Source organism: Duganella sp. OV510, from assembly GCF_900100205.1.
Lineage (GTDB): Bacteria > Pseudomonadota > Gammaproteobacteria > Burkholderiales > Burkholderiaceae_D > Rugamonas.
The window spans coordinates 228,963-285,768 of record NZ_FNEQ01000003.1 but is presented as its reverse complement, the minus strand read 5'-3'; the positions used below and the strand labels follow the sequence as shown (position 1 = coordinate 285,768).

The following is a 56,806-nucleotide window of genomic DNA, read 5'->3' as shown; positions in this document are numbered from 1 at the left end:
GCAAGGACCGCAAGGACTGCTTCGTCTACCGCACCATCGAAGACCTGGAAGCGATGATGGAATGCGGCCAGCGCGCCAAGACCGGCGTAGTCATCGGCGGTGGTTTGCTGGGCCTCGAATGCGCCAAGGCCTTGCGTGACCTCAAGCTGGACACCCATGTGGTGGAATTCTCGCCGCGTCTGATGGCGGTGCAGGTCGACGACCACGGCGGCCGCGTGCTGCGTCGTAAGATCGAAGAGCTGGGCGTAACTGTCCATACCGGGAAAAACACCACTGCCATCGTTGATGGCGTCGAAGCCACGCACCGCATGGAGTTTGCCGATGGCGGCTATCTGGAAGCCGACATGATCGTGTTCTCCGCCGGTATCCGTCCGCGCGACATGCTGGCCAAGGAAGCCGGCCTGGCGATCGGCCCGCGTGGTGGCATCGAAATCAATAACAACTGCGTCACCTCCGATCCGCATGTGTATGCAATCGGCGAGTGCGCGCTATGGGGTGGCTTGATCTTCGGCCTGGTGGCGCCGGGCTATGAAATGGCGCGTGTCGCCGCCAGGCACATCCTGGGCGAAGCGGCGGAATTCGCCGGCGCCGACATGAGCACCAAGCTGAAACTGATGGGCGTAGACGTCGCCTCGATCGGCGACCCGCATGGCAAGGAAGAGGGCAGCCACTCGTATCAGTTCATCGACGAGCGCAAACAGATCTACAAAAAGATCGTCGTGTCCAGCTGCGGCAAATACCTGCTGGGTGGCGTGATGGTCGGTGACGCTGCCGAATACGGCACGCTGCTGCAAATGATGCTGAACAAGATCGAACTGCCGGAATCGCCGGAGTTCCTGATCCTGCCGCAATCCGACGGCGCCGCCAGGCCGGCGCTGGGCGTGGACGCGCTGCCGGATAGCGCGCAGATCTGCTCCTGCAATAACATCTCCAAAGGCCAGCTGTGCGCCGCCGTGCAGAACGGCGCCACCACCATCGGCGAACTGAAATCCTGCACCACCGCAGGCACTGCGTGCGGCGGCTGCGTGCCACTGGTAACGCAGGTGATGAAGGCCGAGATGAAGAAGCAGGGCATGGAGGTGAATAACCATGTGTGCGAACACTTCGCCTATTCGCGCCAGGAGCTGTTCCATCTGATCAAAGTCGGCAAGATCAGCACTTTCAGCGACTTGCTGCACAAGCACGGCAAAGGGCTCGGCTGCGACGTCTGCAAGCCGCTGGCCGCCAGCATTCTGGCGACCATCAACAACGAGTTCGTGCTGAAGAAGGAACACGCTAGCCTGCAGGATACCAACGACTACTTCCTCGGCAATATCCAGAAGGATGGCACCTATTCGGTGGTGCCGCGCATGCCGGCTGGCGAGGTGACCGCCGATGGCCTGATCGCGGTCGGCATGGTGGCCAAGAAGTATGGCCTGTACACCAAGATCACCGGCGGCGCGCGCGTCGACCTGTTTGGCGCACGCGTGGAGCAGTTGCCGCTGATCTGGGAAGAACTGATCGCCGCCGGCTTTGAATCCGGCCACGCCTACGGCAAGTCGCTGCGTACCGTGAAGTCCTGCGTCGGCTCGACCTGGTGCCGCTACGGTGTCGATGATTCCATCGGTCTGGCGATTGAACTGGAAAACCGCTACAAAGGCCTGCGCACGCCGCACAAGATCAAGTTCGGCGTGTCCGGCTGCACCCGCGAGTGCGCCGAAGCGCAGGGCAAGGACGTGGGCATCATCGCCACCGAAAAAGGCTGGAACCTGTACGTGGCCGGTAATGGCGGCATGAAGCCGCGTCACGCCGAGCTGCTGGCGACGGAGCTGGACAAGGAGACGCTGGTCAAGTACATCGACCGCTTCCTGATGTTCTACAGCCGCACCGGCGACCGTCTGCAACGTACCAGCACCTGGCGCGAGAACCTGGAAGGCGGACTGGATTACCTGAAACAGGTGGTGGTGCAGGATAAACTGGGCATCGGCGCCGAGCTGGAAGCCGATATGCAGCATGTGGTCGACACCTACGCTTGCGAGTGGAAGGAGGCGGTCGAGAATCCAGAGACGCGCAAGCGCTTCCGCCACTTCGTCAACAGCGACAAGGGCGATGAGAACGTGTTGTTCATGGAAGAACGCGGCCAGATCCGTCCGGCCACGATCGAAGAGCGCAAGCGCGTGATCCCTATTGCAGTCAAGGCAGCTTGAGGAGAAGATGATGCACCGTGATATTCAAACCGATAACTGGATCGCCGTCTGCAAACTGGATGACATCGTGCCCAACACCGGCGTGTGTGCGCTGCTGAACGACATGCAGGTGGCAGTGTTTCACGTCGATGCGGGCGAGCCGCGCGTATTCGCCATCGATAACTATGATCCGAATTCCGAAGCGTCTGTGCTGTCGCGTGGCCTGGTCGGGTCGCTGGGCGAGCGCATTGTGGTGGCTTCGCCCATCTACAAGCAGCACTTCGACTTGCAGACCGGTGAGTGCCTGGAAGCGCCGGAGCATTCGGTGGGCACCTATCCTGTGCGCATCGACGGCGGCAAAGTCTGGGTAGGCCTGTGAAACCCGCGCTTGTCGTCATCGGCAACGGCATGGCCGGCATGCGTACGGTCGAGGAACTGTACAAGCTGGCGCCGGACATGTACGACATCACCGTGTTCGGCGCCGAGCCGCACGGTAACTACAACCGCATCCTGCTGTCGCCGGTGCTGGCGGGCGAGAAGAGCATGGAAGACATCATGCTCAACACGCGCGAATGGTATGTGCAGCACAATATCACGCTGCACGCCGGCGATCCGGTGGTGCACATCGACCGCCGCAAACGTATAGTGCGCGCAAAGTCCGGCCTGGAAGTGAAGTACGATCGACTGCTGATCGCCACCGGCTCCAAACCTTTCATCATTCCGGTGCCGGGCCATCAGCTGAAAGGAGTACTGGCTTTCCGCGATATCCAGGATGTGGAACAGATGCTGGCAATGGCGCGCAATCATCGCAACGCCGTCATTATTGGCGGCGGCCTGCTGGGACTTGAGGCGGCCAACGGCCTGCAACGCCAGGGCATGAACGTGACCGTGGTGCATGTCAGCGACGTGTTAATGAATCAGCAGCTCGACAAGCCTGCCGCGCTGCTGCTGCAAAAGGCGCTGGAGGCCAAGGGACTCAAGTTCATAATGGGCGCGCAAACCGAGGAGATTCTCGGCCCGGACCGCGTCACCGGTGTACGCTTCAAGGATGGCAGTGAGATTCCGGCCGACCTGGTGGTGATGACTGCCGGCGTGCGTCCGAATATCGAGCTGGCCAAGGCCGCCGGCCTGCATTGCGAACGCGCCATCGTGGTGGACGACACCTTGCAGACCTATGATCCGCGCATCTACGCCGTTGGCGAATGCGTGCAGCACCGCAGCGCCACTTTTGGCCTGGTGGCGCCGATCTGGGACCAGGCGCGCGTTTGCGGCGCGCACCTGGCCGGCGCTGGCGTGCGACGCTATGTGCAGCAAACTTCGCCGACACGGCTGAAAGTCACCGGCGTCGACCTGTATTCGGTCGGTGACTTCATCGGTGGCGAAGGCAGTGAAGACCTGGTGCTGCGCGACGCGCGCCGTGGCGTCTACAAGCGGCTGGTGCTGAGAGACAACCGCGTTACCGGGGCCGTGCTGTACGGCGACGTCAAGGATGGGCCCTGGTACTTCAACCTGATCCAGAACCGCAGCGACATCACGCCTATCCGGCTAACCCTGTTATTTGGCGAAGCCCTGTCCAACCGGGCCGCCTGAAGGATTATTTTGAACTTGTCTACCGACCATCTGGCCATCCGTACCACTTGCGCCTATTGCGGCGTAGGCTGCGGCGTGCTGGCTACGCCAAAGGGCGATGGCACGTTTGCGATTGCCGGCGACAAGCGGCATCCGGCAAACAAGGGCCGCCTGTGCGTCAAAGGTTCCGCGCTTGGCGAAACCGTGGGGCTGGAGGGCCGCCTGCTGTATCCGCAGGTGCGCGAGGCCGATGGCCTGCGTCGCGCGTCATGGGACGAGGCGCTGGACAAGGTGGCCGGCGAGTGGAAGCGCATCATCGCAGAGCATGGCCCGGATGCTGTGGCGCTATATGTCTCAGGCCAGTTGCTGACCGAGGACTACTACGTTGCCAACAAGCTGATGAAGGGTTACGTCGGCAGCGCCAACATCGACACCAACTCGCGGCTGTGCATGTCGTCCGCCGTGGCGGGCTACAAGCGGGCGTTTGGCGAAGACCTGGTGCCGGTCTGTTATGACGATCTGGAGCTGGCGGACATGGTCGTGCTGGTGGGCTCCAATACCGCATGGTGCCATCCTATCCTGTTCCAGCGCATCCTGAAAGCCAAGGAAGCGCGCCCGCAAATGAAGCTGGTGGTAGTCGATCCACGCCGCACGGCGACCTGCGAATTGGCAGACCTGCACCTGCCGGTGAAGGCGGGCACCGATGTCTGGCTGTTCAACGGTTTGCTGAGCTACCTGTCGCGCATCGGCGCCGTCGATCCGCAATTCATCGCGCAGCATACCAACGGCTTCGAGGCGGCGCTGGATGTCGCCCATGCCGATTGCGCCGATCCGGCCGTGGTGGCGAAAATATGCCGCATCGAACTGCCGCTGCTGCTGGAGTTCTATGAACTGTTTGCCGCCAACCACAAGACCATCACCGCCTACTCGATGGGCGTGAACCAGTCGTCGGCAGGCACTGACAAGGCCAACGCCATCATCAACTGTCACCTGATCGGCGGACGGCTCGGCAAGCCGGGCATGGGACCGTTCTCGATCACCGGCCAGCCGAACGCCATGGGGGGCCGTGAAGTGGGCGGCCTGGCCAATATGCTCGCCGCGCACATGGACCTGGAGCGCGCAGAGCATCGTGACGTGGTGCAGACTTTCTGGGAATCGCCGGCCATGGCCGACAAGGGCGGCCTGAAGGCGGTGGATCTGTTCAAGGCCATCGAAGAAGGCAAGGTCAAATCAGTGTGGGTCATGGCCACCAATCCGGTCGTCAGCATGCCGGATGCCGATCAGGTGCGTCGCGCGCTGGAGAAGTGCGAGCTGGTGATTTCCTCCGACATCATGCAGGACACCGACACCACTGCCTATGCCGATGTGCTGCTGCCGGCACTGGGCTGGGGCGAGAAAGATGGTACGGTGACCAACTCCGAGCGTCGCATTTCGCGCCAGCGCGCCTTCCTGGCGGCGCCGGGCGAAGCGCTGCCTGACTGGAAGATCATGGCGTTGTTCGCCCAGCGCATGGGCTATGCAGGTTTCGACTACACTGGCCAGCATGATGTATTCAACGAGCACGCGAGCCTGAGCGGCTTCCGCAATGCGGTTGGCGAAGTACCGCGTGCGTTTGATATGTCCGGCCTCGCGGGCCTGGAACAGCGCGAGTACGATGAACTGGCACCGACGCAATGGCCGGTACGCCGCGCCATCTCCGGCGAATTGCAGGTCGAAACACGGTTGTTCGAGGATGGCGTATTCGCGCACGCCGACGGCAAGGCGCGCTTTATCGCTACCGCGCCACGCCTGCCGCGTCACGCCGTCAGCGAAGATTATCCGCTGTCGCTCAACACCGGCCGCGTGCGCGATCAGTGGCACACCATGACGCGCACCGGCAAGTCCGCCACGCTGGCCGACCACATCGCCGAATCGTTCGTGGACATGCATCCGCAGGACGCGCTGCTGAGTGGTGTCAAAGAAGGCGAACTGGCGCGCATCACTTCCGAGTGGGGCGCGATGGTGGCGCGTGTGCAGCACGGCGGCGGCATCCCGCGCGGCAGCGTGTTCATTCCAATTCACTGGAATGGCCAGACCGCATCCGATGCGCGCGTCGGCGCGGTGGTCAACCCGGTGGTCGATCCCGTGTCCGGCGAACCTGAGTTCAAGCATACGCCGGTGCGTGTCGAGCAGTTCCGCGTCAACTGGCATGGCTTCATCCTGAGCCGCGATGCGCTGAATCTCGACAGCATCGCGCACTGGACCCGCATCCAGGGCCGCGAATTCGCGCGCTACGAACTGGCCGGCCGCAACACAGTCAAGAACTATGCCGAATGGGCACGCACGCTGCTCGGTGTCAGCGACCCGGATGCCGACTGGCTGGAGTACGAAGACAAGACCGCCGGCGTGTACCGCGCCGTGCACGTGGTGGATGACCGCATCGAACAATGTATTTTCATGTCGCCGCGTCAGGACATGCCGTCGCGCGCCTGGCTGGCCAGCCTGTTCGTGAAAGAGGCGCTGAGCGAGATCGACCGCGTCGGCCTGCTGGTCGGCATGCCGGTGGAGAAGGGCGCCGATACCGGACCAACCGTGTGTTCGTGCTTCGGCGTGGGCCGCAACACCATTTGCAACGCCATCCGCGAAAAGGATTTGAAAACCGTGCCGGAAGTGACAGCCTGCCTGAAAGCTGGCGGCAACTGCGGCTCGTGCGTCCCGGAGATCAAGAAAATATTGGTGCAGATACGCGTGGAGGCAGAAGAAGCAAGGTTATGATTATGGTAAGCTAGACCTGTCGATAGCAACTTAGAGTTCGTCATGTCTATCCGTGAAAATTTCTCCGATGCTGATATGGACCAGTGGCTCAACGATAAGCGGGTCACTGAAATCGAATGCCTGGTGCCCGACCTGACCGGTGTGGCACGCGGGAAGATTCTGCCACGCGCCAAATTCACGCAGGACCGTGGCATGCGCATACCGGAAGCGGTGCTTGGCATGACCGTCACCGGCAACTACCCTACCGAAGACCCGGCCTACGACCGCGCCATCTCCAACACCGACCGCGACATGATCCTGCGCGCGGACCCCGGCAGCATCACCACCGTGCCGTGGGCCATCGATCCGACCGCGCAGGTGATCCACGATTGCTACTTTGCCGACGGCACGCTGGTCGATTTCGCGCCGCGCTCTGTTTTGCGCCGTGTGCTCAAGCTGTATGCGGACAAGGGATGGAAGCCCATCGTCGGGCCTGAACTGGAGTTCTACCTCACCGAGAAGAATATCGATCCCGACCTGCCTTTGAAGGCGCCGGTCGGCCGCAGCGGCCGCGCCGAAACCACGCGCCAGGTCTATAGCATCGACGCTGTCAACGAGTTCGATCCGCTGTTCGAGGATATCTACGACTATTGCGCGCTGATGAACCTCGACGTCGATACGCTGATCCACGAAACCGGCGCAGGCCAGATGGGCCTCAACTTCCAGCACGGCGATGCGCTGGCGCTAGCCGACAACGTGTTCTACTTCAAACGCACGCTGCGCGAGGCGGCGCTGAAGCACGATATGTACGCCACCTTCATGGCCAAGCCGATGGCCGGTGAGCCGGGATCGGCGATGCATGTGCACCAGAGCGTGAGCGACGCCGTCAGCGGCCGCAATATCTTCAGCCTGGCGGACGGCTCGCCGTCGCCGCAGTTCCGCCACTACATCGGCGGCCTGCAACGCTACACGCCGGCGGCGATGGCGATCCTGGCGCCGTATGTGAATTCCTACCGCCGCATCGTGCGCCACACAGCAGCGCCGATCAACGTCCAGTGGGGCATGGACAACCGCACTGTGGGCTTCCGCATTCCGATTTCCGGCGTCGAGCAGCGGCGGGTGGAGAACCGCATCATCGGCGCCGACGCCAATCCCTATCTCGGCATTGCGGTGACGCTGGCCTGCGGTTATCTTGGCCTGGTCGACCAGCTGGAGCCGACGCCAATCTACAACGGCAGCGCCTACGACCATTTCTACGAGCTGCCGCAAGGGCTGCCGCAGGCGCTGGCGCTGTTGCGGCAGGAAGACCGCCTGCGCGATGTACTGGGCGAGCGCTTCATCGATGTCTATACGGCCATCAAGGAACTGGAGCACCAGGAGTTCATGACCGTCATCAGCCCCTGGGAGCGGGAACACCTATTGCTGCATGTTTGAGTTGTCTTGGCCTCTGCTGGCTTTATAATCACCGGTTTGGCAAATATTATTTTACTCTTTTAATAACATGACCATAGAGCGAGCTGCTGAACCTTTCCTCCTGATCCGTAACCTGGTCAAGGAATTCGATGGCGTCCGCGCCGTCAATGACGTATCGGTTGCGATCAACAAGGGCGAAATCTTCGCGCTGCTGGGCAGCTCGGGCTGCGGCAAATCGACGCTGCTGCGCATGCTGGCGGGTTTTGAAACGCCGACGTCGGGCAGCATCACGCTGGCCGGCCAGGATATTGTCAGCGTGCCGCCGTACCAGCGTCCGATTAATATGATGTTCCAGTCGTATGCGCTGTTCCCGCACCTGTCGGTATGGGACAACATCGCCTTCGGCCTGCGCCGCGACGGCCTGCCGAAAGACGAAATCGCCGCGCGCGTGGAAAAGATGCTGGCGCTGGTGCAGCTGAGCGAGTACGCCAGGCGCAAGCCGCATCAGCTGTCCGGCGGCCAGCAGCAGCGCGTGGCGCTGGCGCGTTCGCTGGCCAAGCGTCCGCAGTTGCTGCTGCTGGACGAGCCGCTGGGCGCACTGGACAAGAAGCTGCGCGAGCGCACGCAGATGGAACTGGTCAGCATCATCGAGGAAGTGGGCGTGACCTGCGTGATGGTCACCCACGACCAGGATGAGGCCATGAGCATGGCCACGCGCATCGCCGTCATGAGTGCCGGCCGCATCCTGCAAGTGGGCGCGCCGGACGAAATCTACGAAACGCCGAACTGCCGCTTCGTCGCCGACTTCATCGGCAGCGTCAACCTGTTCAACGGTTCGGTGGCGGAGGATGAGGCGGACCACGTCATCATCGATACGCCGGAAGGCAAGCATTACGTCACCCACGGCATTACCGGCACCATGGGCATGCCGGTGTCGGTGGCCGTGCGTCCGGAGAAGATCGCCGTGCAGGCGGAAGCGCCGACGCAGGAGCAGCGCGGCAAGGCGGCTGAACATGGCTACAACTGCGTGCACGGTGTGATCACCGGCGTGTCCTACTTCGGCAACGAAACCAGTTACCACATCACGCTGGACAGCGGCATGGTGGTCAAGGCTTCGCGCACCAACGTCGCGCGTCACGACGACGCGGTGCTGAAGCGCGACCAGCGCGTGTACGCGTGGTGGGACGGCGCCGACGTTGTTGTGCTGACCAGCTAAGGCGCGGCGGTCATGAAATTTTTTAAAAACCTGATCAAGCATCCAGGCCGCGCCGTGGTGATCGGCGTGCCGTTCGTCTGGCTGACGTTTGCGTTCCTGATCCCCTTCCTGATCGTGCTGCGCCTGAGCTTTGCCGATCTGGATAGCGGCGAAGGCGGTCCGTTCGGCTCCCTGGTAACGGTGGCCGACGGCGTGATGACGCTGAAGGTCAAGATCTCCAACTACCTGTACATCCTTGAGGATGAGCTGTACGCGATCACCTATCTGAATTCGCTGAAGTTCGCGGCGATTACCGCGGCGCTGTGCCTGGCCATTGGTTATCCGTTCGCCTACTTCATGGCGCGCGCCAGGCCGGCCATACGTCCGGTGCTGCTGATGCTGGTGATGATGCCGTTCTGGACTTCCTTCCTGCTGCGTATCTACGCGTGGAAGGGCATCCTGGCCAACAACGGCATTCTCAACAGCTTCCTGCTGAATCTCGGCGTGATCTCCGAGCCGCTGCACCTGATGAACACGCAATTCTCGCTGATCATCGGCATGGTGTACGCCTACCTGCCGTTCATGATACTGCCGCTGTACGCCAACCTGGTGAAGATGGATGTGCGTTTCCTGGAAGCGGCGGCCGATCTTGGCGCGACGCCGTGGCAGACCTTCTGGCGTATCACGGTGCCGCTGTCGAAGTCCGGCATCATCGCCGGCACCATGCTGGTGTTTATCCCGGCGGTGGGCGAGTACGTGATTCCGGAACTGCTGGGCGGTCCGGAAACGCTGATGATCGGCCGCCAGCTGTGGGACGAATTCTTTACCAATAACGATTGGCCGCTGGCGTCCTCGGTGACGGTGGTGGTGATCCTGCTGATTCTTGTGCCGATGGCGATCTTCAATAAATACCAGGCAGACCAGGAGGCCCGCAAATGACCCAGTTCCTGCATCGTTGGTTCGGACGCGGCTGGCTCTCGATGGGCTATCTGTTCCTGTACCTCCCGATTGTCGTGTTGGTGGTGTTCTCGTTTAACAGCTCGCGCCAGGACATGGTGTGGAGCGGCTTCTCGCTGCAATGGTATGCAGCGCTGCTGAACGACCAGGAGATCATCAGCGGCCTCGGCCTGTCGCTGCGCATCGCGCTGCTGACGGCTTGCGGCTCGGTGATCCTCGGCACATTTGCGGCATTTGTGCTGGACCGCTATCAGCGCTTCAGCGGCCGCACGCTGTTCACCGGCATGGTCAGTGCGCCGCTGGTGATGCCCGAGGTGATTATCGGCCTGTCGCTGCTGCTGATGCTGGTGTCGGTGCAGAAGATGTTCGGCTTCCCGGAGCGCGGCATGATGACGATCTGGCTGGGCCACACGCTGCTGGGCATGGCCTATGCGACGGTGGTGGTGCAGTCGCGCCTGCGCGAGATGAACAAGTCGCTGGAAGAAGCGGCGATGGACCTGGGTTGCCGTCCGTTCCAGGTGTTCTTCCTGGTGACGCTGCCGAACATCAAGCAGGCGCTGGGTTCGGCCTGGCTGCTGACCTTCACGCTGTCGCTGGATGACGTGGTGCTGTCGGCCTTCCTGTCCGGCCCTGGCTCTTCGACCATGCCGATCGTGATCTTCTCGCGCGCGCGCCTGGGTCTTGATCCACGCGTGAATGCGGTGGCGGCGCTGACGATATTGGTGGTGTCGATCGGTGTGATCGCATCAAGCCTGTATATCGCCCGCGCCGAGCGCCAGCGCTCGAAGCAACTGGCTGCTGCGGCCAAGGGCTGATCCAAAGACGACGCTCGTGGGCTTGGCTACGGGCGCGGCTCTTGCCGCGCCTGGGCAGCCACATCGCTGAGCACCGCGATCGCCTCTTTCAACTGCGACTGCGCAATGTCGCCTTCCGGCCGCGCCACCTGCATGCGGCTGGTGTGCAGTGCGTTGAGTTTCGGTAGTAGTGCATCCAGCGCACCGCTCTTTGCGATGTCCTGCGTCTTGCAGTTGGCGCCGCCGTAAAGGTCGGCATTTGCCTTGCCCGTCATGTCCACATAGCCCGGTATGCTGATATCTGGCGTGACGCCAAAGCGCTGGATCGGTTTGCCGCCTGCGCGACAAAGGACCGCAACGGTTAACCTTACGTCGCCGTATGCCTTCGAAGAATCTGTGGAAAAGCGATCCAGACTGAGGACGGTCTGCACGCTGCCGCGCCCGTAACTGAGATCCCCCAGCACAAGCCCGCGACCGTAGTCCTGGATCGCTGCTGCGATGATTTCGGTGGCGGCGGCCGATCTGCGATCAATCAGGACAGCCAATGGCCCGTTCCAGGCAGGAGCGGCCAGCGGCGTTCTTTCCACAGTGAGCCTGCGGTCGGACGATATCTGTTGCACCACCGGCACGCCTGGCAGGAACAATCCGGTCAGTTCGATTGCCTCGCTCAAGGAGCCGCCGCCGTTGTTGCGCATGTCGAGCAGAATGGCGTCAGCCTTCTGTTGCTTCATTTGCGCCACTGCGGCCGCGACATCGCGGCTCACGCTCAGATAATCCTTGGCGCCGGCTCTGCGCGCCGTGTAGTCTTGATAGAACGTGGGGATGGTGATGACGCCGATGCGGTAGTTGTTGGCACCGCGCGCTATGCGCTCAATGCGGCCCTTGGTGCGTTGGTCGTCAAGTTGAACTTTGGTGCGCGTGACAATGATGCGGCGGGCCACCTGGCCGCGTGGTATGCCTTGCGGTAGTATATCTATTACCAATTGCGATCCGGGTGCACCACGCAGCAGTGCCGCCACTTCATCGACCTTCCAGCCAATTACTTCCTGCATGGGTTGTCCAATTCCCTGCGCCACGCCGATGATGCGGTCGCCGGGAGCGATGTCGCCACTGCGGTCGGCGTCAGTGCCGGGCACCACCTCCAGCACAGTGATCAAATCGTCTTTTTTCTGGAGCGTCAGACCTATACCGACCATGTCACCCAACAGATGTTCTGGACTGGTTTTTCCCGGCGCCAGATAAGCGCCGTGCGGATCATAAGATTCGACATAAGCTTGCAGGAACAGATCGGCGACATCGCCATATCGCATTGCCTGCACGCGTTGCAGGTTGCGCTCATAGCGGCGTTGCAGCGTCGGGATGACCTGATCTTCAGACACTCCTGCAAGGCGAAGATTGAGGTAGTCGTCCATGACCTGCCGGCGCCACAAATCACGCAGAGCTGTATCGTCTGGCTCCCAGCGCGCCTTGGAACGTTCGCGCTGGAATTGTTCATGGCCGTGGAAAGCGGGCGCCTGTCGGAGTGCCTCTTGCCTATAGGTGTGCAGAGCGACCGAACGCGCCAGATAGTCCGAGAAGATGCCATTCAAGGTATCCATCTGCTTTTCGCTGGTCAGCTTGTCCAGTTGAACGCGCTGGTTCGCCATGTTTGCCAGGCTGGCTTGGGTGAAAACCATGCGTTCGGAATCGAGCGCTTCGATAAAGCGGTCGAAGGGATGCCCGTTGGCGCCTTCAGGCTGTCCTTCGGTTTTGTAGCGCAGGCGATCCAGCACACGCGCCACCCATATGGATGCGTCCTTCTGCGCCGCCACCGGCGCTGCCGCCGTATTGGTCATGATGGCGAGAGCCATGAGCGTGCAGGGAAAAACTAATTTCATCAACTCTCTCCGGTCGTTAATTTTTATCCCACGCAGCGCTGGCGATGAAGATCGCTGCGCCTACCCACAGAACGGCCGGTAGTGCATTCACGCCGGCCGTTTGCATTAATACTCCCGTCACCAATGGTCCGCCGGCGCTGGTAAGGCCCCAGGCAGCGTTGACCACCGCGCTGGCTGCGACCAGCGATTGCCCTTCAAAGCGTTCGCCGCAGGCCACCAGCGACAGCATGTAGATGGCGCCGGCCACCGCGCCCAGCGCCAGCAGCAAGATCCACCACAACCACGGCGTGCCGGCAGCGAACGGCAGCGCTGGCAGCAGCACGCAGACGGCGATGCCGCAGCCGATATGCACCTTGCGACGGCCGACGCGGTCCGCCAGCCAGCCGAAGAAGAATTGCAGCGCTGTGTCGCCGACTAGCACCACGGTGGCCGACAGCACCGCCAGTTCGGTCGCTATGCCGTGGCGCATGGCGTATACCGGCAGCAGGCTGAGTGCTACCGTGTCGAACATGGCGAAGAAGGCGGCGCCGATGGCGATCATCCACATGCGCGGCAGGATGCGCTGCCAGGCGACTGGTGCTTCGTCCTCATGACCCTGCGCGCCACCGCCAATCAGCAGCATGCCAGGCATCGCAAGCAGGAACAGCGCACCGCATGAGGCGAAGGGCAGCGCTACCTTGCCCGCCAGCGCCGCCACCAGCGCGGGGCCGATCAACTGGAATAATGTGAAGGCGGTGGTGTAGATGGCTACCACACGGCCGCGCGAATTGGTCGGCGCCAGATTGTTAACCCACGCTTCGCCAATGGTGAACAGCACGCCCATGCAGGCGCCAAAGACAAAACGCAGCGCGCCCCAGAGCAGCAGGTTGTCGGTGGCCTCCATCAGCGCGGTGGAGATGGCGGCGGTGACGATGGCGATCATCATGCAGCCACGCTGGCCGTAGCTGGCCACCCAGCGTGAGACAAAGGGTGCGGCCGCGAGAATACCTGCCGCACTGATGGCTGTGATGATGCCGATGATGTCTGTGCCGACACCGCGCTGATCCAAGGTCAATGCGGTCAGTGGAATGGTGGCGCCGAGCCCCAGGCCGACAACGCCGATGCTGGCGACTAATGCGATGAAATCGCGCCATGGCATGTTCTTCATGCGCGAGCTCCTGATTTGAGTTCGCCATCATACCAAAATAGGATTATCATTTAGTCAAATCCAAATAGATGAAAGCTTCTATGCGTAGCCCAATCGTTCTGGTTCCCGCATGCGTCACCCAAACCGGTGCGCATCTTTCCCACACCGCACACCTCAAGTATGTGGCGGCCGTTGCGGAAGGTGCGCGCTGCACGCCGCTTATCGTGCCTGCCCTGGGCGCTGTCACTGACTTCGAAGCGCTATTGGCCGTGGCCGATGGTGTGATGCTCACCGGCTCGCCCTCCAATGTAAATGCCGGCCTGTATGGCGAGGTGGTGCTCGATCCATCGCTGCCGCAAGATGCAGCGCGCGACGCCACCACGCTGCCGCTGATCCGTGCCGTTATCAAGCGCGGCATTCCCTTGCTGGCGATCTGCCGCGGCTTTCAGGAGATGAATGTGGCGCTGGGCGGTTCGCTGCATCAGGCGGTGCAGCGTGTCGCCGGCATGGCCGATCATCGTGAACGCAAGGACCATACGCTGGACCAGCAGTACGCGCCATCGCACCGCGTGCTGCTGGACCCTGGAGGGCGATTGGCGAAGATGCTCGACGGAGTCGACCAGATCATGGTCAATTCGCTGCATGGCCAGGGCATTAACCGCCTGGCCGCCGGCCTGACGGTGGAAGCGCGCGCGGATGATGGCCTGGTTGAAGCCTACCACGTAGAGGACGCCAAAGGATTCACGCTCGCGGTACAGTGGCATCCAGAATGGCGCTTTTCCGAGAATCCGGACTCCGTCAAATTATTCAGCGCCTTTGGCGACGCTTGCCGCGCCTACAAGGCCAACCGATAACAACAACGAGAGAAGCAAATGGCAATTCGCGAAAACTTTAGTTATACCGATATGGACCTGTGGCTGAACGAGAAGCACGTCACAGAGATTGAATGCCTGGTCCCCGACCTGACCGGCGTGGCACGCGGGAAGATCCTCCCACGCGGAAAATTCACCCAAGAGCGCGGCATGCGCATTCCGGAAGCGGTGCTGGGCATGACCGTCACCGGTAACTATCCGACCGAAGACGCGGGCTACGACCGCGCCATCTCCAGCACCGACCGCGACATGATCCTGAAGGCAGATCCGACCACCATCACCATGGTGCCGTGGGCTACCGATCCTACTGCACAGGTGATTCACGACTGCTATTTTTCCGATGGCCGCCTGGTCGATTTTGCACCGCGCTCCGTGCTGCGCCGCGTGCTCAAACTGTATGCCGACAAAGGCTGGAAGCCGGTGGTAGCGCCGGAACTGGAGTTCTACCTGACCGCCAAGAACAGCGATCCGGACCTGCCATTGAAACCGCCGATTGGCCGCAGCGGCCGTGCCGAAACCAGCCGCCAGGTTTACAGCATCGATGCGGTGAACGAGTTCGACCCACTGTTTGAGGACATCTACGATTACTGCGATCTGATGGGCCTCGATGTCGACACACTGATTCACGAAATCGGCGCAGGCCAGATGGAAATCAACTTCCTGCACGGCGAACCGCTGGGCCTCGCCGACAAGGTGTTCTTCTTCAAACGCACCTTGCGCGAGGCGGCGCTGAAGCACGATATGTACGCGACCTTCATGGCCAAGCCGATGGCGGGCGAGCCGGGATCGGCGATGCATGTGCATCAGAGCGTAGTGGACGCCACGACCGGCAAGAACATCTTCAGTAACGAAGATGGTTCGGCGTCGCCGCTGTTCAAGCACTATATCGGCGGCTTGCAGCGCTATATGCCGTCGGCGATGGCGATTGTGGCGCCGTATGTGAATTCCTACCGCCGCATCGTGCGCCATACGGCGGCGCCGATCAACATCCAGTGGGGCATGGATAACCGTACCGTGGGTTTCCGCGTGCCGGAGTCCGGTGTGCAGGATCGTCGTGTGGAGAACCGCATCATCGGCGCCGATGCCAATCCTTACCTTGCGCTGGCGGTCACGCTGGCCTGTGGCTACCTGGGCATGGTGGACCAGGAAGAGCCAACGCCGATGACCACCGATAGCGCGTATGACCTCAAGGTCGAGCTGCCGCAAGGCTTGCCGGAAGCCCTGCAACTGCTGCGCGGCGAGGACCGTCTGCGCACCGTGCTGGGCGAGCGTTTCATCGACGTCTACGCCGCTATCAAGGACCTGGAACATCAGGAATTCATGACCGTCATCAGCCCGTGGGAGCGCGAGCACCTGCTGCTGCATGTCTGAACGGGAGGCCAAATGAGCACTTACGATACGACTTCGATCCAGCGGCTGGACACGGCACATTACATGCATCCATTCACCGACCACAAGGCGCTGGGTGAGAAAGGCGCGCGCGTGATGGTGCGCGGCGATGGCATCTATCTGTGGGACTCCGAGGGTAACAAGATCATCGACGGCATGTCCGGCCTGTGGTGTGTGAATGTCGGTTATGGCCGTACCAGCATCTCGGAGGCCGTTTACCAGCAGATGGAGACACTGCCCTTCTATAACAGCTTCTTCAACACCACCAACGTGCCTGCGGTGCAGCTGGCGGCCAAGCTGGTGGAGATATCGCCGCCGCAGTTCAACCATGTGTACTTCACCGGCTCCGGCTCGGAAGGCAACGACACCAATGTGCGCATGGTGCGGCGCTATTGGGATGTATTGGGCCAGCCGCAGCGCCAGGTCATCATCAGCCGCCACAACGCGTATCACGGCAGCACCATGGCCGGAGCATCGCTGGGCGGCATGGCGGGGATGCATGAGCAGGGCGGCTTGCCGATACCGGGTATCGTTCATATCGATCAGCCAAGCTATCTGGAACATGGGCGCGGCATGACGCCGGAGGCGTTTGGTCTTGAGGCGGCGTCCTGGCTGGAGAAGAAGATTCTTGAGGTGGGGCAGGACAAGGTGGCTGCCTTCATCGGCGAGCCGATACAGGGCGCAGGCGGTGTGATTATTCCGCCGTCGACGTATTGGCCAGAGATCCAGCGCATCTGCGACAAGTATGGCGTTCTGCTGATTGCCGATGAAGTGATTTGCGGCTTCGGCAGGCTGGGACGCTGGTTTGCCTCCGAGCTGTTTGGCATCAGGCCGGATCTGATTACTTTCGCCAAGGGTGTGACGTCTGGCTATGTGCCGCTGGGCGGTGTGCTGGTGGGCGACCGCGTGGCCAAGGTGCTGATCGAGCAGGGCGGCGAGTTCAATCACGGCTTCACCTATTCCGGCCATCCGGTAGCGTGTGCGGCGGCGCTGGAGAATATCCGCATCATCGAAGATGAAAAACTGATCGGGCGCGTGGCCGATGACACCGGGCCGTATCTGCAGCGGCGCTTTGCGGAACTGGAGGAACATCCGCTGGTGGGCTATGCGGACAGCTGTGGTTTCGTGGCCGGCCTGAATCTGGTGCGCAGCAAGGGCGCTACCGTGCACGATAACGTGGCGTTCGATGAGTCGCTGGCGGTCGGCATGGTGTGCCGTGGCTATATGTTCAATAACGGGATGATCATGCGCGCCGTCGGTGACCGCATGATTATCGCGCCGCCGCTGATCCTGACCACGGCGCAGATCGACGAGATGCTGGCGTTGATACGTCACTGTCTCGACCTGACGTATGCCGATGTGCAGCAGCGCGGCTGGCTCTAAAGGAGACAAGCATGGGTATCTGGCACGACAAGGCGGCCGCGTTGCAAACGGACGGCCGCGCGTTTATTGGCGGCGAGCGGGTGTGGGCGAAATCCGGGCAGCAGTTCGAGAACCTGTCGCCCATTGATGGGCGTTCGCTGGGCATGGTGGCGCGCTGCGATGGTGCGGACGTGGATAACGCGGTGGCGGCGGCACGTGAGGCGTTCGAGGACCGGCGCTGGGCGGGCAGGTCGCCCGCGCAGCGCAAGCGCGTGCTGATCCGGTTTGCGGACCTGATGCAGCAGCACGTTGCGGAGCTGGCGCTGCTGGAAACGCTGGACATGGGCAAGCCAATCAAATACAGCCAGACCGTCGATGTCGGCGGCGCCGCCAATTGCATCCGCTGGTACGGCGAAGCGATTGACAAGGTCTACGATGAAATCGCACCGACGCCAGCGGACAGCCTGGCGCTGATTACGCGTGAGCCGGTGGGCGTGGTGGCAGCCATCGTGCCGTGGAATTATCCGATGCTGATGGCGGCGTGGAAGATTGGCCCTGCGCTAGCGGCAGGTAACAGCGTGGTGCTCAAGCCATCGGAGAAATCGCCGCTGACTGCGCTGCGGCTGGCGGAATTGGCGTTGGAGGCCGGCGTACCGGCTGGCGTCTTCAATGTGCTGCCAGGTTATGGCGCGGAGGCTGGCGCAGCGCTGGCCTTGCACATGGACGTGGACTGCATAGGCTTCACCGGCTCCACGCGCGTGGGCAAGCAGATCATGCAGATGGCGGGCCAATCGAACCTGAAGCGGGCGTGGACCGAATTGGGCGGCAAGTCCGCCAACATCGTCTGCGCCGACTGTCCGGACCTGGACGCGGCGGTGGAGGCGGCCATCGGCTCGATCTTCTTCAACCAGGGCGAAAGCTGCAACGCGCCATCGCGCCTGTTCGTCGAAGCGTCGATCAAGGACCGCTTCATCGAAAAGGCGCTGGCCAAGGTGCCGGCCTATCAGCCGGGCGATCCGCTGGACGAGAACACCGTCATGGGCGCAATCGTCGACGCAACGCAGCTGAAGACAGTGATGGGATACATCGAAGCAGGCCGCGCGGCCGGCGCACGGCTGCTGGCTGGTGGCAAGCAGGTACGCACCGAAACCGGCGGCTACTATGTCGAGCCTACGCTATTCGATCAGGTGGACAGCGGCATGCGCATCGCCCGCGAAGAGATTTTCGGACCGGTGCTGTCGGTGTTGAGTTTCACCGATGTGGAGGAGGCGGTCCGGCAAGCCAACGCCACACCTTACGGCCTGCATGCCGCCGTGTGGACAGCGGACCTGAGCAAAGCCATCAAAACCTCACGCGCGCTGCGCGCCGGCACAGTGCACGTCAATCAATACGACAGCGACGACATCACCGTACCCTTCGGCGGCTACAAGCAGTCCGGCAATGGGCGCGACAAATCCCTGCACGCCCTCGACAAATACACCGAACTGAAAACCACCTGGATACAGATTTAGAAGCAGTGTTCCAGTGCGGGGAAGCTGCCGTCCTTGACGGCGGCGACGTAGGCGCTGATGGCGGCGTCGATGCTGGTCTGGCCGTCCATGAAGTTTTTGACGAAGCGCGCTTTTCGGCCTGGGAAGACGCCCAGCAGGTCGTGCATCACCAGCACCTGGCCGGAGCAGTCCGGGCCGGCGCCGATGCCGATCGTTGGGATCGACAGCAGTTCGGTGACTTCTTTGCCCAGCTGCGAGGGGATCGCTTCCAGCACCACCAGCGAGGCGCCAGCGGCTTGCATGCGCAGTGCGTCGGCGCGCAGCAGGTCCGCGCTTTCGGTGGTCTTGCCCTGCACCTTGTAGCCGCCCAGCTGGTGCACCGATTGCGGCGTCAGGCCGAGGTGGGCGCAGACCGGGATCGCGCGGTCGGTCAGGAATTTGACGGTATCGGCCAGCCAGGCGCCGCCTTCGATCTTGATCATGTGAGCGCCAGCCTGCATCACCTGCACGGCGTTGGCGTAGGCGGTTTCCGGCGTGCCGTAGGCGCCAAACGGCAGGTCGGCAACGATCATGGCATTCTTGGTGCCGCGCGCCACCGAGGCGGTGTGGTAGGCGATGTCGTTGACGGTGACCGGCAGCGTCGAGGTGTGGCCGGCGCAGACCATGCCCAGCGAGTCGCCGATCAGCAGGATCTCAACGCCGCAGCGGTCCATCAGCGAGGCGAAGCTGGCGTCATAGCAGGTCAGCATGGTGATCTTTTCGCCGGCGCCGCGCAGCGTGGTCAGGGTGTTCACGGTGACGGCTTTGTTGACCGCCTTGGTGGGGGCCGGTGCAGGTGCGGTGGCGTCAGCGGGCTTTTGGCTCGCGGCCAGTTCGTTGCCTTGCAGGTATCCAGACATGGTAAATCCTTTACTGATTTTTACTGATTAAATCGGGCTGATGCCCTGGTCGGCCACGCCGGCGGCATATTGCGACGCCGCGCCGTGGCCTGGAATATGTATCGCTGGCGCCAGTTCCAGCAGCGGCACCAGCACAAACGCGCGCTCGGTCATGCGCGGATGCGGCACGCTCAGCGTCGGGGTGTTGATGGTGGCGTCGCCGTACAGTAGCAGATCCAGGTCGAGCGTGCGCGGGGCGTTGCGGTAGGGCCGTTCGCGGCCGTGCGCCTGCTCGATGCCGTGCAGCGCTTGCAGCAGCGCTTCGGCGTCCAGCGTGGTGGCGATGCGGGCGACGGCGTTGATGTAATCGTCGCCGCTGGAATCGATCGGCGCGGTGCGATACAGGCTTGATGAAGCCAGCAGCGTGCAGCCGGGCTGGCGTTGCAGCCGCGTCAGCGCATCCAGCACGTTGGCGCGGGCGTCGCCGAGATTGGCGCCGATGCCGATGTAGGCGAGGGTGAAGGCGAATGGCGCCTTGTCGTCTTGCGAAGACAATGGCGCCAGACCTGCGGAAATGGCGGTGTTCATGGTGCTGCGGAGATTACTCGGCGCCGCCGTCGTGAACTGGCGCTGGTGCATCGGCGTTGCCGCCTTCACCACGGCCGCTGCGGTTGCGGCCACCACGGCGTGGACCGCGCTTGCGCTTGGCCGCACCGCCGGTGCCTGCGCCACCGCTGCCACCGCCGCCTTCACGCGGCGTGCTGGCGGAAGCGATCAGCTCTTCGCGGGTGACTTCGTCGCCTTCATAAAAGGCGGTCCACCAGTCGCCGATTTCGGCGTCGATTTCGCCGGAAGCGCAGCGCAGCAGCAGGAAGTCATAGCCGGCGCGGAAGCGCAGGTGTTCCAGCAGCTTATGCGGCGCCTTGCCGGTGCGGCGTTCGAAGCGCGGCTGCATCGACCAGATGTCGCGCATGTCGGTGCCGATCTTGCGCTGCAAGGCCAGCTTCTCGGTCTGCGAATCCAGCACGTCGTCGGCGGCCAGGTGCAGCGCCGGGATGGTTTGCTCGCCGGATGCGCGGTAGGCGGTCCACTTCTCCAGCACCTGATGCCACAGCAGCGAGGCAAACAGGAAGCCCGGCGACACGGTCTTGCCGGCGTGGATGCGCGAGTCGGTAGAATCCAGCGCCAGCGTGACGAACTTGACGCCCAGCGGCTGTTCCAGCACCACATCCAGCAGCGGCAGCAGGCCGTGATGCAGGCCCTCTTTGCGCAGTTGCTGCAAACAGGCCAGCGCGTGGCCACTCATCAGCAGCTTGAGCATTTCGTCGAACACGCGCGCGGCCGGCACGTTGTTGATCAGCGGCGCCATGACCTTGATCGGCGCGCCGGTTTCCGGCTCGATAGCGAATTTCAGCTTGGCGGCAAAGCGCACCACGCGCAGCATGCGCACCGGGTCTTCGCGGTAGCGTGCTTCCGGCACGCCGATGATGCGCAACGTTTTGGCGCGGATGTCTTCAATGCCGCCGTGGTAGTCCAGCACCTGCTGGTTGGCCGGGTTGTAATACATGGCGTTGATGGTGAAGTCGCGGCGTTCTGCATCTTCCGCCTGCGAGCCGAAGGTGTTGTCGCGCAAAACGCGGCCATGTTCATCTTTCGGCGCGTTGGCCGAGGTGGTGCCACGGAAGGTGGTTACTTCCAGCAGGTCCTGGCCGAACATCACGTGCACGATCTGGAAGCGCTTGCCGATGATGAAGGCGCGCCGGAACAGGCGCTTGACCTGCTCCGGCGTGGCGTTGGTGGCGATGTCGAAGTCTTTCGGCTTCACGCCCAGCAGCAGGTCGCGCACGGCGCCGCCGACCACAAAGGCTTCGTAGCCGGCTTCCTGCAGCGTGCTGGTGACGCGGACGGCGTTGTTGGACAGCAGGCGCGGGTCGATGCCGTGGGCGTCAGGCCCCAGCACCACCGGCGTATTCGGATCGCGGGCCGCTTTACTCTTGGTGCCGAGGATTTTGCGGATCAGTTTCTTAATCATTGAACAGCTCAATTAATAGCCAGCCGTTGGCGGCGGCGTGCGTTTTCAGTTTTTCATTCGGGTTGGTCGCCACCGGATGGCTGACGATCGACATCAGCGGCAGGTCGTTGTGCGAATCGCTGTAGAAGTGGACGGTGCCAAAGTCTTCCAGCGTTTTCCCCATTTTTTCCAGCCACGCCTTGGTGTGGACGATCTTGCCCGGCCCCTGGGTTGGCGTGCCAAGCAGCTTGCCGGTCAGGTTGCCGTCGGCATCCACTTCCGGCATGGCGGCGATCAGGTGCTCCACGCCCAGCGCCTTGGCGATCGGCGCGGTGACGAAGTGGTTGGTGGCGGTGACGATCGCCACCAGGTCGCCCTGGTCGATGTGCTTTTGCAGCAGCGCGCGCGCCGCCGGGTGCAACGCCGGGTTGACCACTTCCGCCATGTACTGCGCGTGCATCTCGTCCAGCCTGGCGCGCGGGAAACCGGCCAGGGTGCCCAGCGTGAACTCCAGGTATTCTACCGGATCGAGCGTGCCGGCCTGGTATTGGGCGAAGAATTCGCGGTTGCGGCGGTCGTATTCCACCGCGTCGACGGCGCCGGTGCGCACCAGGAACTGGCCCCACTCGAAGTCGGAGTCGATCGGCAGCAGGGTGTGGTCGAGGTCAAAGAGGGCGAGGTTCATTATTCTTTCGCTTCCGCCTGCAGCCACTCGCGCAGCAGCGGCAGAGTGATAGGGCGTTGGGTTTCAAGGGAATACTGGTCCAGCGAGTCGAGGATGGTCGACAGCGACCGCATGTCGCGCTGGAAGTGAGACAGCAAGTAGGGTATCACGCCAGCCGACAGCGTCAAGCCGCGCGCTGCCGCTGCCGAGGCCAGGGCTGCGCCTTTTTCATCGTCGGTGAGGGCATGGATCTGGTAGATCAGGCCCCAGCCCATGCGCGTGCGCAGGTCTTCGCGCACCGGCAGCACGGCCGGCGCGACGTTGCCGCTGCAGACCATGAAGGCGTTGTTGGCGCGGATTTCATTGAACAGGGCGAAGGCGTCGATCTGCGCCACCGGCGACAGCTTTTCGCAGTCGTCCAGTAGGTACAGGTCCACCTCCGGCGAGTAGACGAATTCCGACTCGATCGAAAACGGCGAAATATAGCGCGCGCGCGCCTGCTCGGCCTCGCTGCCGCTGGTGGCCAGCGCTTTCAGCAGGTGCGACTTGCCGACGCCGACCGCGCCCCACAGGTAGGCGAAGTGCTCGCGCGAGCTGCGATCGGCGAACTGCTGCATCAGCGCTGCCGCTTCGGCATTCTGTCCCACCTCGAACGATGCGAGGCTGTGCGCTGCTTCCGCGCCTAAATCGAGCACCAGTTGCTTCATGGCGTACACCTAGTGGTCTTTTGCATAACGTTTATCTGTTTCACATCATGCATTATAAAAGCTGCTGCGCAGATAGTGGCGTTGCAAGTGACGGAAAGCGACCATCAGCACGGCGGAAGCGGGTAAAGCCAGCAGCACGCCGACAAAACCAAACAGCTGGCCGAAGGCCAGCAGGGCGAAAATCACCGCCAGCGGATGCAGGCCGATGCGCTCGCCGACCAGCCGTGGCGTCAGCACAAACCCTTCGATCACCTGGCCGATGCCGTAGATGATGGCCACCGCGATCACGCCGCTCCAGTCGGAGAATTGCAGCACCGCCGAGATCAGCGCCAGCACCAGCCCGAGGCCGAAGCCGAGATAGGGGATGAACACCAGCAGGCCGGTGATGATGCCGACCGGCAGGGCGACGTCGAAGCCGGCGATGCCCAGCGCCGCCGAGTAGTACACGGCCAGCACCAGCATCACCAGCAGCTGGCCGCGCAGGTATTGCGCCAGCAGCGTATCGACCTCGCGCGCCATGCCCATGGTCGGTTCGATGTAGCGGCGCGGCACGCAGCGCGCCACCCGCGCCAGCATCGCCGGCCAGTCCAGCAGCAGGTAGAAGAGCACCACCGGGATCAGCGTCAGCGTCGCCAGCCAGCCCAGCACGGCGGTGCCGCCGACGCGGGCGGAATTCAGCACGGCAGCCCAGATGGCGTCGCCGCTGGCGGCAAGCTGTTCGGTCGCCAGTTGCTTGACGCCGGCGCTGTCGAGGCGCACGTTCAGGCCCAGCTCACGCAGTTTGGGCGCCAGCAGGTCGTTGGTCTTGGCCAGGAAGGCCGGGATCTGCGCCTGCAGCAGCGGGATCTCTTTTTGCAGCACCGGCACCACGATCAGCACCATGGCGGTCAGCGCAGCGAAGAACAGCGTGACGACGATGGTCACCGACAACGCGCGCGGCATGGTGATGCGGCCGCCGAGGCGCACGCGGTCCAGGCGGTCGACGCCGGGATGCAGCGCATAGGCGAAGATGGCGGCTGCCAGGAAGGGTGTCAGCACCGGGCCGAGGGTAATCAGCAGGAACAGGAATGCCGCCCATACCGCCAGCCAGAATGCTGTTTGCTTTTGCTCAGCAGAGAGGGGAAATGGCATGGAGCTGAATTCGATGGTTAAAAAGGCGGTTGGACGGGGCAATTTTGATAAAATAGCGGATTGACCGGGTTGTCGCGCCGTTTTTTGCGCGTTTTCGTGCGATTTTGGCATGAAAATAGGTCTCCGCCTTCTATTTTACCGCCTCCGCTGCGAAATACACCATGAGCCAAACTTCTAATGTTTCCCTGTCCTACCGTGACGCCGGCGTCGATATCGACGCGGGTGATGCCTTAGTCGAAGCAATCAAGCCATACGCCAAGCGCACCATGCGCGAGGGCGTGCTGGCCGGCTTGGGCGGTTTCGGCGCGATGTTCGAGATCAGCAAAAAGTACAAAGAGCCGGTACTGGTCTCCGGCACCGACGGCGTGGGCACCAAGCTGAAACTGGCGTTTGAACTGAACCGTCACGACACCGTCGGCATCGACCTGGTGGCGATGAGCGTCAACGACATCCTGGTGCAGGGTGCCGAGCCGCTGTTCTTCCTCGACTACTTCGCCTGCGGCAAGCTGGACGTTGCGACCGCCTCGAACGTCATCAAGGGCGTGGCGCTGGGTTGCGAACAGGCCGGCTGCGCGCTGATCGGCGGCGAAACCGCCGAGATGCCGTCGATGTATCCGGACGGCGAATACGACCTGGCCGGCTTCGCCGTCGGCGCGGTGGAAAAATCGAAAATCATCGACGGCACCAAGATCGCGCCGGGCGACGTAGTGCTGGGCCTGGCCTCGTCGGGCGTGCACTCGAACGGCTACTCGCTGGTGCGCAAGATCATTGAAGTGTCGAAGCCAGACCTGGCCGGCGACTTCCACGGCCGTCCACTGGCCGACGTGCTGATGGCGCCAACCCGCATCTACGTCAAACCGCTGCTGGCGCTGATGGAAACGCTGGAAGTCAAAGGCATGGTGCACATCACCGGCGGCGGCCTGGTTGAAAACATCCCGCGCGTGCTGCAGCCTGGCCTGGTGGCCGAGCTGGACTCGAAAGGCTGGACGCTGCCACCGCTGTTCCAGTGGCTGCAACAGCACGGCGGCGTGGCCGACGCGGAAATGCACCGCGTGTTCAACTGCGGCATCGGCATGACCGTGATCGTCTCGCAAGAGAACGCGGCAGCAGCGATCGCCCAGCTGGAAGCGGCTGGCGAAACCGTCTACACCATCGGCAAGATCCGCGCCCGTGTCGGCGACGAGCACCAGACCATCGTCATCTAAGCGATACTTTTCGATACAAAAAAGCGGGCTGCGTGCCCGCTTTTTTCATGTCAGCGTCACGCATGGCGGGCATACTGCGCGCCATGAAAACATTACTGACCCTGCTGCTGGCGCTGGTTGCCGGTACCGTGGCCGCGCAGCCGGCCCATCCTGTGATCCTGGTGTCGATGGACGGTTTCCGTCCCGACTATCTTGCGCGTGGCGTCACGCCCAATCTGAACCGGCTGGCGGCAGCCGGCGCGCGGGCGGTGGCGATGCGGCCATCGTTCCCGTCGATTACTTTCCCTAACCATTACACGCTGGTCACTGGCATGCGGCCGGATCATCACGGCATCGTCGATAACACGATGATCGACAAGGCGGTCTCCGACCGGCGCTTCACCTTGAGCAATGCCGAGGCGGTGGTTGACCGGCGCTGGTGGGATCAGGCGGAGCCGGTGTGGGTGACGGCCGAGCGCCACGGCATTCGTACCGGCACCATGTTCTGGCCTGGCTCGGAGGCCGCGATACACGGCGTGCGGCCAACCGTGGCGCCCAGGTTCGACGGCAAGCTGCCGGCCGATGCGCGGGTCGACATGCTGCTGTCGTGGCTGGACCGTCCGGCCGGCCAGCGTTTCGGTTTCATGACCTTGTACTTTGATGATGTGGACCATGCCGGCCACACGTTCGGCCCGGCGGCGGCGCAGACCACCGAGGCGGTCGCGCTGGTCGATCAGGCCATCGGCCGCTTGCTGGAGGGCCTGGCCAGCCGCCATGTCGACGCCAACCTGGTGATCGTTTCCGACCACGGCATGGCGGAGGTCAGCAGCGAGCGGGTACTGCCGCTGTACCGCGCGCTGCCGCCGGACAGCTATGAGGAAGTGACCAGCGGCCCGTATGCGGCCATCAATCCATCATCGCCCGATAAGGAAGAAGCACTGGCGGCAGCGCTGGCCATGTCGTTGGCGCATATGCAGTGCTGGCGCAAGCAAGAGATTCCGGCGCGGTTGGCGTATGGCCGCAACGCGCGCGTGCCGGCTTTCCTTTGCCTGGCTGAGCCAGGCTGGAGCATCGTGTTCAGCGAAAAGAGCGCGGCCAAGGTCAAGGGCGGCAAGCACGGCTACGACAATGCGGCGCCGGACATGGCCGCGACCTTCATCGCGGCCGGTCCCGCCTTCAAGCCGGGCGTGGTACTGCAAGCGTTTGATAATGTGGATGTGTACCCGCTGCTGATGCGTTTGCTGGACGTGGCGCCGCTGCCGTCTGACGGCGACATCACGCCACTGCTGCCGGCGCTGGTCGAATAGCGCTGGCAGCGTCCAGTGTCTCAGCGTCGCGGCGGTGGCCCGCCTTCCGGCATGGCGGCGATGACGTCGCCCTGCTTGCGGCAGATGCCGCTGACGGTATCGCCGTGATGCCCGGCGAACTCCACTTTCGTGCCTTCCGCCTTGCCTTTGCAGGCCGCCACCGCTTCCGGCGGCGGGCCCGGCGGCGGACCATCCGGCGGCGTATTATTCTGCGCGGACGCGCTCAACATGCAGCCGGCCAGCGCCGGCCACAGCATCCAATGCTTGATCAATTTCATGACAACTCCCGATAACAATGCGTGAGCCGTCATTGTGCTGCGGGTGCTTGTTAGCTGCGGTCAAGGCAGCGTAAAGGCCGGTAAATTGGCGTGCGCCGCCTGCGCTACCACCAAACACAAGCAGGAATTCTGCGCGCATTTTTCCGAGGTCAAGTGCTAGGCAGGCCGCTGGAGGATTTTTTCCACCGGCGCCGGGCGCAGGCGGAAGGCGTCGGGCATGCCTGAGCCTAGCAGCGGCCGCAGATACAGGCGGAAGGCGTCAGTGACGTCGGTGCCGCTGGCGCTGATGAACTCGTCCTCCATGACGCGCGTCTTGCCGGCGACGGTAGCCAGCGGCAGCAACTCGTAATCCACCGAATAGAAGCCGGTGCGCTTGATGGCCACCGAGCCGTCGCGCTCGCCCCACATGGCAAACTGCACTGCCTTCTCGCCGACTTCGCGCGCCTCGCGCTGGTCGACATCCGACACGCAGCCGATGAACGAGCGTTGCAGGTAGCCGAAGGTGTCGCCGCGCACACGCTTGATGCCCAGCCTGGCCTTGATTTCATCGCACAGCAGGTCGGCCAGCGCGCCGGTGCCGGATAGCTGCACATTGCCATGCGCGTCGCGTTCGACTTCCTTGGCCAGCAGCGAGGCGATCGGCTCGCCGCTGGCGTCGTGGATGCCTTCCGACACCGCGACCACGCAGCGGCCATAGCGTGCATAGGTGGCTTTGACGTCGGCCAGGAACTGCTCCAGCGAGAACACGCGTTCGGGCAGGTAGATCAGGTGCGGGCCGTCGTCCGGAAACTTCTTGCCGAGCGCCGAGGCGGCGGTCAGGAAGCCGGCATGGCGGCCCATCACTACGCCCACATACACGCCCGGCAGCGCGGCGTTGTCCAGATTGGCGCCGGCAAAGGCCTGGGCGACAAAGCGCGCGGCCGAGGGAAAGCCCGGCGTGTGGTCGCTGCCGACCAGGTCGTTGTCGATGGTCTTGGGGATGTGGATGCAGCGCAGCGCATAGTTGGCGGCTTGCGCCTGCTCGCTGACGATGCGCACCGTGTCGGACGAGTCGTTGCCGCCGATGTAGTAGAACTGTTCGATGTCGTGTGCACGCAGCACCTTGAAGATCTCGGCGCAGTAGGCCTGGTCCGGCTTGTCGCGGGTGGAGCCGAGCGCGGAGGAGGGCGTGGCCGCCACCAGTTCCAGGTTCTGGCTGGTTTCGCGCGTCAGGTCGACCAGGTCCTCGTTGATGATGCCGCGCACACCATGCAGCGCGCCGTAAACGCGCGTGCAGTTGCGGAAGCGGCGCGCCTCCAGCACCACGCCCGCCAGCGACTGGTTGATGACGGCGGTAGGACCGCCTCCCTGTGCGACCAGAATTTTTCCCGATGCCATGCGCGCTCCTCCGTTATTGTTGAAAGGCTTGCTGCACCGAGACTATAGCGCGAACTTCAGGGCGTGCCGAGATTCTTGTCGAGGAACTTCTCCACCCGTCCCCAGAAATCAACGCGGGTCTTCGTCAGTTTCCAGCCGTGGCCTTCGTCCGGGTATTCGATCCATTCGACGTTTGGATTGCTGTCCTTGATCGCCTTGTAGAATTTGGTGCCGTGCGGCAGCGGCACGCGTTCGTCGGAGCCGCCATAGGCCATCAGCAGCGGCTGCTTGATCTTGCTTGCTTGCAGCAGCGGCGACGTGGCTTTCAGCTGCTCGGCATCCTTGACCTGGTCGCCGATCAATTGCGGCATGCCGTACTGCTTCCATTCGTCGGTCATGTCGGAGCGGTAGAACCAGCTGCCGTCGTACATCAGGTTGATATCGGTGACGCCCACCCATTCGAAGCCGCACTTGTACAGGTCCGGATCTTTGATCAGCCCCATCAGCGTGGCGTAGCCACCATAGCTGGCGCCGGCGATGCAGATGCGTTTCGGATCGGCATAGCCCTTGCCGATGGCCCAGCGGGTGGCGTCGGCGATGTCGTCCTGCATCTTCAGGCCCCATTGCTTCCAGCCGGCGAAGAACAGCTTGCTGCCGTAGCCGGTGCTGCCACGGAATTCCGGCTCCAGCACCGTGTAGCCGCGCGAGGCCAGGAACTGTGCTTCCGGGTCCCAGTCCCAGCTGCCGCCACGCACCCATGGGCCGCCGTGCACCAGCACCACCATTGGCCGGTTCTTGTTATCGCCTTGTGGCAGCGTCAGCCAGGCGGGAATGGTCAGGCCGTCGCGCGTCTTGTACTCCGCCAGCACCTTGCGCGCCATGGTGTCCGGTTTGATGGCCGGATGCGCGGCACCGATCAGCGACAGCTTGCCGGTTTCCTTGTTGTACAACATCATGCGCTTGGGCCAGATGTCGGCGTAGGCGGTTACCAGCAGCCATGGCGTGACCGACTGTGCCGGCACGCTCAGCAGGTTGACGGTGTTGGGCAGCATATGGTCGATCTTTTCCTGGATTGCCTTCATTTCCGGATCGAGCCAGGTCGTGCCCTGGGCGTCGGTCAGGTAGCGTATGCCCAGCAGCTTGTCCTTGTTCATGATGAGCTTGCCGCGAAAGTCATAGCCCTCCAGGTGCACCAGTGGACGCGCGGCCAGCTTGCCGGCTTTCAGATCGTAGGCGTAGACGTCGGTGGTGTCGCTGCCATTGTGGCTGGTGACGTAGAAGGTGCCATCCGGGCCGAAGGCCAGCGGACGGAACTTGCCGCCGCGCGTGGTGTAAGCCTCGAAATCGGTCAGCTTGTTCCAGTCCTTGCTGTCCGGGTCGCGGTAATAGATGCTGCTGGTTGCCTTGTCGCGGGTGATGGTCAGGCGCGGCTCGCCCTTGTTGTCCAGCATCCAGTAATAGCTGTCGCCAGGGCGCTGCACCGAGCCGCTGACGCGGCCGGTCAAGGTATTCAGGCGCAGCAGGTCGACGTTGATGAGCTCGCGCGCGCTGCTGTAGTTACGGTTCAGCACGTAGATGTACTCCGAGTCCTGGGCGCCTTCCTGATTGGTCAGGTAGGTGTGCCATGGCAGCAGCTCGCGCGAACCGAGGGTGGAACCATCAGTGATGAAGGCCTTGCCGTTGCGCATGGCCAGCTGGCGGAAGCCTGTGCCGTCGCGGTTGATGGCGTACAGTCCCGGTGCGTAGCGCACGTCGCCGTCCGCCAGGTCGCGGTCGGTGGCGGTGAACACCAGGCGGTTGTCGTTGACCCAGGCGTAGCGGCCGATGTCGGCGTCGCTGAAATTGCCGACCACCTTGACCGCGTTGGTGGCCAGGTCGACCACGCCCAGCATGTCGCGCTTGTTGTCCTTGTTGCCGAGCCGGACCGCCAGGTACTTGCCGCTCGGCGAAAGCGTGGCGTCGCTGAATTGCGGGTTGCTGAAAAAGTCGGTCAGGGAGGTTGCCGGCTTGGCGGCTTCGGCGGCCAGCGCCTGGCCACAGAGGAAGGCACCCGCGAATGCCAGGGCGCGCAGGAAATGAGCGGTACGCATAGGTCTCAGTTATAAAATCAGTAACTGAAGCACGATAGCATCAAGTTATCAAATCCGCCACGGCAGAAATGTATTTTATTGTTTTTCCGGCGCGCGGATGTAGTCGACCAGCGCCTCGGTCTGCTTGCCTGGCGGCGGCGTCAGCAGACTGACCACGATGACGGTCAGCAGGCCGGTTGGCACGCCAAAGATACCGGCCGAAATCGGCGCGATGTGGAACCACTGGTTGGCCGCGCCACCGCCCAGCACCGGATGGGTGTGCAGCATGTAGAACACGCAGATGAGAAAGCCGGTGCTCATGCCGGCGATGGCGCCGTAATGGTTGGCGCGCTTCCAGAAAACCCCCAGCACCAGCACCGGGAACAGCGTCGAGCCGGCCATCGAGAAGGCGGCGCCGACCAGTGATAGGATGTCGCCCGGCTTGGTGGAGGCGGCATAAGCGGCGATGAAGGCCACACCCAGCAGCAGCAGCTTGGAAATCGTCACCCGCTTTTGCGTCGAGGCGCCGCGATCGACCAGCTTGTAATAGACGTCGTGCGACAGCGCGTTGGAGATGGCCAGCAGCAGGCCGTCGGCGGTGGACAGCGCCGCCGCCAGGCCGCCGGCCGCCACCAGCCCGGAGATCACATACGGCAGGCCGGCGATTTCCGGCGTGGCCAGCACCAGCACATCGGCGTCGATGGTGATTTCGGCCAGCTGCACCACGCCGTCGCGGTTGACGTCGGTGATGCCGAACAGCGGATTGAGCTTGTCGACATTGGCCCAGTACGAGACCCAGTTGGGCAGGTGGTTGTAGTCGGTGCCGACCAGCGCGCTGTAGATATCGTATTTGACCAGCACCGCCAGCGCCGGAATGGTGAGGTAGATCAGCAGGATGAAGAACAGCGTCCAGAACACCGACACCCGCGTCTCGTGCACCGATGGCGTGGTGTAGGCGCGCATCAGGATGTGCGGCAGCGCTGCCGTACCCAGCATCAGGCAGAACACCAGCGCCAGGAAGTTGTTGCGCTTGATGTCGGAGGTTTCCTTGTCGCCGGGATAGGGCGTGGCGTGCGGCGTGATGGGCCGGGCGCGCTGCGTGTACTGGTCGCGTGCCTCGGTCCAGACGCGTTCGGCCTCGTCGGCGTTTTTCGGATAGGCGACCAGTTCGCGTTCGGCGTTGCGGATTTCCAGCAGCGTGGCGTTGCGCGCCTTGACGCCGTCCAGCTTGCGCTGCGCCTGGTTGCGGCCGACTTCCCACGAGCCCGGCAGGGCCTTGAGTCGGGCGCTGTATTCGCTGGCGCGCTGCAGGTAGATGGCGCGGACTTCAGCTTCCTTCGGGTCTTCCTGCAAGACGTGTTCACGCGCGCTCAGCTGCGGCAGCAGCTTGCCGTAGGCTACTTGCGGAATCGGATTGCCGCTGTGCTTGGCGGACAGCCACATGGCCGGAATCAGGAAGGCTACCAGGATGATGATGTATTGCGCCACCTGGGTCCAGGTGATGCCGCGCATGCCGCCGAGGAAGGAGCACACCAGGATGCTGGCCAGGCCGAGGAAAATGCCGACCGAGAAGTCGACGCCGGTAAAGCGCGAGGCGATCAGGCCCACCGCGTAGATCTGCGCCACCACGTAGGTGAAGGAGACGATGATGGTGGCGATGACCGCCAGGATGCGCACAGTTTTCGCACCGAGGCCGCCACGCTCTGCATCATCGGCGCCGCCGTAGCGCTCGGCCAGGAAGTCGGGAATCGTGTACTGGGCGAACTTGCGCAGGTAGGGTGCGATCAGCAGCGCCACCAGGCAGTAGCCGCCGGTCCAGCCCATGATGTAGGCCAGGCCGTCGAAGCCATGCAGGTAGAGGCCGCCGGCCAGGCTGATGAAGCTGGCAGCGGAAATCCAGTCGGCGGCGGTGGCCATGCCGTTGAACATGGCCGGCACGCGCCGCCCCGCCACATAGTATTCCAGCACATTGGAGGTGCGGCTGATGACGCCGATCAGCGCGTACAGCACGATGGTGGCGAACATGAACAGGTAGCCGATCCACTGGCGCGGCATGCCTTCCTGTTCCAGCGCCGCCAGCGCGATCAGGAAGCAGCCGAAGCCGAGGGTGAACAGGCTGTAGTAGTAGCGCAGGCGCTGGAAAAAAGTGCGGGGTGGTTTCAAGCGTGGGGCTCCAGCGCAGTGGCTTGGGCGGCGGCACGGTCCAGCTTGCGCATGCGCCAGGCGTAGAAGACGATGATGCCAAGGTAGACCAGCGAAGCGCCCTGCGCCGCCAGGTAAAACGACAGCGGCCAGCCGAATACGCTCAACCCGGCCAGCTCGCGCGCGAAGAAGGCGGCGCAGAAGCCGGTCAGCAGCCACAGCAGCAACAGCAGAATGGTCATGCGGTGCACGCGGCGCCAATGCGCGTCGCGCGGCAACAGCGTCTGTCCGGCGGCCACCGGTGGCGTGACGGCGGGCGGCGACGCCGGCTTCGCCGCTATCGGCTGGCCGGCGTGGGCCTCGCCGGCTTCGGCGAGCGGCGTCAAGGGCGGCACTGGCTTATCCATAATATGGCGACTCCTCGTCCTCATCTGCCGGCGCTGGTGGCAGCGGGAACGTCAGGCGGAACAGCGCGCCCGGCAGCTTGGGCTGCGCGGCGCGCGGATTGTTGAAGACATCGACCTCGGCGCCATGTTGCTGCGCAATCTCACGCACGATGGCCAGGCCCAGGCCGCTGCCCTCGGCGGTATTGCCGAGTATCCGGTAAAAGCGTTCGAACACGCGCTCGCGCTCGCCCTGGGCGATGCCGGGACCTGTATCTTCGACTTCCAGGTAGCCGTGTTCCAGCTCATCGCTGCGCACGCGCACGGTGACGCTGCCGCCAGGCGGCGTGTAGCGCAGCGCGTTATCGATCAGGTTGGACAGCAGCTCGCGCAGCATGGTCGGATTGCCGGTGATGGTCAGCGGCTGCGGCGGCGCTTCGAAGCCCAGGTCGATCTGATGCGCGAACGACGCTTGCACCCAGTCCTGCACCACGGTGCGCGCCAGCTCGGCCAGGTCCAGCTGCTGCATGGTGCCGCCGGTCTGCGGCTGGTTCTCGGCGCGGGCCAGGGCCAACAGCTGGTTGACCAGGCGCGTGGCTGCTTCCGAACTCTTGGCAAGTTGCTCCAGCGAGCGGTGGATCTCACCATTGTCGGTCTGGCGCAAGGCCAGTTCGGACTGCATGCGCATGCCGGCCAGCGGCGTGCGCATCTGGTGTGCGGCGTCGGCGATGAAGCGCTTCTGCATATCAATCGTCAACGACAGGCGCGACAGCATCTCGTTGAGCGAGCGCACCAGCGGCGTGATTTCCTCCGGCACCTGGTTGGAGGCGATCGGGCTCAAATCCTCGGAACTGCGCGCGCGTATGCGCTCCTGCAACTGCGCCAGCGGCGACAAGCCGCGCGACAAGGCAAACCACACCAGCGCAAGCACAATCGGCAGCACGATGAACTGCGGCAGGATCACGCCCTTGATAATCGCGTTGGCCAGCTGGGCGCGCTTCTCCAGCGTCTCCGCCACCTGCACCAGCGCCAGCTGCGGCGTGCTGCCATCGCCGCGTTCCAGCTGCACATAGGCGAAGGCCACCCGCACCGGCGCACCATGCATGCCGTCGTTGCGGAAGCGCACGCCGCCGGCTGCGGTCTTGTCCTCATCATCCAGCACCGGTTGCGGCATGTCGCGGTCGCCGTCGATGTGCTCGCCGCGCGGGCCCTGGATCTGGAAGTAGACATTGTCGATATCGTCGGCGCGCAGGATGTCGCGCGCCGAGCCACTGAGGCTGCGGACATGCTTGCCGTCGACCGAACGCACTTGCTGTGCCAGCACGGTCACGCTGTCTTCCAGCGCATGATCGAAGGGCTGGTTGGCGATGGACTTGGCCACCAGGTAGGTAATTGCGATGCTCATCGGCCACAGCAGCAGCAGCGGGGCCAGCATCCAGTCGAGGATTTCGCCGAACAGGGAATGTTGTATGTCCTCGTCCGCATCGGGGGCGGGCGGTTGGTACTCCAGTTCGGCGGCGTCCTGGGGGTGGCTCACTTGTTGGCGTTCCCGGCTTCGGCCTCGGCGCTGGCGCGCGCGGCGGCCTCATTGAATTTCTCCAGGCAGTAGCCGAGGCCGCGCACGGTGGCGATGCGGATGCCGCCCACTTCGATCTTCTTGCGCAGCCGGTGCACATATACCTCGATGGCGTTGTTGCTGACTTCCTCGCCCCATTCGCACAAGTGGTCGACCAGCTGTTCCTTGGACACCAGCCGGCCGGTGCGTGCCAGCAGAATTTCCAGCAGGCCCAGTTCGCGCGCCGACAAATCCAGCATCTGCTCGTTGATGTAGGCGCTGCGGCCGACCTGGTCATAGTTCAGCGGGCCGTGCTTGATGACGGTGGCGCCGCCGCCGGCGCCGCGCCGGGTCAGCGCGCGCACGCGGGCTTCCAGCTCGGACAGCGCGAAGGGCTTGGCCATGTAATCGTCGGCGCCAAGGTCGAGGCCGTTGACGCGCTGCTCGATTGAATCGGCAGCGGTCAGGATCAGCACCGGCAGTAGCGACGCGCGCGCGCGCAGGCGGCGCAGCACTTCCAGCCCGGACAGCTTGGGCAGGCCCAGATCCAGGATCAGCAGATCGAATTCCTGGGTCGACAGGGCGGTATCGGCCTCCTGCCCGTTTCTTACGCAATCGATGGCGTAGCCGGATTGACGCAAGGATCGGGTCAGCCCGTCGGCCAGCACACTATCGTCTTCGGCAAGTAAAATACGCATGTAAACCACTCCAGCTGCACAAGGCCCTATTTTGGCGACTTTTTGTGCATTCTCAAAGAAATACAAAATCCCGCTTGCATTGAGCACTGTTTTTTTATACAGTGCTACCTGTATTGAACAACCCCACTGGCTGAAAGCACATTATGGACGATAAAAAAGGCGTAGTACCTGCATCTGAAAAAGCCAAGGCGCTGGCTGCTGCGCTGGCCCAGATCGAAAAGCAATTCGGCAAAGGCTCGGTTATGCGCATGGATGCCAGTGCGCCGATCGAAGAAGTCCAGGTCGTGTCGACCGGCTCGCTGGGGCTGGACGTGGCGCTGGGCGTTGGCGGCCTGCCGCGCGGCCGCGTGGTGGAAATCTACGGCCCGGAATCCTCGGGTAAAACCACGCTGACCTTGCAAACTATTGCAGAAATGCAAAAACTGGGCGGTACCTGCGCCTTTATCGATGCCGAGCACGCGCTGGACGTTGGCTATGCGCAGAAACTGGGCGTCAACCTGCACGAGTTGCTGATTTCGCAGCCGGACACCGGCGAACAAGCGCTGGAAATCTGCGATGCACTGGTACGTTCCGGCTCGGTGGACATGGTCGTGGTTGACTCGGTCGCCGCGCTGACGCCGCGTGCCGAGATCGAAGGCGACATGGGTGATTCGCTGCCAGGCCTGCAAGCGCGCCTGATGTCGCAAGCACTGCGCAAGCTGACCGGTTCGATCAATCGCACCAACACGCTGGTCATCTTCATCAACCAGATCCGTATGAAGATCGGTGTGATGTTCGGTTCGCCAGAGACCACCACCGGCGGTAACGCGCTGAAGTTCTACGCCTCGGTGCGCCTGGACATCCGCCGTACCGGCTCGATCAAGTCGGGCGACGAGGTGATCGGCAACGAAACCAAGGTCAAGGTGGTCAAGAACAAGATCGCGCCACCGTTCAAGGAAGCGCACTTCGACATCCTGTACGGCGCCGGTACCTCGCGCGAAGGCGAGATCCTGGACCTGGGCGTGGAAGCCAAGATCGTCGAGAAATCGGGTTCGTGGTACAGCTACAACGGCGAGCGCGTCGGCCAGGGCAAGGACAATGCCCGCGCCTTCCTGCAAGAGCGTCCGGAGCTGGCCTGGGAAATCGAAAACAAGGTACGCGAATCGCTGGGCGTGCGCGTGCTGCCACCACTGGCCACCGACAACACCGTGGTCAAGCTGAAGCCAGGCAAGCCTGAAGCCGACGCCGCGTAAACGTCGTACCCGCGAAAGTGGCCCCGGCTTGCGCCGGGGCGAGCACGCGGTAAAGAGAATTTATGCCAGCACCAAAACTCAGCCTGAAAGCACGGGCTCTGCGCTTTCTCTCCCTGCGCGAACACAGTCGCCTGGAGTTGGCCCGCAAGCTGTCCAAATACGCAGAAGAGGGCGACGACATCGACGCCCTGCTCGACCTGCTGGAGAAGAACAACTGGCTGTCGCAGGAACGCTTCTCCGAATCATTGATCCACCGCCGCGCCGCCCGCTACGGCAACAGCCGCATCGTCGCCGAGCTGCAAAGCCATGGCGTGCAAGGCGAAGCGCTGCACGAACTCAAATCCTCCCTCGCCGATACCGAAATCGAACGCGCCCGCGACATCTGGCAGCGCAAGTTCGGCACGGTCGCCACCGATCCCCAGCAACGCAACAAGCAAATCCGCTTTTTGCTGCAACGTGGCTTTTCCCAGCGCGCGGTCATGCAAGCCGTCAAAGGCGCCGACCTGGACGACCTGGAATAGCCACTTTCCGCAGATGGATTTGTTACTAGTTGAAAATACGCAGATGCTAATTCGGTTCCTTGTGTGCTAAACTTTGTGGGTTTTTGCAGCACCGCGGGTGCGGTGGTTGTCCGTAGAAGCTGCGGCAACGTGCGTTTTTAATAAGAGAAATGCGCCAGGCTGCTAACTAACTAATGCCGCGAGAGCGGTGTCGATCTTATGTCTCTGTTAACTCCAGTTACCCGTCGTGCGCTGTGTGCACGCGCGCCACAGCTGTCCCCAGTGAGGACGGCGTGCGGGTTATTGGCAGCCCCTCTGCATCAACTGTTTCAATCCGAAGAATTCCAAGTCCTGCCCCGTTACCTCGGCGCAGCGGCGAAGTTTTACCCGCGCTGGGTGGACAAAGCAGCACCGGGTAGCGCGTAGCAACAATATCTGCTTAATCATTCAACCGATTTTATACATAGCATCAGAAGGGAAGCCAGCATGAAGATCCATGAGTATCAAGGCAAAGAAATTCTCCGAAAATACGGAGTGACGGTACCGCGCGGTATTCCGTGCATGACCGTAGAAGAAGCAGTTAAAGCTGCTGAAACCTTGGGCGGCCCAGTCTGGGTTGTGAAAGCACAGATCCACGCCGGTGGCCGTGGTAAAGGCGGCGGCGTGAAAGTTGCCAAGTCGCTGGAACAAGTCAAAGAATACGCTGACCAAATCATGGGCATGCAGCTGATCACCCATCAGACCGGCCCAGAAGGTCAAAAAGTACGTCGCCTGCTGATCGAAGAAGGCGCCGACATCAAGCAAGAACTGTACGTATCGCTGGTGACCGACCGCGTGACCCAGCGCGTTGTGCTGATGGCCTCGTCGGAAGGCGGCATGGACATCGAAGAAGTTGCTGAGTCCCACCCGGAAAAAATCCACTCGATCGCTATCGATCCAGCAGTGGGCCTGACCGACGCTGAAGCCGCTGGCATCGCCGCGAAAATCGGCGTGCCGGAAGGCTCGATCGCTGATGCCGTCACCAACCTGCAAGGCCTGTACAAAGCCTACTGGGAAACCGACTCGTCGCTGGCCGAAATCAACCCGCTGATCGTTACCGGTTCGGGCAAGATCATCGCGCTGGACGCGAAATTCAACTTCGACGCCAACGCACTGTTCCGTCAACCAGAAATCGTTGCTTACCGCGACATCGACGAAGAAGATCCAGCTGAAGTTGAAGCATCGAAATTCGACCTGGCCTACATCTCGCTGGACGGCAACATCGGCTGCCTGGTCAACGGCGCCGGTCTGGCCATGGCGACCATGGACACCATCAAGCTGTTCGGCGGCGAGCCTGCCAACTTCCTGGACGTCGGCGGTGGCGCCACGGCTGAGAAAGTCACCGAAGCCTTCAAGATCATGTTGAAAAACCCAGGCCTGAAAGCCATCCTGGTCAACATCTTCGGCGGCATCATGCGTTGCGACGTGATCGCCGAAGGCGTCATCACCGCATCGAAAGCTGTTTCGCTGCAAGTACCGCTGGTAGTCCGCATGAAGGGCACCAACGAAGATCTGGGCAAGAAAATGCTGGCTGAATCCGGCCTGCCGATCATCGCCGCCGACACCATGGAAGATGCAGCGAAGAGCGTTGTTGCAGCCGCTGCTGGTAAATAATTAAGGAACCGATATGTCTATTCTGATCAACAAAGACACCAAAGTCATCACCCAGGGTATCACCGGTAAAACCGGCCAGTTCCACACCCGCATGTGCCGCGAATACGCGAACGGCAAAAACGCTTTCGTAGCAGGCGTGAACCCGAAGAAAGCCGGCGAAGATTTCGAAGGCATCCCAATTTTCGGTTCGGTCAAAGAAGCCGCATCGAACACCGGCGCCACCGTGTCGGTGATCTACGTGCCGCCAGCAGGCGCTGCTGCCGCGATCTGGGAAGCTGTTGAAGCCGAACTGGAACTGGCAATTTGCATCACCGAAGGCATTCCTGTCCGTGACATGATGGCCCTGAAAGATCGCATGGCCAAAGCCGGTTCGAAAACCCTGCTGCTGGGCCCTAACTGCCCAGGCCTGATCACCCCTGACGAAATCAAGATCGGCATCATGCCAGGTCACATTCACCGCAAGGGCCGTATCGGCGTGGTATCGCGTTCGGGCACCCTGACCTATGAAGCAGTGGGTCAGCTGACCGCACTGGGCCTGGGCCAATCGTCGGCAGTTGGTATCGGCGGCGACCCGATCAATGGTCTGAAGCACATCGACATCATGAAGATGTTCAACGAAGATCCTGATACCGACGCGGTCATCATGATCGGCGAAATCGGCGGTCCGGACGAAGCCAACGCTGCGCGTTGGGTCAAAGACAACATGAAGAAACCGGTCGTTGGCTTCATCGCTGGCGTTACCGCTCCTCCAGGCAAGCGCATGGGCCACGCCGGCGCGCTGATCTCGGGCGGCGCTGACACTGCGCAAGCCAAGCTGGACATCATGGAAGAGTGCGGCATCAAAGCCACCAAAAATCCATCGGAAATGGCACGCCTGCTGAAAGCAATGCTGTAATTTTCCGCCACCTAGCTGTGGAATAATGAAGGGGAGCCGCGTGCTCCCCTTTATTTTTTTGGAGGTGCAGGATTGGCCAAGCTCATCATCTCGCGCAACGGACAGGTCGAACAGCAGATCCAGCTCAGCAAGGAGCGCATGACGCTCGGGCGGCATCCGCGCAACGATATCGTGCTGGCGGACCCGGCGGTCAGTGGCGAGCATGCGGCCATCGTCACCATCCTTGACGATTCCTTTCTTGAAGACTTGCATAGCACTAACGGCACCTTCGTCAACGGCCACCGCATTGGCAAACATTTCCTGCAGCACCAGGACGTCATCAAGATGGCGCGCTATGAGGTTTCATTTTTAGCTGACGGCATCCGCCCGCTGGCGGCAGCGCAGCCGGTGCTGGCCGAACTGGCAATCTTGAACGGCAGCGATGCCGGCAAGCATGTCGCGCTGACCAGGCCGCAGACCGCGCTGGGCGGCGTGGTGATCCAGCGGCATCCGCAGTTTTACACGATTACTCACACCGAGGGCGCTGCGACGTCGCTGTTGAACGGCACGCCGCTGGATGCGCAGGTGGCCGAACGCCTCAGCGACGGCGACGTTATCGATCTGGACGGAACGCACATGACATTCCGCGTCGCCTGACAATTATTGTCAGGTCCGCCTGACAAAAAGCGGCAGTTTACGCAGCATTTTGCGGAAAAACTGGGCAAAAACCGGTTGGCACGGCAGTTGCAGTAAGGGAGATGTAGCACCCAACTACGTGTTTAATAATCCCGGAGGAGTCGCAACATGAAATCCATGAAAATGATGAAACAACAGGCGCAGGCTGGCTTTACGCTGATCGAGCTGATGATTGTGGTGGCCATTATCGGCATCCTGGCCGCAGTGGCGATTCCCGCCTACAGCAATTACACTGTCAAGGCCAAGGTCGCCAATGCACAAGGTGCCGTGGATTCGCTGAAGACTGCTGTGGCGCTGTGCGCCCAGGAAGCCGGCGGTACGCTGACGACTTGCAGCACCGGCGCTGCCGGCATCCCGACCTTTACGCCAACCAAGGAAGTCAGCGCCGCCACCGTGGCAGCCGGTGTGATCACCGCCACCTTCAACACCGGCGTCGGCACCGGCGTCGACAGCGCCAATGTTATCTACACGCCGAACATTGCCCCCGGCGCGACCAACCTGACCTGGACCGTCAACGCTACCGCCGTGACCAACACGGCCGCCAAGGAAGCATTGGAGAAAAACAGCGTGCCGGCGCCATCAACGTAATCGCTTGATGCTGGCATAACAAACCCGGCGCTTGCCGGGTTTTGTCGTTTACTCAGACGATTTTCTGGCGGTCGGCGATCAATGCCTCGTAGGTCAGGTTTTGCAGCATGGTGTAGTGGACCGGGTCCAGGTCGATAAACTGCACGCCGTAGGTGAACACTTCCGGCTTGTCGCTGGTAGCCGGCTTGACCACGTTGATGTTGCGAATAGTCGCATTCGGATTGACGCGCACCTGGCGGTTGCCAGGCTGGGCGATCAGATAGAACGACAGCGCCACCTGCGCCTCACCGTCTGACAACTGCTTGGGCGACTCGATCAGCGCGCCCGACACACTCAGGTTGACCAGGAACACCGAGGTGGCGGCGCCGGCAGCATTGGTCACCTGCGCCGGGATATCGACCTTGACCCGCATTGCCGCGCGCAAGCTGGTGCCCTGGATGGATACGGGGAAAGTCAGGTGGGCATAGAACAGCGGGCGCGGGAACACCCGCTGCACCACGCTGGAGAACGAACACACGTTCACGCCGGAGAACACGCGGATGGTCAGCTTGTCGCCATCGTTGAGCGCGATCGGCGCGCCGTTCTCGAACGGCACTTTGACGATCATGTACTCATCCTTGGCCCAGCCGATCAGCGTGGAGAAGTGCTGGATCGGCTTCATGGTGCGATGGGTGATGAATTGAATCCTGCCGCCCACCTGCAGGTTCATTTGCTCGAACTCGTACTCCTGAGTCTTGGCTTCGGCTGGCGGAGGGTTGCTGCTCATGCAAACTCTTTCTTATGTGCGCAAAACGGCTACGGTGACAATACCGTCAAAAATTGTTCCTGCGACATTAATTATATGCGTGCCAACGAAAGGTTACAATCAGACAATACAACACATTGCTCATAGGTCTGCTGAGGTTCCTGCCCAGATTTAAACCATGTGTGATAAATTTCACGCATGAATTGCATTTCCAGCAAGTGGCGAAGTAACTATGAAGGAAAAGCATGTACGCCGTAGCAGACATACACTTTAAAAAGCCTGTTAGCCCAGCGACATTATTTGCTCCGCTACCGCTCCAGCAAATACAAAACGCTCTGGCGCAAACTGTCTTTTCAGTTGATCCTGCAAGTGCAGGAAACGTCGTTTATGGACAAACAACCAGATCAATTGCATATATCGTTGTTCAATTAGGGCCTAAGCAACTTCAGCTCCATATGGAATGTACGCTGGTGTTGGGCAGCTTAGGAGAGACTAAACTTGAACTTGAGCGCGTATTGAAGACTCTGATAGATACTGCAAAATTGACCAATCAAAAGCATGAGAGTGTCGAAATAACAATCTACGCGGAGAACAATCGCATTGCCGCAGGGCGATATCGTCCTTTTGGCGAAATACTTGTGCACAGATTTAGAGAGACTATTATTGGTGACGCCCTCTTTGCGTTGGTGCCTGCCGTCGTCACAGGTATGTATAGCAAGGACTTTATCCAGGCGTGCTTAACGCTTGGTTCGGCAATGTTGGTTATGTTGATTTGGATGTTTGTTGAAGCGAAAACGCTTCAAAAGGAAGTGAGTTATGAAGACGTCTAACTTTGAAGTGGATTTCATCAAAAGGCTGCGCCAGCACGTGGAGGATAACTACCCGGAGTTGGAATTTATCGCCGCCTTAAGAGGTAACCTTGATCGGTCGGTCATTCTGGAAACGCCTGATGCGCTACTGTATAACAGTCGAACTAGCCAAGCTTTGGCGGTAGAGGTGAAGGGAGGATCAAGCGTTAGCTCTGTGCCTGCCGCCTCAATTTTGTCGTTAAAAGCGATGAAAAAACTAAAGCTGTTATTTGATAAGCCAGTGCATAAGGTAGCTGTTGTGTTGGTTACCAGTGCGTTTCTTCCGCCCGCTATCAGAGCGATGCTGGATGACGCGGGCATCTATTCCATCGCTATTGATGCACACGTCGATCCCATCAGATCATTCGATGAAGTCCTGGCTAGCTTTGTCGATAGCCGCCTATAAACCACTATCCCAAAAAATTGGCATAGCCGCACTTAGCTGGTCGCGCTCCAGTCGCCCGACTTGCCGCCGTGCTTTTCGGTGACGCGGATGTTGGACATGACCATGCCGCGATCCACGGCTTTACACATGTCGTAAATGGTCAGCAGGCCGACCTGGACGGCGGTGAGGGCTTCCATTTCGACGCCGGTCTTGCCGTAGGTTTCGACTTGCGCCTTGCAGTGGACGCTGGCGTTGGCTTCGTCGGTTTCGAAGTCGACGGCTACGCGGGTCAGGGCCAGCGGGTGGCATAGCGGGATCAGGTCGCTGGTGCGCTTGGAGGCCATGATGGCGGCGATGCGGGCGATGCCGAGCACGTCGCCTTTCTTGGCCGTGCCGCTGAGGATGATGGCCAGTGTCTCCGGCTTCATGCGGATCGAGCCGCTGGCCAGCGCGATGCGGTGGGTTTCCGCCTTGGCGCCAACGTCGACCATGTGGGCTTGTCCGGTGGCGTCAAAATGGGTCAGGTGGTCGGTGGTCATGATAGCTGCTTAAAATGAGTCATAATGTGGCACTAAGTTTTCGTGCCCAAGTTGCGGCTATCATATCACCGTGAATGCAAAACGCTCCTCTTACTCTGGCCGCATGCGCGCTGTCGCTGCGGCCCTGCTGCTCGCCATGCCGGTGGCCATGGCGCAGAACACGATCGCGCCCGCCCGGATTCCGAACTTGCCTTCGCTGGGCGGCACCGAGAGCCAGGACCTGTCACCGCTGATGGAGCGCAAGATCGGCGAGGAAATCATGCGCGATATCCGCCGTGACCGCGATTATCTCGACGACGGCCCGATCCTGGAGTACATGAATACCTTCGGCAACACGCTGGTGGACGCCCGTCCGGGCGCACGCGGTGAGGCCAAGTACGATTACTTTTTCTTTGTGGTGCGTGATCCGCAGCTGAACGCGTTCGCGCTGCCCGGCGGTTTCATCGCCGTGCACTCGCAACTGCTGTTGCAGGCGCAGAATGAGTCCGAACTGGCGTCTGTGCTGGGCCACGAGATCGGCCACGTGGTGCAGCGCCACATCGCCCGTTCCATCGGCCAGCAGAAACAGGACGCGCTGATTCCGCTGGCGGCGATGATCCTGGCGGCGCTGGCGTCGCGCGCCGGTGGCGATGCGGCCATGGGCGTGTTTCTCGGTGGCCAGGGTGTGGCGATCCAGCGGCAGCTGAACTTTGGCCGCGAAGCCGAACGCGAGGCTGACCGTATCGGCTTGCAGATCATGGGCGAGGCAGGTTTCGATACCTCGGGCATGGTGGCCTTCTTCCAGCAGATGCAGGCGTCAACCAAGAACTACAGCGACCTGGTGCCAGCCTGGCTGCTTACCCACCCGCTGCCAGCCGAACGTATCGCCGATATCCAGGCGCGTATCCGCGAACATCCGTACAAGCAGCGTTCCGACAGCCTGGACTTTTTCCTGGTGCGTTCGCGCGCCCGTGTGTTGCAGGATCAGAGCAGCAACGGTTATAGCGAATCCAAAACCTTCTTCGAGAACCAGATCAAGCAGGACAGCTGGCAGCAGAAGACCGCCGGCCAGTACGGCATGGCCTTCCTCAGCATGAAGCAGGGCGACACCGTCGCCGCGCAAAGCTGGCTGGACAAGGCGCACGAGACCGTCAACCGTCCGCCGCCGGCCGGCGTCTTCAGCGCTGGCCCGCGCAGCAAGGCAGAGTCCATCTTTGCCGCGACGTCGATCGAGATCAAGCTGGCGCAGCCGGATAACAAGGCAATGCTGGCCAAGGCGGTGGAAGAGGCCGATGCGGCCCGGCAGAAATTCCCGCTGTCGCGCGGCATCGCCCATCAGTACGGCGAGGCCTTGCTGAAGGCCGACAAGCTGGAGGAGGCTGGCGTCTACCTGCGCGATCAGGTGCAGTTGTATCGCGAAGATATCGAAGCCTACGATTTGCTGGCACAGGTGTATTCCAAGCAGGGCAAGCTGGCCTTGCAGCATATTGCGCTGGCGGAATCGTACAACCTGCAAGGCGGCGTGATGGCCGCGCTGGACCAGCTGGGCTATGCGCGCAAGTCGCCCGATGCGTCGTTCTATGACCAGTCGCTGATCGATGCGCGCGAGCGTGAGTGGCAGGCGGCACGCCGCGAGGCGATGGGCGACAAGGGCAAGAAGGAGTTGGCCGAGTCACGCCCGGCCTTCAAGGCGGAGATGAAGTCCGCGACCGACGATGATGATCGCTTCAATCCCTACGCCAGCCCGCTCGACCGCCTGCGCAAGATGACCGATCCTACGCTGCCGTCGGGGCCGACGGTACGCTGACAAAGCCGAAGCGTGTCGCCAGCTGATCGGCGGCGATGCGCTCGATCGCTACACCATCCAGGCTGAGCACGCCTTGTGCGTCGCCTGCCATCCATTCCAGCAAGACCTCATCGCCGACCGGCGCGCCTTCCAGCAGCAGACGCGGCAGCACGTCGGCGAAGTCGCGGTCGTCGAGCTGGGCGACCACATCGCCGCTGCACAAGATCAGCGTGCCGTCGCTGGTCAGCAGCACCGCATCGGGCGGGCCGAGCGCTGCGCCGGTGTGCAGCAGCAAGCCGGCGGACGGATCGGTGCGCACGATGTATGGCGTCGCTTCCAGCTGCACATAGACACGCTGCGGGCCATTCTGGAAATACCAGCAGCCGCGTTCATCGGCTGCGTAATTGCGCGTGATGAAGCCGACCAGCGCGGCGTTGCTCAGCTTGTCGCCCGGCAGGTTGAGGTGCTGGGCACGCTCGTCGCGCATGCGCCAGTGGCCGCGCGCGTCCAGCCCCAGCCAGCCGTAGCAGTGAGGCACATTGGGCCATTTGGCCAGCGCCTGTTTGACGATGTCATCCATGTTGTTCGAGGAAAGTAATCAGCTTTTTCGGCAGCCAGTTGATGCTGCCCGGCGGACCGCCGACGGCAAAGCCGACATGGCCGCCGTGCTCAGGATAGTCCAATACCACGCGCGATGACGCACGCTGCGGCAAATGGCGGCCCGGCAGGAACGGATCGTTCCTGGCGTTCAGCACCAGCGTCGGCACGGTAATATCGTTCAACACGTGCTTGGCGCTGGCGCGGTTCCAGTAGTCATCAGTATCGCGGTAGCCGTGCAGCGGCGCGGTGACGACGTTGTCGAAGGCGTACAGGTCGCGCGCGGCGTGCAGCGCATCGAGGTCGAACAGGCCGGGGAATTGCTGTAGTTTGGCTACGCACTTGGGCTTCAGCGTTTGCAGGAACATGCGCGTGTAGAGCATATTGAAGCCGCTCGACAGCGACACGCCACCTTGCGCCAGGTCCAGCGGCGCCGACACTGCGCAGGCGGCATCAACGAAATCGGCCTGGTGCTGCGATTCGCCCAGCCAGCGCAGCAGCGCGTTGCCGCCCAGCGAAACGCCGGTGGCGTAGAACTTTCCATGCTTGCCGGCGCCGGCGCCGGCGTGGCGGGTGTGCAGGCGGCGGATCACCCAGTCGATCTCGGCAGCGTCGCCCGAGTGGTAGAAGCGCGGTGCGCGGTTGGCTTCGCCCGAGCAGCCGCGGAAGTGCGGCACTGCGCCGGACCAGCCGCGCGCCTGCACGTCGGCCATGAGTGCGCGCGCGTAATGGCTGTCGGAAGAACCTTCGAGGCCGTGGAATAGCACGACAAAAGGCTGGCCTGGCTTGCCATCGACAAAATCGACGTCGATGAAGTCGCCGTCCGGCGCATCCCAGCGCTCGCGCCGGAACTTTACCGGCGGCTTGCTGACGGCAATCGCCGGATAAATGGTTTGCAGGTGGCCGCTAGGCAGCCAGAACGGCGCGGTGTACTTCACGGCAGGGCTTAGTGCAGGATTTGTGCGTGTGATTCTATCGGCGCCGGGCCTGGCGCAATCGATACATGATGCAGCACGATGCGCCAGCCTTTCGGCATTTTTGCATAGACATTGGTGGCGATCAAATGCGCCGGCTCGCCACTGGCGGCGGTGGCGCCTTCGATCACCACGTGGACCGAACTCATCAATGTATGCGTTTCGTGCAGCGAGGAGGGCAGGATGTGCAGCCCGCCATGCTCAAGAATGGCCGCCCAGGAACTGCGGATGGCGGCGTGGCCGATCAGCCGCTGGCCGCCCGGGTGGACGCAGACGATTTCGTCATCGTCCGCCCACAGCGCCATCAGCGCATCCAGGTCGGCGCGGTTGAGGGCGTCGTAAAAGGCCGCTTCGGTTTCTGCGGCGCTACCGTTATGCGTCTTCTTGGTCGGCATGGCGGCGGCTTGATTAGTGGTGGCCCACAACCGTGCCTGGCTTCAGCTTGTAAGCCGTGCCGCAGTACGGGCATTTGGCAACGCCGTGGGCGTCAAATTCCAGGAAGACGCGCGGGTGCGACGACCACAGTGGCATGGCTGGGTTCGGGCAGTGTGCCGGCAGATCTTTGCCATCGAGTTCTACGGCGGTAACGGCGTTTGCTTGGGTCATTTCTTGTGGCTCCGGATGGCTAAGAGAAAAGCACGATTTTAACGGATTCGCGCATGGAGCAAAAATCGTCGGTAAAATAGCGCCTCTACAACACCGGCCTGGCCCTTCATGTGGCAGGAATGCCACAACCATCCATGAGCGAAATCAGTAGCACTGCCACGGCGCCCTGCGTCGCCGCCCACCACGAACCTTCGTGGCGCGAAGGCGTCAAGACCGGCATGCCATCGCTGTTTGGCATTGGTGCCTGGGGCCTGGTGGTGGGCATCGCCATGGTCAAGTCCGGGTTGACGATACCGCAGGCGCTGGGCATGACGCTGGTGGTGTTTGCCGGCTCCGCGCAGCTGGCGGCATTGCCGCTGATCGCTGCCGATGCGCCGATCTGGGTGATTTTCCTGACGGCGGTGGTGGTCAACTTGCGCTTCGTCATCTTCTCTGCACTGCTGGCGCCGCACTTTTCCCATCTGCCATGGCGGCAGCGCCTGACGCTGGGCTACGTGGCAGGCGACATGACGGTGGCGCTATTCCTGCAAAAATACCCGTCGGAGGCGCCGCAAGTCGGCAAGTTGTCGTATTTGAAAGGCTTGCTGTATCCAAACTGGGCTTCGTGGCAGGTCGGATCGATTGCCGGCATCTTCCTGGGCAGCACCGTGCCGCCGGAATGGGGCCTGAGCTTTGCCGGCACGCTGGCGATTATTTGCGTGATGATCCCGCTGATGGTTGGCCGTCCGGCGCTGGCCGGCGTGCTGGTGGCGGGCGCCGTGTCGGTGCTGGCGCATGACCTGCCTTATAAGCTGGGCCTGCTGGCGGCGGTGCTGGTCGGCATGCTGACCGCCATGGTCATCGAAGAAACCGCTGAAAAATGGAGAAGCAAGCGTGGCTGATTGGGAAATCTGGCTGGTGATCCTGGTGCTGGCGCTGGCAACCGCCTGCACGCGCAGCTCGTTCTGGCTGATCGGCCATCACATCACCATCCCCAAGCGGGTGCAGGAAATGCTGCGTTATGCGCCGGCCTGCGCGCTGGCGGCGATTGTCGCGCCGGACCTGATCCTGGCGGCAGATGGCAAGGCGGTGCTGGATGCCAGCAATCTGAAGCTGATCTCCGGCGTTGTTGCCACGATTTATTATTTACTGCGGCGCAATATGCTGGAAACCATCATATTTGGCATGGCTTTCTTTACGGCACTAAGGCTGATTCTGTAACTTAATAACAGAAAAATCACGTTAAGCTTCAGGTAAAATAGCGGTCTTCCAACAACTCGACCTTGGGTAGCCATGTCCGCTGTTCTGAACTTCATCCGTCTGCAAGACCTCATCGATCAAAACGCACTGCAAGGCAAACGCGTTTTCATCCGCGCCGACCTGAACGTGCCGCAGGATGATGCCGGCAATATCACCGAAGATACGCGTATCCGCGCTTCCGTTCCTGCCATTAAGGCAGCAGTTGCCGCTGGCGCCAAGGTCATGGTCACGTCCCACCTGGGCCGTCCGACCGAAGGCGAGTTCAAGGCAGAAGACAGCTTGGCGCCAGTCGCCAAGCGCCTGTCCGAGCTGCTGGGCCAGCCGGTCGAGCTGAAGCAGAACTGGGTGGATGGCGCTGGCCTGGAAGACCTGCAAGCCGGCCAGGTCGTGCTGCTGGAAAACGTTCGCGTCAACAAGGGCGAGAAAAAGAACATCGACGAACTGGCGCAGAAAATGGCCGCTTTGTGCGACATCTACGTCAATGACGCTTTCGGCACCGCGCACCGCGCGGAAGCGTCGACGCACGGCATCGCCAAGTTCGCGCCGGTGGCTGCCGCTGGCCCGCTGCTGGCCGCCGAGTTGGACGCGCTGGGCAAGGCGCTTGGCGCACCAGCCCGCCCGCTGCTGGCCATCGTCGCCGGCTCGAAAGTCTCGACCAAGCTGTCGATCCTGGAATCGCTGGCCGATAAAGTAGATAATCTGATCGTTGGCGGCGGCATCGCCAACACCTTCATGCTGGCCGCCGGCCTGAAAATCGGTAAATCGCTGGCCGAGCCGGACCTGGTCGGCGCCGCCAAAATCATCATCGAGAAGCTGGCTGCGCGCGGCGCGCAAGTGCCGATTCCGGTCGATGTCGTGACCGCCAAGGAATTCTCGCCAACCGCTGCCGCCACTGTCAAAGACGTTAAAGATGTCGCAGATGACGACATGATCCTGGATATCGGCCCTAAAACCGCCGCCATCCTGGCCGAGCAGATTGGCACCGCCGGCACCATCGTGTGGAACGGCCCGGTCGGCGTATTCGAATTCGACCAGTTCGCCGAAGGCACCAAAACGCTGGCGCTGGCCATCGCCCAGTCGAAGGCGTTCTCGATCGCCGGCGGTGGCGACACGCTGGCGGCCATCGCCAAGTACAACATCACTGAACAGGTGGGCTATATCTCCACCGGCGGCGGCGCTTTCCTGGAGTTCCTGGAAGGTAAAACCCTGCCGGCGGTCGAGATCCTGACCCAGCGCGCCGCAGCAAAGTAAAAAGAATAGCACGGTCGTGCTTTGTAGCAAACTAACAGTAGAATCCAGGTAATGCCTGGGAAGGGCATCAAATCTGTAGCAGATTTACAGATTTGATGACTTAACCATAATAAACCCGGGTTTCCGCGCTGTGCGGGAACTGTTCGCATGACCTATTGCTAAGGAATACTATGTCTCGTAGCACCAAAATTGTCGCCACGATCGGCCCAGCTTCTACCGACTTCAACGTACTGGTCAAAATGATCCGTGCAGGGGTGGATGTCGTGCGCCTGAATTTCTCGCACGGCAAGGCGCAGGATCACATCGACCGCGCGCGCCTGGTGCGCGAAGCTGCTGCCGAGTGCGGCCGCGAAGTGGCGATCATGGCGGACATGCAGGGCCCGAAAATCCGCGTTGGCAAATTTGAGAACGGCAAGATCGAACTGGCCAAGGGCGACAAGTTCATCCTCGACGCCAAGTGGGGCGAGAACGGCGAACTTGGCAACCAGGACCGCGTTGGCCTGGACTACAAGGCGCTGCCGCAAGACGTGCGCCCGGACGACCAACTGCTGCTGAATGACGGCCTGATCGTGCTGGTGGTGGAAAAAGTGGTGGGCAGCGAGATTTACACGGTGGTCAAGATCGGTGGTGAACTGTCCAACAACAAGGGCATCAACCGCCTGGGCGGCGGCCTGACCGCGCCGGCGCTGACCGCCAAGGACATGGAAGACATCAAGACGGCCATGAGTTTCCAGTGTGATTACCTGGCGATCTCGTTCCCGAAAAGTGCGACCGATATGGAGATGGCGCGCCAGCTGGCGAATATCGCCGGCGAGCCGTTCGGCCACAAGCCGCTGATGATCGCCAAGATCGAGCGCGCCGAAGCGATCCCGCTGCTGCAGGAGATCCTCGACGCGTCGGACGGCATCATGGTCGCGCGTGGCGACCTGGCGGTGGAAGTGGGCAATGCGGCGGTGCCGGCATTGCAGAAGCGCATGATCCGCATGGCGCGCGAATCGAACAAGCTGGCGATCACCGCGACCCAGATGATGGAGTCGATGATCTTCAACGCCGTGCCGACCCGCGCTGAAGTGTCGGACGTGGCCAACGCCGTGCTGGATGGCACCGATGCCGTGATGACGTCGGCCGAAACCGCATCGGGCCGCTACCCGATTGAAACAGTGGAAATGATGGCTGCCATTTGCGTGGAAGCCGAGCAGTCCGAGTACAACAAGCTGGACGCCGACTTCCTGAATGCGACCTTCACCCGCATCGACCAGTCGATCGCCTATGGCGCGCTGTTCACCGCGCACCACCTGGCGGTGAAGGCGATTGTGGCGCTGACCGAGTCCGGTTCGACCGCGCTGTGGATGAGCCGTCACAACATTGATACGCCGATTTTCGCGCTGACACCATCGACCACCACCTTGCGCAAGGTGGCGCTGTATCGCAACGTGAAGGCATACAATTTGCTTCAGGAAGGCGGCAGCGCCGCTGTGCTGAAGAAGGCCGAAGAACTGCTGGTCGCGCAAGGCGTGGTCAAGAAGGGCGATCTGATTGTCGTGACCTGGGGCTCGCCGATGGGCCAGGTTGGCGGCACCAATGCGCTGAAGATCGTCAAGGTCGGCGAATTTAGTTAATTCAACCGGTCGTCGGGGATGACGACGGACCGGTGACAGGTTTTTTTATTGTTATTGGAGTATTACCATGTCCCTCGTATCCATGCGTCAACTGCTGGACCATGCCGCTGAAAACGGCTATGGCATCCCTGCGTTCAACGTCAACAATCTGGAACAAGTGCAGGCCATCATGGCTGCTGCTGACGCGCTGAACGCACCGGTCATCATGCAAGCTTCTGCCGGCGCGCGTAAATACGCTGGCGAAGCGTTCCTGCGTCACCTGATCGACGCCGCCATCGAAGCTTACCCGCACATCCCGGTCGTCATGCACCAGGACCACGGCCAGTCGCCGGCGGTCTGCATGGCCGCGATCCGCTCGGGCTTCAGCTCGGTGATGATGGACGGCTCGCTGGAAGCCGACGGCAAATCGGTGGCTTCCTACGAGTACAACGTTGAAGTCTCGCGTGAAGTGGTCAAGTTCTCGCACGCCATCGGCGTGACGGTGGAAGCCGAACTGGGCGTGCTCGGTTCGCTGGAAACCATGAAGGGCGACAAGGAAGACGGCCACGGCGCCGACGGCCTGATGACCCGCGAACAACTGCTGACCGACGTCGCGCAAGCCGCCGACTTCGTGCAGAAAACCCAGTGCGACGCGCTGGCCATCGCCATCGGCACCTCGCACGGTGCTTACAAGTTCACCCGCAAGCCTACCGGCGACATCCTGGCGATCGACCGCATCAAGGAAATCCACGCGCGCATCCCGAACACCCACTTGGTGATGCACGGTTCGTCGTCGGTGCCGCAGGAACTGCTGGCCATCATCCGCGAATTCGGCGGTGACATGAAGGAAACCTACGGCGTGCCGGTCGAAGAGATCCAGGAAGGCATCCGTCACGGCGTGCGCAAGATCAACATCGATACCGACATCCGCCTGGCCATGACTGCCGCCGTGCGTCAGTACATGTTCCAGAACCCGTCGAAATTCGACCCGCGCGACTTCCTCAAGCCCGCCCGCCTGGCTGCCGAGCAAGTGGTACGCGCCCGCTTCCAGGCTTTCGGCTGCGAAGGCCAGGCGTCGAAAATCAAGCAAATTCCTCTGGAAAAAATGGCCGAGCGCTACAAAGCCGGCGAGCTGTCCCAGATTGTGAAGTAAAATCTCGTTTTGGAACGGCTTGGTCCTTTCGGATCAAGCCGACTCTTTCGACCGGCGATCGAGCATTCCTCCATCGCCGGTTTTTGCTTTTTCATTACATTCCCCTGCTATGAACAGCCTCTACCAGTCTTCCATCAAGTCCCTGCCACTCCTTGGTCACGGCAAAGTCCGCGACAACTACGCTGTCGGCGATGACAAAATCCTCATCGTCACCTCCGACCGCCTGTCGGCCTTCGATGTTGTCATGAATGAACCGATTCCCGGCAAGGGCAAGGTACTGAACCAGATGACCGACTTCTGGTTCGAGAAGCTGGGCCACATCGTGCCGAATCACCTGACCGGCGTTGCGCCAGAGTCCGTGGTGGCGGCTGACGAGGTGGATCAGGTCAAGGGCCGTGCGGTGGTGGCGAAGCGTCTGAAACCGATCATGGTGGAAGCCGTGGTACGTGGCTACATCATCGGTTCGGGCTGGAAAGACTACCAGGCCACCGGTTCGATCTGCGGCATCAAGCTGCCGGAAGGCCTGCAACAGGCTGAAAAACTGCCACAGCCGATCTTCACGCCAGCCGCCAAGGCCGACCTGGGCGAGCACGACGAGAACATCAGCTTTGAAGACATGGAATCCCGCATCGGCGCCGAACTGGCCGCCAAAATGCGCGAAGTCGCCATCAAGCTGTACACCGAAGCATCTGAATACGCTGCCTCGCGCGGCATCATCATCGCTGACACCAAGTTTGAATTCGGCCTGGACGAAAACGGCGTCATGCACCTGATGGACGAAGTGCTGACCGCCGACTCGTCGCGCTTCTGGCCAGCCGATTCCTACGCCACCGGCATCTCGCCGCCATCGTTCGACAAGCAGTTCGTGCGCGACTACCTGGAAACCCTGACCGACTGGGGCAAGACCGCACCAGCGCCAGCACTGCCAGCCGACGTCATCAACAAAACCCAGGCCAAGTATTTCGAAGCCATCGAACGCCTGACCGGCGAAAAGCTGAAGGCATAAGATGGCCGATCAGAAACCACTGGTTGGCGTCATCATGGGCTCGTCCTCGGACTGGGACGTGATGCAGAACGCGGTCAACATCCTCAAGCAATTCGGCGTGCCGTTTGAAGCGCAGGTGATTTCCGCGCACCGCATGCCGGACGAAATGTACGCCTACGCCAGGAGCGCCCGTGCGCGTGGCCTGCGCGCCATCATCGCCGGCGCCGGCGGTGCGGCGCACTTGCCGGGCATGGTGGCCGCGATGACCATCGTGCCGGTGCTGGGCGTGCCGGTGCCGTCAAAATACCTGCGTGGCGAAGATTCCATGCTGTCGATCCTGCAAATGCCGAAGGGCGTGCCGGTGTCCACCTTCGCCATCGGCGAAGCAGGCGCCGCCAATGCGGCGCTGACCGCCGTGGCCATGATCGCCGCCACCGACGAGGCGCTGGCCGACCAGCTGGAAGCCTTCCGCGTATCGCAAACCGAGGCCGCCAAGGCCATGAAACTGCCGCTTGAATAATGAGTGATTTGAAGTCTATGCCCATCCTTCCGCAAGCCAATCCACCAGCCTGGCTGGGGGTGATGGGCGGCGGCCAGCTGGGCCGCATGTTTGCCCAGGCCGCACAAGCCATGGGCTATCAGGTTGCCGTGCTGGAGCCGTCCGATGCATGCCCGGCCGGCCAGGTTGCGCAGCGCCTGGTCAACGCCGGCTACAGCGATGCCGCCGGCCTCGACGCACTGGCAGCGCAATGCGCCGCTGTGACCACCGAGTTTGAAAACGTCCCGGCGGACAGCCTGTCGCGGCTGGCGCAATCGGTGTTCGTCGCGCCCAACGCACATGGTGTGTCGGTGGCGCAGGACCGCGTGGCCGAGAAGCGTTTCTTCGTCAGTTGCGCGCCGAAGTCGGGCGTGCTGCCGGCGCCGCACAAGGTGATCGCCTCGCAAGCGGATATCGACGCCATCAGCGACGACCTGCTGCCGGGCATCCTGAAAACCGTGCGCATGGGCTATGACGGCAAGGGCCAGGTGCGCGTCAAGTCGCGCGCCGATGTGCAGGCCGCGTTTGAATCCATGGACAAGGTTACTTGCCTGCTGGAGAAGATGCTGCCGCTGGCGTATGAAGTGTCGGTGCTGACCGCGCGCGGCCACGACGGCGAATCCGTCGTCTATCCGATCGCTGAAAACGTCCACCGCGACGGCATCCTGTTCACCACCACCGTGCCTGGCCCGAACGTGTCGGAAGAGTCGGCACTGAAGGCGCAGAAGGCGGCGCAAGCCATCGTTGCCGAACTCGGCTACGTAGGCGTGCTGTGCATCGAATTCTTCGTGCTGACCGACGGTTCGCTGGTGGTCAACGAAATGGCGCCGCGTCCGCATAACAGCGGCCATTACACCATCGACGCCTGCGTCACCAGCCAGTTTGAACAACAGGTGCGGGCGATGGCGCGCCTGCCGCTGGGCGATGTGCGCCAGCACTCGGCGGCCGTCATGCTGAACATCCTCGGTGATGTCTGGTTCGAGGGCGATAGCGCGGTGGAGGGCGAAACCGCGCGCGAGCCGGCCTGGAATGAAATCCTGGCCCTGCCGGGCGCCAATCTGCACCTGTACGGCAAGGATGATCCGCGCCGCGCACGCAAGATGGGCCACCTGACCTTCATCGCGCCTACCCTGGCGCAAGCACAGCAGCAACTCAACGCTGCCTGCGCCGTACTGGGAATCGCAGCGTGAAGCAGGCAGCTGCAACCGTTGCCGACCCGGCGCTGATCGCCGCAGCGGCCGCCATCCTGGAAGAGGGCGGCCTGGTCGCTTTCCCGACCGAGACCGTCTACGGCCTCGGCGCGGATGCGGAAAATCCCGACGCCGTGGCCCGCATCTACGAAGCCAAGGGCCGTCCGCACGACCATCCGGTCATCGTGCACGTCGCCCCCGGCGCTGATCTAGGCTACTGGACCACCGATGTGCCGGAAGAAGCGCGCAAGCTGGCGCAAGCCTTCTGGCCCGGCCCGCTGACGCTGATCCTGAAACGCCATCCGAATATTCCTGACGCGGTCTCGGCTGGCCAGGATTCGGTCGGCATGCGCTGCCCGTCGCACCCGGTCGCCATCGCCTTGCTGCAAGCGTTCAAGGGCGGCAAGGGCGGTGTCGCGGCGCCGTCGGCCAACAAGTTCGGCAACGTCAGCCCGACCACCGCGCAGCACGTGCGCGATGAGTTCGGCATGGACGCGCACGATGACGGCGCTCTCAACGGCGACGACGCCTGCTCGGCCGGCCCGCTGGGCATGGTGCTGGAAGGCGGATCGAGCGAAGTCGGTATCGAGTCCACCATCGTCGACATGTCGCGCCTGGCCACGCATGGCCCGGTGCTGCTGCGTCCCGGCCACATCAGCGCGCAACAGATCGCCGACGTGATCGGCATGCTGCCGGCCGCGCCGGACCAGGCTGCGCCGCGCGCTTCCGGCACGCTGGAATCACATTACGCGCCGCGCACGCCAGTCACCATGCTGGCGGCTGATGCGCTGGCCGAGACGCTGCCCAAGCTGCAAGCCAGGGGCGTCAAGGTGGCGCTGATCGGCCATGCGCTGCCGGCATCCTTGGCAGCCAACGCACACCGCGTGCTGCCCGCCGATCCGACCGGCTACGCCTACGGCCTGTATGCCGCATTGCGCGACATGGACCAGACCGGCTCCGGCCTGATCCTGGTCGAAACGCCGCCACAAGGCGCGGACTGGGCGGGCGTCAACGACCGCCTGCGCCGTTCCGTGTTCGGCTCGGCCGGCGTCATCGCGTCGCTGCTGAAATAATAGCCGCGCACTGTTGCGCCGGGGACGGTCGTTCCCGGCTTGCTTTCCTGCTAGGATGAACTGCTTGCCGGCCGATTGTCTCGCCCGGCCATCTTGCAAGGATGCGATATGCGCGACATTCGTCTGGCTTTCATTCCTATGGCACTGCTGCTGGCTTCATGCGGCGGCGGTGGCGGCAGCAGCGGCAGCAACGGGGGCGAGGTGGTCACGCCGCCGACGCCGCCAACCAGCCTGCGCGGCCAGGCCATTGGCGGTGCCACGCTGGTGCCGGTAACGGTCAGCGCCGGTGTTACGCTGAACACCGTCGATCCGGCCAGCCTGAAAACCTTCGTCGACGCCAATGTCGACTTTGGCAGTTCAGTCACCGGCACGCCGAGCTGCGCCATCACCATCTACACGCTCAAGTACCACACCATTGACGGGGCCGCCGTTGACACCGAGGCCAGCACCGCCATCTACGTTCCCTCCGGCA

General features: G+C 62.1%; 54 protein-coding genes (2 of these 54 only partly in view). 33 read left to right on the top strand and 21 right to left on the bottom strand.

The window, feature by feature from the left end; all coding sequences use genetic code 11:
- From nirB to BLS51_RS11090, 8 genes are all read left to right on the top strand, one after another.
- Window positions 1-2,186, top strand: partial view of a nitrite reductase large subunit NirB gene (nirB, locus tag BLS51_RS11125; protein WP_090182759.1) — the 3' portion only. The gene continues 346 nt to the left of window position 1, outside the view; the window shows 2,186 of its 2,532 coding nt (coding positions 347-2,532); its start codon lies beyond the left edge, outside the window; the stop codon is at window positions 2,184-2,186.
- A 10-nt stretch (window positions 2,187-2,196) separates the two neighbouring features.
- Entirely contained in the window at window positions 2,197-2,544 is a 348-nt protein-coding gene (gene nirD / locus BLS51_RS11120; protein ID WP_090182762.1) for a nitrite reductase small subunit NirD, read from the top strand.
- On the top strand, window positions 2,541-3,755 hold the full coding sequence (locus tag BLS51_RS11115) for an NAD(P)/FAD-dependent oxidoreductase (protein ID WP_090182764.1): 1,215 nt from the start codon (window positions 2,541-2,543) through the stop codon (window positions 3,753-3,755). Before nirD ends, BLS51_RS11115 begins: the two co-directional genes overlap by 4 nt.
- Window positions 3,756-3,764: 9 nt before the next feature.
- Window positions 3,765-6,488 (top strand): nitrate reductase, encoded by a 2,724-nt coding sequence (locus BLS51_RS11110; RefSeq protein WP_090182767.1) that lies wholly within the window; start codon window positions 3,765-3,767, stop codon window positions 6,486-6,488.
- A 42-nt stretch (window positions 6,489-6,530) separates the two neighbouring features.
- Window positions 6,531-7,901: a glutamine synthetase family protein gene (locus BLS51_RS11105; RefSeq protein WP_090182770.1), complete on the top strand. Its 1,371-nt coding sequence runs from the start codon at window positions 6,531-6,533 to the stop codon at window positions 7,899-7,901.
- A gap of 67 nt (window positions 7,902-7,968) precedes the next feature.
- Window positions 7,969-9,096, top strand: a complete 1,128-nt coding sequence (locus tag BLS51_RS11100) for an ABC transporter ATP-binding protein (protein ID WP_090182772.1) — start codon at window positions 7,969-7,971, stop codon at window positions 9,094-9,096.
- A gap of 12 nt (window positions 9,097-9,108) precedes the next feature.
- Entirely contained in the window at window positions 9,109-10,014 is a 906-nt protein-coding gene (locus BLS51_RS11095) for an ABC transporter permease subunit (RefSeq protein ID WP_090182774.1), read from the top strand.
- Window positions 10,011-10,847, top strand: a complete 837-nt coding sequence (locus BLS51_RS11090; protein ID WP_090182777.1) for an ABC transporter permease — start codon at window positions 10,011-10,013, stop codon at window positions 10,845-10,847. Before BLS51_RS11095 ends, BLS51_RS11090 begins: the two co-directional genes overlap by 4 nt.
- A gap of 26 nt (window positions 10,848-10,873) precedes the next feature.
- Here the strand turns inward: BLS51_RS11090 and BLS51_RS11085 are convergent, their stop codons facing one another.
- Both BLS51_RS11085 and BLS51_RS11080 read right to left on the bottom strand, forming a co-directional pair.
- Window positions 10,874-12,703: a S41 family peptidase gene (locus BLS51_RS11085; RefSeq protein ID WP_090182779.1), complete on the bottom strand. Its 1,830-nt coding sequence runs from the start codon at window positions 12,701-12,703 to the stop codon at window positions 10,874-10,876.
- A gap of 16 nt (window positions 12,704-12,719) precedes the next feature.
- Entirely contained in the window at window positions 12,720-13,850 is a 1,131-nt protein-coding gene (locus BLS51_RS11080; protein WP_090182782.1) for an MFS transporter, read from the bottom strand.
- An 80-nt stretch (window positions 13,851-13,930) separates the two neighbouring features.
- Between BLS51_RS11080 and BLS51_RS11075 the strand changes: the two genes are divergently transcribed.
- From BLS51_RS11075 to BLS51_RS11060, 4 genes are read left to right on the top strand one after another with little or no spacing between them, the layout of a single operon-like run.
- Entirely contained in the window at window positions 13,931-14,683 is a 753-nt protein-coding gene (locus tag BLS51_RS11075; RefSeq protein WP_090182785.1) for a gamma-glutamyl-gamma-aminobutyrate hydrolase family protein, read from the top strand.
- An 18-nt stretch (window positions 14,684-14,701) separates the two neighbouring features.
- A complete protein-coding gene (locus BLS51_RS11070) occupies window positions 14,702-16,072 on the top strand; it encodes a glutamine synthetase family protein (protein WP_090182787.1) in 1,371 nt (456 codons plus the stop codon).
- 12 nt (window positions 16,073-16,084) lie between these two features.
- Complete coding sequence (locus BLS51_RS11065) at window positions 16,085-17,473, top strand: aspartate aminotransferase family protein (RefSeq protein WP_090182789.1); 1,389 nt, start codon at window positions 16,085-16,087, stop codon at window positions 17,471-17,473.
- Between the two features lie 11 nt (window positions 17,474-17,484).
- Entirely contained in the window at window positions 17,485-18,963 is a 1,479-nt protein-coding gene (locus BLS51_RS11060) for an aldehyde dehydrogenase (protein ID WP_090182791.1), read from the top strand.
- Here BLS51_RS11060 and panB read toward each other — a convergent pair.
- The 6 genes from panB to BLS51_RS11030 are packed head-to-tail and all read right to left on the bottom strand — an operon-like array spanning window position 18,960 to window position 24,333.
- Window positions 18,960-19,841 (bottom strand): 3-methyl-2-oxobutanoate hydroxymethyltransferase, encoded by an 882-nt coding sequence (gene panB, locus BLS51_RS11055; protein WP_175472552.1) that lies wholly within the window; start codon window positions 19,839-19,841, stop codon window positions 18,960-18,962. The two genes, BLS51_RS11060 and panB, sit on opposite strands and share 4 nt — an antisense overlap.
- Before the next feature lie 27 nt (window positions 19,842-19,868).
- A complete protein-coding gene (gene folK, locus BLS51_RS11050; RefSeq protein WP_090183493.1) occupies window positions 19,869-20,408 on the bottom strand; it encodes a 2-amino-4-hydroxy-6-hydroxymethyldihydropteridine diphosphokinase in 540 nt (179 codons plus the stop codon).
- A gap of 13 nt (window positions 20,409-20,421) precedes the next feature.
- Window positions 20,422-21,852, bottom strand: coding sequence for a polynucleotide adenylyltransferase PcnB (pcnB, locus tag BLS51_RS11045; RefSeq protein WP_090182793.1), 1,431 nt, complete (start codon window positions 21,850-21,852; stop codon window positions 20,422-20,424).
- Window positions 21,845-22,516 carry a histidinol-phosphatase gene (locus BLS51_RS11040; protein ID WP_090182795.1) on the bottom strand — a complete coding sequence of 224 codons (672 nt, stop codon included), beginning with the start codon at window positions 22,514-22,516 and terminating at the stop codon, window positions 21,845-21,847. The genes pcnB and BLS51_RS11040 overlap by 8 nt, the downstream gene beginning before the upstream one ends.
- Entirely contained in the window at window positions 22,516-23,202 is a 687-nt protein-coding gene (gene hda, locus BLS51_RS11035; protein ID WP_090182797.1) for a DnaA regulatory inactivator Hda, read from the bottom strand. Before hda ends, BLS51_RS11040 begins: the two co-directional genes overlap by 1 nt.
- Window positions 23,203-23,247: 45 nt before the next feature.
- Window positions 23,248-24,333: an AI-2E family transporter gene (locus BLS51_RS11030; protein ID WP_090182799.1), complete on the bottom strand. Its 1,086-nt coding sequence runs from the start codon at window positions 24,331-24,333 to the stop codon at window positions 23,248-23,250.
- 161 nt (window positions 24,334-24,494) lie between these two features.
- Here BLS51_RS11030 and purM point away from each other — a divergent pair, with 161 nt between their 5' ends.
- Together purM and BLS51_RS11020 are read left to right on the top strand one after the other, a co-directional pair.
- Window positions 24,495-25,538: a phosphoribosylformylglycinamidine cyclo-ligase gene (gene purM / locus BLS51_RS11025; protein ID WP_090182801.1), complete on the top strand. Its 1,044-nt coding sequence runs from the start codon at window positions 24,495-24,497 to the stop codon at window positions 25,536-25,538.
- An 83-nt stretch (window positions 25,539-25,621) separates the two neighbouring features.
- Window positions 25,622-26,824, top strand: coding sequence for an alkaline phosphatase family protein (locus tag BLS51_RS11020; RefSeq protein ID WP_229207536.1), 1,203 nt, complete (start codon window positions 25,622-25,624; stop codon window positions 26,822-26,824).
- A gap of 20 nt (window positions 26,825-26,844) precedes the next feature.
- On the opposite strand, the gene BLS51_RS11015 is transcribed toward BLS51_RS11020, so the two are convergent.
- The 7 genes from BLS51_RS11015 to BLS51_RS10985 form a co-directional block, all read right to left on the bottom strand.
- Window positions 26,845-27,102 carry a hypothetical protein gene (locus tag BLS51_RS11015; protein WP_090182803.1) on the bottom strand — a complete coding sequence of 86 codons (258 nt, stop codon included), beginning with the start codon at window positions 27,100-27,102 and terminating at the stop codon, window positions 26,845-26,847.
- Between the two features lie 156 nt (window positions 27,103-27,258).
- Window positions 27,259-28,479, bottom strand: a complete 1,221-nt coding sequence (locus BLS51_RS11010) for a 6-phosphofructokinase (RefSeq protein ID WP_090182805.1) — start codon at window positions 28,477-28,479, stop codon at window positions 27,259-27,261.
- Window positions 28,480-28,535: 56 nt separating this feature from the next.
- Window positions 28,536-30,548, bottom strand: a complete 2,013-nt coding sequence (locus BLS51_RS11005) for an alpha/beta hydrolase family protein (protein ID WP_090182807.1) — start codon at window positions 30,546-30,548, stop codon at window positions 28,536-28,538.
- A gap of 75 nt (window positions 30,549-30,623) precedes the next feature.
- Window positions 30,624-32,690: a sodium:solute symporter family protein gene (locus BLS51_RS11000; RefSeq protein ID WP_090182809.1), complete on the bottom strand. Its 2,067-nt coding sequence runs from the start codon at window positions 32,688-32,690 to the stop codon at window positions 30,624-30,626.
- Window positions 32,687-33,076 carry a DUF4212 domain-containing protein gene (locus BLS51_RS30190; RefSeq protein WP_090182811.1) on the bottom strand — a complete coding sequence of 130 codons (390 nt, stop codon included), beginning with the start codon at window positions 33,074-33,076 and terminating at the stop codon, window positions 32,687-32,689. The genes BLS51_RS11000 and BLS51_RS30190 overlap by 4 nt, the downstream gene beginning before the upstream one ends.
- Window positions 33,069-34,589 (bottom strand): sensor histidine kinase, encoded by a 1,521-nt coding sequence (locus tag BLS51_RS10990; RefSeq protein WP_090182813.1) that lies wholly within the window; start codon window positions 34,587-34,589, stop codon window positions 33,069-33,071. Before BLS51_RS10990 ends, BLS51_RS30190 begins: the two co-directional genes overlap by 8 nt.
- A complete protein-coding gene (locus tag BLS51_RS10985; RefSeq protein WP_090182815.1) occupies window positions 34,586-35,305 on the bottom strand; it encodes a response regulator in 720 nt (239 codons plus the stop codon). Before BLS51_RS10985 ends, BLS51_RS10990 begins: the two co-directional genes overlap by 4 nt.
- Before the next feature lie 143 nt (window positions 35,306-35,448).
- Between BLS51_RS10985 and recA the strand changes: the two genes are divergently transcribed.
- The 6 genes from recA (at window position 35,449) to BLS51_RS10955 (ending at window position 40,848) form a co-directional block, all read left to right on the top strand.
- Window positions 35,449-36,537, top strand: coding sequence for a recombinase RecA (recA, locus tag BLS51_RS10980; protein WP_090182817.1), 1,089 nt, complete (start codon window positions 35,449-35,451; stop codon window positions 36,535-36,537).
- Window positions 36,538-36,599: 62 nt separating this feature from the next.
- Window positions 36,600-37,058, top strand: coding sequence for a recombination regulator RecX (gene recX, locus BLS51_RS10975; RefSeq protein WP_090182819.1), 459 nt, complete (start codon window positions 36,600-36,602; stop codon window positions 37,056-37,058).
- A 465-nt stretch (window positions 37,059-37,523) separates the two neighbouring features.
- Entirely contained in the window at window positions 37,524-38,690 is a 1,167-nt protein-coding gene (gene sucC / locus BLS51_RS10970) for an ADP-forming succinate--CoA ligase subunit beta (protein WP_090182821.1), read from the top strand.
- Between the two features lie 13 nt (window positions 38,691-38,703).
- Window positions 38,704-39,585, top strand: coding sequence for a succinate--CoA ligase subunit alpha (gene sucD, locus BLS51_RS10965; protein ID WP_090182823.1), 882 nt, complete (start codon window positions 38,704-38,706; stop codon window positions 39,583-39,585).
- A 72-nt stretch (window positions 39,586-39,657) separates the two neighbouring features.
- Entirely contained in the window at window positions 39,658-40,221 is a 564-nt protein-coding gene (locus BLS51_RS10960) for an FHA domain-containing protein (protein ID WP_090182825.1), read from the top strand.
- A 147-nt stretch (window positions 40,222-40,368) separates the two neighbouring features.
- A complete protein-coding gene (locus BLS51_RS10955) occupies window positions 40,369-40,848 on the top strand; it encodes a pilin (protein ID WP_090182827.1) in 480 nt (159 codons plus the stop codon).
- 52 nt (window positions 40,849-40,900) lie between these two features.
- Here the strand turns inward: BLS51_RS10955 and BLS51_RS10950 are convergent, their stop codons facing one another.
- On the bottom strand, window positions 40,901-41,614 hold the full coding sequence (locus BLS51_RS10950) for a flagellar brake protein (RefSeq protein WP_090182830.1): 714 nt from the start codon (window positions 41,612-41,614) through the stop codon (window positions 40,901-40,903).
- Between the two features lie 224 nt (window positions 41,615-41,838).
- On the opposite strand from BLS51_RS10950, the gene BLS51_RS29310 reads away from it, so the two are divergent.
- Window positions 41,839-42,423 carry a hypothetical protein gene (locus BLS51_RS29310; RefSeq protein WP_139168687.1) on the top strand — a complete coding sequence of 195 codons (585 nt, stop codon included), beginning with the start codon at window positions 41,839-41,841 and terminating at the stop codon, window positions 42,421-42,423.
- Window positions 42,410-42,847: a hypothetical protein gene (locus BLS51_RS10940; RefSeq protein ID WP_090182835.1), complete on the top strand. Its 438-nt coding sequence runs from the start codon at window positions 42,410-42,412 to the stop codon at window positions 42,845-42,847. The genes BLS51_RS29310 and BLS51_RS10940 overlap by 14 nt, the downstream gene beginning before the upstream one ends.
- Window positions 42,848-42,879: 32 nt before the next feature.
- Here BLS51_RS10940 and moaC read toward each other — a convergent pair whose 3' ends face one another.
- Window positions 42,880-43,365, bottom strand: coding sequence for a cyclic pyranopterin monophosphate synthase MoaC (gene moaC, locus BLS51_RS10935; RefSeq protein WP_090182837.1), 486 nt, complete (start codon window positions 43,363-43,365; stop codon window positions 42,880-42,882).
- Window positions 43,366-43,468: 103 nt separating this feature from the next.
- On the opposite strand from moaC, the gene BLS51_RS10930 reads away from it, so the two are divergent.
- A complete protein-coding gene (locus BLS51_RS10930; protein WP_090182840.1) occupies window positions 43,469-45,151 on the top strand; it encodes a M48 family metalloprotease in 1,683 nt (560 codons plus the stop codon).
- Here BLS51_RS10930 and BLS51_RS10925 read toward each other — a convergent pair.
- From BLS51_RS10925 to BLS51_RS10910, 4 genes are read right to left on the bottom strand one after another with little or no spacing between them, the layout of a single operon-like run.
- Window positions 45,120-45,710, bottom strand: a complete 591-nt coding sequence (locus tag BLS51_RS10925; protein WP_090182844.1) for a DUF2946 family protein — start codon at window positions 45,708-45,710, stop codon at window positions 45,120-45,122. The two genes, BLS51_RS10930 and BLS51_RS10925, sit on opposite strands and share 32 nt — an antisense overlap.
- Window positions 45,703-46,665, bottom strand: a complete 963-nt coding sequence (locus BLS51_RS10920) for a YheT family hydrolase (protein ID WP_090182847.1) — start codon at window positions 46,663-46,665, stop codon at window positions 45,703-45,705. The genes BLS51_RS10925 and BLS51_RS10920 overlap by 8 nt, the downstream gene beginning before the upstream one ends.
- 8 nt (window positions 46,666-46,673) lie before the next feature.
- The gene (locus BLS51_RS10915) at window positions 46,674-47,096 is read right to left on the bottom strand and encodes a YybH family protein (RefSeq protein WP_090183501.1); all 423 of its coding nucleotides are present in this window, start codon (window positions 47,094-47,096) and stop codon (window positions 46,674-46,676) included.
- Window positions 47,097-47,109: 13 nt separating this feature from the next.
- A complete protein-coding gene (locus tag BLS51_RS10910; RefSeq protein ID WP_090182849.1) occupies window positions 47,110-47,307 on the bottom strand; it encodes a zinc-finger domain-containing protein in 198 nt (65 codons plus the stop codon).
- 134 nt (window positions 47,308-47,441) lie between these two features.
- Between BLS51_RS10910 and BLS51_RS10905 the strand changes: the two genes are divergently transcribed.
- From BLS51_RS10905 to BLS51_RS10860, 10 genes are all read left to right on the top strand, one after another.
- A complete protein-coding gene (locus BLS51_RS10905; RefSeq protein WP_090182853.1) occupies window positions 47,442-48,188 on the top strand; it encodes an AzlC family ABC transporter permease in 747 nt (248 codons plus the stop codon).
- Entirely contained in the window at window positions 48,181-48,507 is a 327-nt protein-coding gene (locus tag BLS51_RS10900; RefSeq protein WP_090182855.1) for an AzlD domain-containing protein, read from the top strand. Before BLS51_RS10905 ends, BLS51_RS10900 begins: the two co-directional genes overlap by 8 nt.
- 72 nt (window positions 48,508-48,579) lie before the next feature.
- Window positions 48,580-49,797, top strand: a complete 1,218-nt coding sequence (locus BLS51_RS10895; protein ID WP_090182857.1) for a phosphoglycerate kinase — start codon at window positions 48,580-48,582, stop codon at window positions 49,795-49,797.
- A 170-nt stretch (window positions 49,798-49,967) separates the two neighbouring features.
- The gene (gene pyk / locus BLS51_RS10890) at window positions 49,968-51,416 is read left to right on the top strand and encodes a pyruvate kinase (RefSeq protein WP_090182859.1); all 1,449 of its coding nucleotides are present in this window, start codon (window positions 49,968-49,970) and stop codon (window positions 51,414-51,416) included.
- A 67-nt stretch (window positions 51,417-51,483) separates the two neighbouring features.
- Window positions 51,484-52,548: a class II fructose-bisphosphate aldolase gene (gene fba / locus BLS51_RS10885; protein ID WP_090182861.1), complete on the top strand. Its 1,065-nt coding sequence runs from the start codon at window positions 51,484-51,486 to the stop codon at window positions 52,546-52,548.
- Between the two features lie 109 nt (window positions 52,549-52,657).
- Window positions 52,658-53,554 (top strand): phosphoribosylaminoimidazolesuccinocarboxamide synthase, encoded by an 897-nt coding sequence (locus tag BLS51_RS10880; protein ID WP_090182864.1) that lies wholly within the window; start codon window positions 52,658-52,660, stop codon window positions 53,552-53,554.
- Between the two features lies 1 nt (window position 53,555).
- The gene (gene purE / locus BLS51_RS10875) at window positions 53,556-54,053 is read left to right on the top strand and encodes a 5-(carboxyamino)imidazole ribonucleotide mutase (protein WP_090182867.1); all 498 of its coding nucleotides are present in this window, start codon (window positions 53,556-53,558) and stop codon (window positions 54,051-54,053) included.
- 17 nt (window positions 54,054-54,070) lie between these two features.
- Window positions 54,071-55,261, top strand: a complete 1,191-nt coding sequence (locus BLS51_RS10870) for a 5-(carboxyamino)imidazole ribonucleotide synthase (RefSeq protein ID WP_373994325.1) — start codon at window positions 54,071-54,073, stop codon at window positions 55,259-55,261.
- Window positions 55,258-56,334: an L-threonylcarbamoyladenylate synthase gene (locus tag BLS51_RS10865; protein ID WP_090182872.1), complete on the top strand. Its 1,077-nt coding sequence runs from the start codon at window positions 55,258-55,260 to the stop codon at window positions 56,332-56,334. The genes BLS51_RS10870 and BLS51_RS10865 overlap by 4 nt, the downstream gene beginning before the upstream one ends.
- Before the next feature lie 108 nt (window positions 56,335-56,442).
- On the top strand, window positions 56,443-56,806 hold the start of the coding sequence (locus BLS51_RS10860; RefSeq protein WP_090182875.1) for a lipase family protein. It continues 1,178 nt past the right edge of the window; 364 of the gene's 1,542 nt are visible here — the first part of the coding sequence; its start codon is at window positions 56,443-56,445; its stop codon lies off the right edge, out of view.

Coding starts and splice junctions, on each gene's coding strand:
- BLS51_RS11085 (WP_090182779.1), bottom strand. CDS start 12,703: ATGAAATTAGTTTTTCCCTGCACGCTCATGGCTCTCGCCATCATGACC.
- BLS51_RS11075 (WP_090182785.1), top strand. CDS start 13,931: ATGCGTAGCCCAATCGTTCTGGTTCCCGCATGCGTCACCCAAACCGGT.
- BLS51_RS11090 (WP_090182777.1), top strand. CDS start 10,011: ATGACCCAGTTCCTGCATCGTTGGTTCGGACGCGGCTGGCTCTCGATG.
- BLS51_RS10985 (WP_090182815.1), bottom strand. CDS start 35,305: ATGCGTATTTTACTTGCCGAAGACGATAGTGTGCTGGCCGACGGGCTG.
- BLS51_RS11060 (WP_090182791.1), top strand. CDS start 17,485: ATGGGTATCTGGCACGACAAGGCGGCCGCGTTGCAAACGGACGGCCGC.
- BLS51_RS10925 (WP_090182844.1), bottom strand. CDS start 45,710: ATGGATGACATCGTCAAACAGGCGCTGGCCAAATGGCCCAATGTGCCT.
- BLS51_RS10870 (WP_373994325.1), top strand. CDS start 54,071: ATGCCCATCCTTCCGCAAGCCAATCCACCAGCCTGGCTGGGGGTGATG.
- BLS51_RS11080 (WP_090182782.1), bottom strand. CDS start 13,850: ATGAAGAACATGCCATGGCGCGATTTCATCGCATTAGTCGCCAGCATC.
- BLS51_RS11070 (WP_090182787.1), top strand. CDS start 14,702: ATGGCAATTCGCGAAAACTTTAGTTATACCGATATGGACCTGTGGCTG.
- BLS51_RS11010 (WP_090182805.1), bottom strand. CDS start 28,479: ATGGCATCGGGAAAAATTCTGGTCGCACAGGGAGGCGGTCCTACCGCC.
- BLS51_RS10915 (WP_090183501.1), bottom strand. CDS start 47,096: ATGCCGACCAAGAAGACGCATAACGGTAGCGCCGCAGAAACCGAAGCG.
- recA (WP_090182817.1), top strand. CDS start 35,449: ATGGACGATAAAAAAGGCGTAGTACCTGCATCTGAAAAAGCCAAGGCG.
- moaC (WP_090182837.1), bottom strand. CDS start 43,365: ATGACCACCGACCACCTGACCCATTTTGACGCCACCGGACAAGCCCAC.
- BLS51_RS11015 (WP_090182803.1), bottom strand. CDS start 27,102: ATGAAATTGATCAAGCATTGGATGCTGTGGCCGGCGCTGGCCGGCTGC.
- BLS51_RS11095 (WP_090182774.1), top strand. CDS start 9,109: ATGAAATTTTTTAAAAACCTGATCAAGCATCCAGGCCGCGCCGTGGTG.
- BLS51_RS10880 (WP_090182864.1), top strand. CDS start 52,658: ATGAACAGCCTCTACCAGTCTTCCATCAAGTCCCTGCCACTCCTTGGT.
- fba (WP_090182861.1), top strand. CDS start 51,484: ATGTCCCTCGTATCCATGCGTCAACTGCTGGACCATGCCGCTGAAAAC.
- BLS51_RS29310 (WP_139168687.1), top strand. CDS start 41,839: ATGTACGCCGTAGCAGACATACACTTTAAAAAGCCTGTTAGCCCAGCG.
- nirD (WP_090182762.1), top strand. CDS start 2,197: ATGCACCGTGATATTCAAACCGATAACTGGATCGCCGTCTGCAAACTG.
- sucC (WP_090182821.1), top strand. CDS start 37,524: ATGAAGATCCATGAGTATCAAGGCAAAGAAATTCTCCGAAAATACGGA.
- folK (WP_090183493.1), bottom strand. CDS start 20,408: ATGAACACCGCCATTTCCGCAGGTCTGGCGCCATTGTCTTCGCAAGAC.
- BLS51_RS11005 (WP_090182807.1), bottom strand. CDS start 30,548: ATGCGTACCGCTCATTTCCTGCGCGCCCTGGCATTCGCGGGTGCCTTC.
- pcnB (WP_090182793.1), bottom strand. CDS start 21,852: ATGATTAAGAAACTGATCCGCAAAATCCTCGGCACCAAGAGTAAAGCG.
- BLS51_RS11030 (WP_090182799.1), bottom strand. CDS start 24,333: ATGCCATTTCCCCTCTCTGCTGAGCAAAAGCAAACAGCATTCTGGCTG.
- BLS51_RS10895 (WP_090182857.1), top strand. CDS start 48,580: ATGTCCGCTGTTCTGAACTTCATCCGTCTGCAAGACCTCATCGATCAA.
- BLS51_RS11040 (WP_090182795.1), bottom strand. CDS start 22,516: ATGAACCTCGCCCTCTTTGACCTCGACCACACCCTGCTGCCGATCGAC.
- BLS51_RS10940 (WP_090182835.1), top strand. CDS start 42,410: ATGAAGACGTCTAACTTTGAAGTGGATTTCATCAAAAGGCTGCGCCAG.
- BLS51_RS30190 (WP_090182811.1), bottom strand. CDS start 33,076: ATGGATAAGCCAGTGCCGCCCTTGACGCCGCTCGCCGAAGCCGGCGAG.
- panB (WP_175472552.1), bottom strand. CDS start 19,841: ATGTCTGGATACCTGCAAGGCAACGAACTGGCCGCGAGCCAAAAGCCC.
- BLS51_RS11105 (WP_090182770.1), top strand. CDS start 6,531: ATGTCTATCCGTGAAAATTTCTCCGATGCTGATATGGACCAGTGGCTC.
- purE (WP_090182867.1), top strand. CDS start 53,556: ATGGCCGATCAGAAACCACTGGTTGGCGTCATCATGGGCTCGTCCTCG.
- recX (WP_090182819.1), top strand. CDS start 36,600: ATGCCAGCACCAAAACTCAGCCTGAAAGCACGGGCTCTGCGCTTTCTC.
- BLS51_RS10950 (WP_090182830.1), bottom strand. CDS start 41,614: ATGAGCAGCAACCCTCCGCCAGCCGAAGCCAAGACTCAGGAGTACGAG.
- hda (WP_090182797.1), bottom strand. CDS start 23,202: ATGAAGCAACTGGTGCTCGATTTAGGCGCGGAAGCAGCGCACAGCCTC.
- BLS51_RS11065 (WP_090182789.1), top strand. CDS start 16,085: ATGAGCACTTACGATACGACTTCGATCCAGCGGCTGGACACGGCACAT.
- BLS51_RS10905 (WP_090182853.1), top strand. CDS start 47,442: ATGAGCGAAATCAGTAGCACTGCCACGGCGCCCTGCGTCGCCGCCCAC.
- BLS51_RS10955 (WP_090182827.1), top strand. CDS start 40,369: ATGAAATCCATGAAAATGATGAAACAACAGGCGCAGGCTGGCTTTACG.
- BLS51_RS11020 (WP_229207536.1), top strand. CDS start 25,622: ATGAAAACATTACTGACCCTGCTGCTGGCGCTGGTTGCCGGTACCGTG.
- BLS51_RS10910 (WP_090182849.1), bottom strand. CDS start 47,307: ATGACCCAAGCAAACGCCGTTACCGCCGTAGAACTCGATGGCAAAGAT.
- BLS51_RS11100 (WP_090182772.1), top strand. CDS start 7,969: ATGACCATAGAGCGAGCTGCTGAACCTTTCCTCCTGATCCGTAACCTG.
- pyk (WP_090182859.1), top strand. CDS start 49,968: ATGTCTCGTAGCACCAAAATTGTCGCCACGATCGGCCCAGCTTCTACC.
- purM (WP_090182801.1), top strand. CDS start 24,495: ATGAGCCAAACTTCTAATGTTTCCCTGTCCTACCGTGACGCCGGCGTC.
- sucD (WP_090182823.1), top strand. CDS start 38,704: ATGTCTATTCTGATCAACAAAGACACCAAAGTCATCACCCAGGGTATC.
- BLS51_RS10930 (WP_090182840.1), top strand. CDS start 43,469: ATGCGCGCTGTCGCTGCGGCCCTGCTGCTCGCCATGCCGGTGGCCATG.